This window comes from Cyanobium sp. NS01 (assembly GCF_014280235.1).
Taxonomy (GTDB): Bacteria; Cyanobacteriota; Cyanobacteriia; order PCC-6307; family Cyanobiaceae; genus NIES-981.
This window is the reverse complement of record NZ_CP047940.1, coordinates 332,716-386,073: the sequence shown is the minus strand read 5'-3', so window position 1 is coordinate 386,073 and position 53,358 is coordinate 332,716. Positions and strand designations below refer to the sequence as shown.

The 53,358-nt window shown below is 69.2% G+C and carries 61 protein-coding genes and 1 tRNA gene (2 of these 62 cut by a window edge); 33 read left to right on the top strand and 29 right to left on the bottom strand.

Going from position 1 to position 53,358, the window contains the following annotated elements:
• Positions 1-110, bottom strand: the beginning of a protein-coding gene (gene psbD / locus CyaNS01_RS01950; RefSeq protein WP_186698428.1) for a photosystem II D2 protein (photosystem q(a) protein). Its footprint begins 946 nt before the window's first position; the window shows 110 of its 1,056 coding nt (coding positions 1-110); it begins with the start codon at positions 108-110; its stop codon lies off the left edge, out of view.
• A 173-nt stretch (positions 111-283) separates the two neighbouring features.
• Between psbD and CyaNS01_RS01945 the strand changes: the two genes are divergently transcribed.
• The 4 genes from CyaNS01_RS01945 (at position 284) to CyaNS01_RS01930 (ending at position 2,551) form a co-directional block, all read left to right on the top strand.
• Positions 284-547, top strand: a complete 264-nt coding sequence (locus CyaNS01_RS01945; protein ID WP_186698426.1) for a hypothetical protein — start codon at positions 284-286, stop codon at positions 545-547.
• Between the two features lie 38 nt (positions 548-585).
• Positions 586-1,296: an ABC transporter ATP-binding protein gene (locus tag CyaNS01_RS01940; protein WP_186698424.1), complete on the top strand. Its 711-nt coding sequence runs from the start codon at positions 586-588 to the stop codon at positions 1,294-1,296.
• Between the two features lie 44 nt (positions 1,297-1,340).
• Positions 1,341-1,412 (top strand) — tRNA-Asn (locus tag CyaNS01_RS01935).
• A gap of 371 nt (positions 1,413-1,783) precedes the next feature.
• Positions 1,784-2,551: a response regulator transcription factor gene (locus CyaNS01_RS01930; RefSeq protein WP_186698423.1), complete on the top strand. Its 768-nt coding sequence runs from the start codon at positions 1,784-1,786 to the stop codon at positions 2,549-2,551.
• 12 nt (positions 2,552-2,563) lie between these two features.
• On the opposite strand, the gene CyaNS01_RS01925 is transcribed toward CyaNS01_RS01930, so the two are convergent.
• Genes CyaNS01_RS01925 through CyaNS01_RS01915 form a run of 3 tightly spaced genes read right to left on the bottom strand, consistent with a single transcriptional unit; the run spans position 2,564 to position 6,677 of the window.
• The gene (locus CyaNS01_RS01925; protein WP_186698421.1) at positions 2,564-3,538 is read right to left on the bottom strand and encodes a DNA polymerase III subunit delta'; all 975 of its coding nucleotides are present in this window, start codon (positions 3,536-3,538) and stop codon (positions 2,564-2,566) included.
• Positions 3,535-4,182, bottom strand: a complete 648-nt coding sequence (gene tmk / locus CyaNS01_RS01920; protein ID WP_186698419.1) for a dTMP kinase — start codon at positions 4,180-4,182, stop codon at positions 3,535-3,537. The genes CyaNS01_RS01925 and tmk overlap by 4 nt, the downstream gene beginning before the upstream one ends.
• Positions 4,179-6,677 carry a heavy metal translocating P-type ATPase gene (locus CyaNS01_RS01915; protein ID WP_370561632.1) on the bottom strand — a complete coding sequence of 833 codons (2,499 nt, stop codon included), beginning with the start codon at positions 6,675-6,677 and terminating at the stop codon, positions 4,179-4,181. The genes tmk and CyaNS01_RS01915 overlap by 4 nt, the downstream gene beginning before the upstream one ends.
• Before the next feature lie 93 nt (positions 6,678-6,770).
• Here CyaNS01_RS01915 and CyaNS01_RS01910 point away from each other — a divergent pair, with 93 nt between their 5' ends.
• Complete coding sequence (locus CyaNS01_RS01910; RefSeq protein ID WP_186698417.1) at positions 6,771-7,292, top strand: photosystem I assembly protein Ycf3; 522 nt, start codon at positions 6,771-6,773, stop codon at positions 7,290-7,292.
• Positions 7,293-7,320: 28 nt separating this feature from the next.
• Here CyaNS01_RS01910 and radA read toward each other — a convergent pair whose 3' ends face one another.
• Positions 7,321-8,742 carry a DNA repair protein RadA gene (gene radA / locus CyaNS01_RS01905; protein ID WP_186698415.1) on the bottom strand — a complete coding sequence of 474 codons (1,422 nt, stop codon included), beginning with the start codon at positions 8,740-8,742 and terminating at the stop codon, positions 7,321-7,323.
• Positions 8,743-8,845: 103 nt separating this feature from the next.
• On the opposite strand from radA, the gene rpaB reads away from it, so the two are divergent.
• From rpaB to CyaNS01_RS01880, 5 genes are all read left to right on the top strand, one after another.
• Positions 8,846-9,604: a response regulator transcription factor RpaB gene (rpaB, locus tag CyaNS01_RS01900; protein WP_186698413.1), complete on the top strand. Its 759-nt coding sequence runs from the start codon at positions 8,846-8,848 to the stop codon at positions 9,602-9,604.
• On the top strand, positions 9,585-10,895 hold the full coding sequence (plsX, locus tag CyaNS01_RS01895; protein ID WP_186698411.1) for a phosphate acyltransferase PlsX: 1,311 nt from the start codon (positions 9,585-9,587) through the stop codon (positions 10,893-10,895). Before rpaB ends, plsX begins: the two co-directional genes overlap by 20 nt.
• A gap of 84 nt (positions 10,896-10,979) precedes the next feature.
• Positions 10,980-11,990 carry a beta-ketoacyl-ACP synthase III gene (locus tag CyaNS01_RS01890; protein WP_186700079.1) on the top strand — a complete coding sequence of 337 codons (1,011 nt, stop codon included), beginning with the start codon at positions 10,980-10,982 and terminating at the stop codon, positions 11,988-11,990.
• A 54-nt stretch (positions 11,991-12,044) separates the two neighbouring features.
• Complete coding sequence (gene fabD / locus CyaNS01_RS01885; protein WP_186698409.1) at positions 12,045-12,935, top strand: ACP S-malonyltransferase; 891 nt, start codon at positions 12,045-12,047, stop codon at positions 12,933-12,935.
• A gap of 53 nt (positions 12,936-12,988) precedes the next feature.
• On the top strand, positions 12,989-13,708 hold the full coding sequence (locus CyaNS01_RS01880; RefSeq protein WP_186700077.1) for a 1-acyl-sn-glycerol-3-phosphate acyltransferase: 720 nt from the start codon (positions 12,989-12,991) through the stop codon (positions 13,706-13,708).
• Here the strand turns inward: CyaNS01_RS01880 and CyaNS01_RS01875 are convergent.
• Genes CyaNS01_RS01875 through CyaNS01_RS01865 form a run of 3 tightly spaced genes read right to left on the bottom strand, consistent with a single transcriptional unit; the run spans position 13,665 to position 15,135 of the window.
• Complete coding sequence (locus CyaNS01_RS01875; RefSeq protein ID WP_186698408.1) at positions 13,665-14,273, bottom strand: YdcF family protein; 609 nt, start codon at positions 14,271-14,273, stop codon at positions 13,665-13,667. The genes CyaNS01_RS01880 and CyaNS01_RS01875 overlap by 44 nt on opposite strands.
• Complete coding sequence (tsaB, locus tag CyaNS01_RS01870; RefSeq protein WP_186698406.1) at positions 14,273-14,887, bottom strand: tRNA (adenosine(37)-N6)-threonylcarbamoyltransferase complex dimerization subunit type 1 TsaB; 615 nt, start codon at positions 14,885-14,887, stop codon at positions 14,273-14,275. Before tsaB ends, CyaNS01_RS01875 begins: the two co-directional genes overlap by 1 nt.
• Entirely contained in the window at positions 14,884-15,135 is a 252-nt protein-coding gene (locus CyaNS01_RS01865; RefSeq protein ID WP_186698404.1) for a Ycf34 family protein, read from the bottom strand. The genes tsaB and CyaNS01_RS01865 overlap by 4 nt, the downstream gene beginning before the upstream one ends.
• A 28-nt stretch (positions 15,136-15,163) precedes the next feature.
• Here CyaNS01_RS01865 and CyaNS01_RS01860 point away from each other — a divergent pair, with 28 nt between their 5' ends.
• The 3 genes from CyaNS01_RS01860 (at position 15,164) to CyaNS01_RS01850 (ending at position 17,901) form a co-directional block, all read left to right on the top strand.
• Complete coding sequence (locus CyaNS01_RS01860) at positions 15,164-16,396, top strand: CCA tRNA nucleotidyltransferase (protein WP_225875749.1); 1,233 nt, start codon at positions 15,164-15,166, stop codon at positions 16,394-16,396.
• Positions 16,397-16,468: 72 nt separating this feature from the next.
• Positions 16,469-16,894 carry an RNA-binding protein gene (locus CyaNS01_RS01855; protein WP_186698400.1) on the top strand — a complete coding sequence of 142 codons (426 nt, stop codon included), beginning with the start codon at positions 16,469-16,471 and terminating at the stop codon, positions 16,892-16,894.
• A 47-nt stretch (positions 16,895-16,941) separates the two neighbouring features.
• Positions 16,942-17,901: an alpha/beta fold hydrolase gene (locus CyaNS01_RS01850; protein ID WP_186698399.1), complete on the top strand. Its 960-nt coding sequence runs from the start codon at positions 16,942-16,944 to the stop codon at positions 17,899-17,901.
• Here CyaNS01_RS01850 and CyaNS01_RS01845 read toward each other — a convergent pair.
• Both CyaNS01_RS01845 and pds read right to left on the bottom strand, forming a co-directional pair.
• Positions 17,898-18,845 carry a phytoene synthase gene (locus CyaNS01_RS01845; RefSeq protein ID WP_186698397.1) on the bottom strand — a complete coding sequence of 316 codons (948 nt, stop codon included), beginning with the start codon at positions 18,843-18,845 and terminating at the stop codon, positions 17,898-17,900. The two genes, CyaNS01_RS01850 and CyaNS01_RS01845, sit on opposite strands and share 4 nt — an antisense overlap.
• A 229-nt stretch (positions 18,846-19,074) precedes the next feature.
• Positions 19,075-20,496 (bottom strand): 15-cis-phytoene desaturase, encoded by a 1,422-nt coding sequence (gene pds / locus CyaNS01_RS01840; RefSeq protein WP_186698396.1) that lies wholly within the window; start codon positions 20,494-20,496, stop codon positions 19,075-19,077.
• Positions 20,497-20,620: 124 nt separating this feature from the next.
• On the opposite strand from pds, the gene CyaNS01_RS01835 reads away from it, so the two are divergent.
• Together CyaNS01_RS01835 and CyaNS01_RS01830 are read left to right on the top strand one after the other, a co-directional pair.
• Positions 20,621-20,983, top strand: coding sequence for an NAD(P)H-quinone oxidoreductase subunit M (locus tag CyaNS01_RS01835; RefSeq protein WP_186698394.1), 363 nt, complete (start codon positions 20,621-20,623; stop codon positions 20,981-20,983).
• A complete protein-coding gene (locus CyaNS01_RS01830) occupies positions 20,980-21,729 on the top strand; it encodes a DUF3172 domain-containing protein (RefSeq protein WP_370561628.1) in 750 nt (249 codons plus the stop codon). The genes CyaNS01_RS01835 and CyaNS01_RS01830 overlap by 4 nt, the downstream gene beginning before the upstream one ends.
• Before the next feature lie 13 nt (positions 21,730-21,742).
• Here the strand turns inward: CyaNS01_RS01830 and CyaNS01_RS01825 are convergent, their stop codons facing one another.
• Complete coding sequence (locus CyaNS01_RS01825; RefSeq protein WP_186698392.1) at positions 21,743-22,732, bottom strand: LysR family transcriptional regulator; 990 nt, start codon at positions 22,730-22,732, stop codon at positions 21,743-21,745.
• A 126-nt stretch (positions 22,733-22,858) separates the two neighbouring features.
• On the opposite strand from CyaNS01_RS01825, the gene CyaNS01_RS01820 reads away from it, so the two are divergent.
• From CyaNS01_RS01820 to CyaNS01_RS01795, 6 genes are all read left to right on the top strand, one after another.
• Positions 22,859-23,560 (top strand): NnrU family protein, encoded by a 702-nt coding sequence (locus CyaNS01_RS01820; protein ID WP_186700073.1) that lies wholly within the window; start codon positions 22,859-22,861, stop codon positions 23,558-23,560.
• Positions 23,561-23,651: 91 nt separating this feature from the next.
• Positions 23,652-25,661 carry an NAD(P)H-quinone oxidoreductase subunit 5 gene (locus tag CyaNS01_RS01815; protein ID WP_186698391.1) on the top strand — a complete coding sequence of 670 codons (2,010 nt, stop codon included), beginning with the start codon at positions 23,652-23,654 and terminating at the stop codon, positions 25,659-25,661.
• Positions 25,662-25,785: 124 nt separating this feature from the next.
• Positions 25,786-27,378 carry an NAD(P)H-quinone oxidoreductase subunit 4 gene (locus tag CyaNS01_RS01810; RefSeq protein ID WP_186698389.1) on the top strand — a complete coding sequence of 531 codons (1,593 nt, stop codon included), beginning with the start codon at positions 25,786-25,788 and terminating at the stop codon, positions 27,376-27,378.
• A gap of 59 nt (positions 27,379-27,437) precedes the next feature.
• Positions 27,438-27,848, top strand: coding sequence for a LapA family protein (locus tag CyaNS01_RS01805; RefSeq protein WP_186698387.1), 411 nt, complete (start codon positions 27,438-27,440; stop codon positions 27,846-27,848).
• An 83-nt stretch (positions 27,849-27,931) separates the two neighbouring features.
• Positions 27,932-28,837 carry a segregation/condensation protein A gene (locus CyaNS01_RS01800; protein WP_186698385.1) on the top strand — a complete coding sequence of 302 codons (906 nt, stop codon included), beginning with the start codon at positions 27,932-27,934 and terminating at the stop codon, positions 28,835-28,837.
• A gap of 46 nt (positions 28,838-28,883) precedes the next feature.
• Positions 28,884-30,089, top strand: coding sequence for an NDP-sugar synthase (locus CyaNS01_RS01795; RefSeq protein WP_186700071.1), 1,206 nt, complete (start codon positions 28,884-28,886; stop codon positions 30,087-30,089).
• Here CyaNS01_RS01795 and CyaNS01_RS01790 read toward each other — a convergent pair.
• A complete protein-coding gene (locus CyaNS01_RS01790) occupies positions 30,086-31,066 on the bottom strand; it encodes a methylenetetrahydrofolate reductase (protein ID WP_225875748.1) in 981 nt (326 codons plus the stop codon). The genes CyaNS01_RS01795 and CyaNS01_RS01790 overlap by 4 nt on opposite strands.
• A gap of 78 nt (positions 31,067-31,144) precedes the next feature.
• On the opposite strand from CyaNS01_RS01790, the gene CyaNS01_RS01785 reads away from it, so the two are divergent.
• Positions 31,145-31,426 carry a response regulator transcription factor gene (locus tag CyaNS01_RS01785; protein ID WP_186698381.1) on the top strand — a complete coding sequence of 94 codons (282 nt, stop codon included), beginning with the start codon at positions 31,145-31,147 and terminating at the stop codon, positions 31,424-31,426.
• Between the two features lie 59 nt (positions 31,427-31,485).
• On the opposite strand, the gene CyaNS01_RS01780 is transcribed toward CyaNS01_RS01785, so the two are convergent.
• The 10 genes from CyaNS01_RS01780 to CyaNS01_RS01735 form a co-directional block, all read right to left on the bottom strand.
• On the bottom strand, positions 31,486-31,665 hold the full coding sequence (locus tag CyaNS01_RS01780) for a hypothetical protein (RefSeq protein ID WP_186698379.1): 180 nt from the start codon (positions 31,663-31,665) through the stop codon (positions 31,486-31,488).
• A 10-nt stretch (positions 31,666-31,675) separates the two neighbouring features.
• Positions 31,676-32,293 (bottom strand): CYTH domain-containing protein, encoded by a 618-nt coding sequence (locus CyaNS01_RS01775; protein WP_186698377.1) that lies wholly within the window; start codon positions 32,291-32,293, stop codon positions 31,676-31,678.
• A gap of 8 nt (positions 32,294-32,301) precedes the next feature.
• Positions 32,302-33,255, bottom strand: coding sequence for an NAD(+) kinase (locus CyaNS01_RS01770; protein ID WP_186698375.1), 954 nt, complete (start codon positions 33,253-33,255; stop codon positions 32,302-32,304).
• A 16-nt stretch (positions 33,256-33,271) separates the two neighbouring features.
• Complete coding sequence (gene nuoK, locus CyaNS01_RS01765) at positions 33,272-33,601, bottom strand: NADH-quinone oxidoreductase subunit NuoK (RefSeq protein WP_186698373.1); 330 nt, start codon at positions 33,599-33,601, stop codon at positions 33,272-33,274.
• 41 nt (positions 33,602-33,642) lie between these two features.
• On the bottom strand, positions 33,643-34,245 hold the full coding sequence (locus CyaNS01_RS01760; RefSeq protein WP_186698371.1) for an NADH-quinone oxidoreductase subunit J: 603 nt from the start codon (positions 34,243-34,245) through the stop codon (positions 33,643-33,645).
• Complete coding sequence (ndhI, locus tag CyaNS01_RS01755; RefSeq protein ID WP_186700069.1) at positions 34,245-34,874, bottom strand: NAD(P)H-quinone oxidoreductase subunit I; 630 nt, start codon at positions 34,872-34,874, stop codon at positions 34,245-34,247. Before ndhI ends, CyaNS01_RS01760 begins: the two co-directional genes overlap by 1 nt.
• Positions 34,875-34,954: 80 nt before the next feature.
• Positions 34,955-36,139, bottom strand: a complete 1,185-nt coding sequence (gene nuoH, locus CyaNS01_RS01750; RefSeq protein ID WP_225875747.1) for an NADH-quinone oxidoreductase subunit NuoH — start codon at positions 36,137-36,139, stop codon at positions 34,955-34,957.
• Positions 36,140-36,163: 24 nt separating this feature from the next.
• Positions 36,164-37,348, bottom strand: coding sequence for a citrate synthase (locus CyaNS01_RS01745; RefSeq protein WP_186698369.1), 1,185 nt, complete (start codon positions 37,346-37,348; stop codon positions 36,164-36,166).
• Between the two features lie 24 nt (positions 37,349-37,372).
• A complete protein-coding gene (gene sixA, locus CyaNS01_RS01740) occupies positions 37,373-37,894 on the bottom strand; it encodes a phosphohistidine phosphatase SixA (protein WP_225875746.1) in 522 nt (173 codons plus the stop codon).
• A complete protein-coding gene (locus CyaNS01_RS01735; protein ID WP_225875745.1) occupies positions 37,887-39,659 on the bottom strand; it encodes a DUF3352 domain-containing protein in 1,773 nt (590 codons plus the stop codon). Before CyaNS01_RS01735 ends, sixA begins: the two co-directional genes overlap by 8 nt.
• Between CyaNS01_RS01735 and CyaNS01_RS01730 the strand changes: the two genes are divergently transcribed.
• The 3 genes from CyaNS01_RS01730 (at position 39,658) to CyaNS01_RS14420 (ending at position 42,235) form a co-directional block, all read left to right on the top strand.
• Positions 39,658-39,996, top strand: coding sequence for a rhodanese-like domain-containing protein (locus tag CyaNS01_RS01730; RefSeq protein ID WP_225875744.1), 339 nt, complete (start codon positions 39,658-39,660; stop codon positions 39,994-39,996). The genes CyaNS01_RS01735 and CyaNS01_RS01730 overlap by 2 nt on opposite strands.
• A 109-nt stretch (positions 39,997-40,105) precedes the next feature.
• Positions 40,106-41,095 carry a heat-inducible transcriptional repressor HrcA gene (locus CyaNS01_RS01725; protein ID WP_186698361.1) on the top strand — a complete coding sequence of 330 codons (990 nt, stop codon included), beginning with the start codon at positions 40,106-40,108 and terminating at the stop codon, positions 41,093-41,095.
• Positions 41,096-41,257: 162 nt separating this feature from the next.
• Positions 41,258-42,235 carry a 20S proteasome subunit A/B gene (locus tag CyaNS01_RS14420; protein WP_225875743.1) on the top strand — a complete coding sequence of 326 codons (978 nt, stop codon included), beginning with the start codon at positions 41,258-41,260 and terminating at the stop codon, positions 42,233-42,235.
• Between the two features lie 33 nt (positions 42,236-42,268).
• Here the strand turns inward: CyaNS01_RS14420 and trpB are convergent, their stop codons facing one another.
• Positions 42,269-43,522 (bottom strand): tryptophan synthase subunit beta, encoded by a 1,254-nt coding sequence (gene trpB / locus CyaNS01_RS01715; RefSeq protein WP_186698360.1) that lies wholly within the window; start codon positions 43,520-43,522, stop codon positions 42,269-42,271.
• Positions 43,523-43,650: 128 nt separating this feature from the next.
• On the opposite strand from trpB, the gene CyaNS01_RS01710 reads away from it, so the two are divergent.
• A complete protein-coding gene (locus CyaNS01_RS01710; protein ID WP_186698358.1) occupies positions 43,651-43,980 on the top strand; it encodes a translation initiation factor in 330 nt (109 codons plus the stop codon).
• 27 nt (positions 43,981-44,007) lie between these two features.
• Here the strand turns inward: CyaNS01_RS01710 and CyaNS01_RS01705 are convergent, their stop codons facing one another.
• Positions 44,008-44,838: a DUF3598 family protein gene (locus CyaNS01_RS01705; RefSeq protein ID WP_186698356.1), complete on the bottom strand. Its 831-nt coding sequence runs from the start codon at positions 44,836-44,838 to the stop codon at positions 44,008-44,010.
• A 76-nt stretch (positions 44,839-44,914) separates the two neighbouring features.
• Between CyaNS01_RS01705 and CyaNS01_RS01700 the strand changes: the two genes are divergently transcribed.
• Positions 44,915-45,829 carry an ion channel gene (locus CyaNS01_RS01700; protein ID WP_186698354.1) on the top strand — a complete coding sequence of 305 codons (915 nt, stop codon included), beginning with the start codon at positions 44,915-44,917 and terminating at the stop codon, positions 45,827-45,829.
• 6 nt (positions 45,830-45,835) lie between these two features.
• Here CyaNS01_RS01700 and CyaNS01_RS01695 read toward each other — a convergent pair whose 3' ends face one another.
• The gene (locus CyaNS01_RS01695) at positions 45,836-46,330 is read right to left on the bottom strand and encodes a DM13 domain-containing protein (RefSeq protein ID WP_186698352.1); all 495 of its coding nucleotides are present in this window, start codon (positions 46,328-46,330) and stop codon (positions 45,836-45,838) included.
• Between the two features lie 95 nt (positions 46,331-46,425).
• Between CyaNS01_RS01695 and CyaNS01_RS01690 the strand changes: the two genes are divergently transcribed.
• The 5 genes from CyaNS01_RS01690 (at position 46,426) to CyaNS01_RS01670 (ending at position 51,423) form a co-directional block, all read left to right on the top strand.
• The gene (locus tag CyaNS01_RS01690; protein ID WP_186698350.1) at positions 46,426-47,028 is read left to right on the top strand and encodes an isoprenylcysteine carboxylmethyltransferase family protein; all 603 of its coding nucleotides are present in this window, start codon (positions 46,426-46,428) and stop codon (positions 47,026-47,028) included.
• A gap of 190 nt (positions 47,029-47,218) precedes the next feature.
• Positions 47,219-48,355 carry a DUF1611 domain-containing protein gene (locus tag CyaNS01_RS01685; protein WP_186698347.1) on the top strand — a complete coding sequence of 379 codons (1,137 nt, stop codon included), beginning with the start codon at positions 47,219-47,221 and terminating at the stop codon, positions 48,353-48,355.
• On the top strand, positions 48,352-49,479 hold the full coding sequence (locus tag CyaNS01_RS01680) for an alanine/ornithine racemase family PLP-dependent enzyme (protein ID WP_186698345.1): 1,128 nt from the start codon (positions 48,352-48,354) through the stop codon (positions 49,477-49,479). Before CyaNS01_RS01685 ends, CyaNS01_RS01680 begins: the two co-directional genes overlap by 4 nt.
• A 265-nt stretch (positions 49,480-49,744) precedes the next feature.
• A complete protein-coding gene (locus tag CyaNS01_RS01675) occupies positions 49,745-50,440 on the top strand; it encodes a DUF429 domain-containing protein (RefSeq protein WP_186698343.1) in 696 nt (231 codons plus the stop codon).
• An 8-nt stretch (positions 50,441-50,448) separates the two neighbouring features.
• Positions 50,449-51,423 carry an NAD(P)-dependent alcohol dehydrogenase gene (locus tag CyaNS01_RS01670; RefSeq protein WP_186698341.1) on the top strand — a complete coding sequence of 325 codons (975 nt, stop codon included), beginning with the start codon at positions 50,449-50,451 and terminating at the stop codon, positions 51,421-51,423.
• A gap of 17 nt (positions 51,424-51,440) precedes the next feature.
• On the opposite strand, the gene CyaNS01_RS01665 is transcribed toward CyaNS01_RS01670, so the two are convergent.
• The 3 genes from CyaNS01_RS01665 to CyaNS01_RS01655 are packed head-to-tail and all read right to left on the bottom strand — an operon-like array spanning position 51,441 to position 52,282.
• Entirely contained in the window at positions 51,441-51,812 is a 372-nt protein-coding gene (locus tag CyaNS01_RS01665) for a VOC family protein (RefSeq protein WP_186698339.1), read from the bottom strand.
• A gap of 29 nt (positions 51,813-51,841) precedes the next feature.
• Entirely contained in the window at positions 51,842-52,003 is a 162-nt protein-coding gene (locus CyaNS01_RS01660) for a hypothetical protein (protein WP_186698337.1), read from the bottom strand.
• A 30-nt stretch (positions 52,004-52,033) separates the two neighbouring features.
• A complete protein-coding gene (locus tag CyaNS01_RS01655) occupies positions 52,034-52,282 on the bottom strand; it encodes a hypothetical protein (RefSeq protein ID WP_225875742.1) in 249 nt (82 codons plus the stop codon).
• A 123-nt stretch (positions 52,283-52,405) separates the two neighbouring features.
• On the opposite strand from CyaNS01_RS01655, the gene cysC reads away from it, so the two are divergent.
• On the top strand, positions 52,406-53,065 hold the full coding sequence (gene cysC / locus CyaNS01_RS01650; protein WP_186698335.1) for an adenylyl-sulfate kinase: 660 nt from the start codon (positions 52,406-52,408) through the stop codon (positions 53,063-53,065).
• 20 nt (positions 53,066-53,085) lie between these two features.
• Here cysC and CyaNS01_RS01645 read toward each other — a convergent pair whose 3' ends face one another.
• Positions 53,086-53,358: the end of an AI-2E family transporter gene (locus tag CyaNS01_RS01645; protein ID WP_186698334.1), read on the bottom strand. The gene runs 807 nt beyond the window's last position; the window shows 273 of its 1,080 coding nt (coding positions 808-1,080); its start codon lies beyond the right edge, outside the window; its stop codon occupies positions 53,086-53,088.

The following is a 53,358-nucleotide window of genomic DNA, read 5'->3' as shown; positions in this document are numbered from 1 at the left end:
AACAGGAGCAGACCAGACCACCCAACAAAGACAAAGCGGTCGCGCTTGAGCCAGTCATCGAGGACGTCGAACCATCCCCGCTGCGGCAAGCGTCCTGCAGCGATCGTCATGAGAAGCGTGCTTCATGAAGCGTTACAACAGAATCCTAAGGGGCGGAGACCCGAACTGCGCCTCACGGGGGCAGGTTTTGGGTACAACCACCTAGCCCCCTTCCCTCAGGTGCTCCACTCGGCCGCGCCTCCCGCCGCCACAGGCCAGAGTGGTCGACAGTGCCCCATCAGCCATGTACGTCGTCGAGCTCTCCATCAAGCTCAGCCCCATGCCCGTTGCGGTGCAGCGCAAGGACCTCGCCGATGCCCAGAGCCTCTACGACACGGTGCGCCAGAGCCTTGAAGGCCATGGACCCAGGATTCTGGAGCTCACCTGCGAGAAGGAACCTGACAAGAAGGTGAGCCTGCTGACCAGCGAGGTGGTGGCGGTTCAGGTCTATGAGAAGTCGGCCAGCGCCAGCAGCGGCAAGCGTCCGGGCTTCAGCTTCGAGGGCTGAACAGAGCGCCATGCTCGCTTGCCTGCCCCAGGGCTGCCATGTCTGAAGCCCTGCTTTCAGCCCAGGCGCCGCCGCTCACGGTGGAGCGCCTCAGCTTTTCCTGGCCCAATGGCCAGGCCGCGCTGCGGCACTGCGCCCTGCAGATTCCCCGGCCCGGCCTGTGGATGCTGGTGGGCAGCAACGGCAGTGGCAAGAGCACCCTGCTGCGGCTGATCGCCGGCCTGCTCGAACCCCGTTCCGGGGCCATCACCAGCCTGGCGCGTCCAGCCCTGGTGTTCCAGAACCCCGATCACCAGTTGCTGCTGCCGAGCTGTGGCAGTGAGCTGCTGCTGTCGATCGATCCTGGGCTGCAGCGCTCCGAGCGGGAGGCCAGGCTCCAGCAGGTGCTTGGGGCCGTGGGGCTGCCAGGCCTGGCGGCGCGGCCGATTCACACCCTCAGTGGCGGCCAGAAGCAGCGCCTGGCGATCGCGGCGGCCCTGGCCAGCGGCGCCAACCTGCTGCTGCTCGATGAGCCCACCGCCCTGCTCGATCCCGACAGCCAGCAGGAGGTGCTGGGGCTGATCCGCCGACTCACAGAGGACGCCCGGCGCGGCCTGACGGCCCTGTGGATCACCCATCGGCTTGAGGAACTGCGCTACTGCGACGGCGCCGCCTTGATGGAGGGCGGCCACGCAGGCCCCTGGCAGCCAGGCAACGAGCTGGCGCAGCGGCTGGGCAGCCCCTTGCAGGGCGGTAAGCCCGAGGGGTAAGGTCTCTGGGCCGGTGACGCCGGCCGAACCCTGGTGGTTCGCCTTCCTCGGTAGCTCAGTGGTAGAGCGGTCGGCTGTTAACCGATTGGTCGCAGGTTCGAATCCCGCCCGGGGAGCTTGACTCAGCCAACTGGGGTGGCCGCTCGCCCACGCCTGAACGACTCGCCTGTTGTCGAGCCGTGAGCCTCTGTGGAGACCACCGTTTCGCCCTGCATGCCAGACAACTGCCGGGGTTACAACGAAGATTTCCTAAGAAATCCTGAAGAAAGCGATCCTGACTGGGCCCAATCGTGGCCCAGAACCCAGGCCTGCACTGGAAACGACCCAGATAGCCCCGGCGTGAAGGGTGGGGCCGCCAGCGGCTGATCGCCCCATCCACGAATCCAGCGAGGACAATGAAGCCGCCGCCGACCTGTTCTGAGCCGCCAGGCCCAGGCCCAAAGGCGATCACAGCTCCCGTTGTTCCCTGCTTCGCCTTTCATCAGCCATGAAGCCCTGCATCCTGCTGATCGAGGACGACGGCGACATGCGCGACCTGGTAGCCGGACACCTTGAGCACGGCGGCTTCGATGTGCAGAAGGCTGAAGACGGCATCAAGGGCCAGGCCCTGGCGCTGCAGTACGCCCCGGATCTGGTGCTGCTCGACCTGATGCTGCCCAAGGTGGATGGCCTCACCCTGTGCCAGCGGCTGCGCCGCGACGAGCGCACGGCCCGTATCCCGATCCTGATGCTCACCGCCCTGGCGGACACCAAGGACAAGGTAAGCGGCTTCAACTCCGGCGCCGACGACTACCTCACCAAGCCCTTCGATCTCGAGGAGCTCACCGTGCGGGTGAAGGCGCTGCTGCGCCGCAGCGAGAACGCGCCCCTCTCCACCAAGCACAACGAGATCCTCAGCTACGGCCCCATCACCCTGGTGCCGGAGCGGTTCGAGGCCATCTGGTTTGACCAGGCCGTGCGCCTGACCCATCTGGAGTTCGAGCTGCTGCACTGCCTGCTGCAGCGGCACGGCCAGACGGTGTCGCCCTCCCTGATTCTCAAGGAGGCGTGGGGCTATGAGCCCGACGACGACATCGAGACCATCCGTGTGCACGTGCGCCACCTGCGCACCAAGCTGGAACCCGACCCCCGCAAGCCGCGCTTCATCAAGACGGTGTACGGGGCCGGCTACTGCCTGGAGCTGCCCAACGACGACCAGCTGGCCCAGCTCACGCCCTTGGTGGAGCAGTCGCGGGCGGCCGTCCAGGCCAGCTAGGCCCCCAGGCCCTCATCCAGCGTCCGCCAGCTCGAGCAGGGCCACTTCCCAGGCCAGGCGGGGCTGCACATGGCCCACCAGCTGCCGTCTCAGCTGTTCCAGGCGCTGCACAGGCCAGGACTGATGCCGCTGGCGCCACAACAGCAGCTGCCACCACTGCAGCAGCCAGAGTTGCTGGTCAGTGTCGAGGGCCTCGCTCAGATCCCTGGCCAGCCCCAGGGCTTCGAGCGGATCGGCGCGGTGGGGCAGCGCCGCCAGGCGTTCCGTCAGCCCCGGCGGCAGGGCCTGCCACTGCAGCCGGTGGGCCAGCAGGGCCCCCGGCGATCCGGCCGCCAGCTCCAGCAGTTCCGCCGAGTCGGGTCTTGGGGGCTCGGGTTCAGCCGCCAGCACCCTGGCCAGGCCCGCTGCATCCAGGCGAGCGAAGCGGATCTGCTGGCAGCGCGAGCGGATCGTGCTGAGCAGCTGCTCCGGCGCGGCACTGAGCAGCACCAGGCGGCCCCGGCCTGGTTCCTCCAGGGTCTTGAGCAGGGCATTGGCCGCGGCCTCGGCCATCGCCTCGGCACAGCTGAGCACCACCATGCAGCCCGGGGCCTCCACGGGAGAGCGGGCCAGGAAGCGGGAGAGGTCCCTGATCTGCTCCAGGCGCAGCTGGGGCGGCTGGCGGCGGCTGACGCCCCGCTCCAGGGCCTGGGACGCCGGCACCAGCTGGCCCTTGTCGAGGTAAGTGGGCTCCACCCAGAGCAGGTCGGGATGATTGCCGGCCTCCAGGCGGCGGCGCACGCCGGCGGCCCCTTCGGGCCCGGCGATCATGCCCTCCAGAAAGCGCCGCGCCACCAGGCCCCTGCCCACCCCTTCGGGCCCACTGAACAGGTAGGCCGGCGCCAGATGGCCACGGCCCAGGGCGGCCTCCAGCAGGGCCACCGCCCGCTCCTGGCCCTGCACATCGGCGAACAGGCTGGTCTTGGTGGTGGCGGTCGAGTGGTTCATGGCGGGGTGGCCAGCTCCCGCAGGGCCTGGCAGCAGGCCTCTGTGACCAGCTGGGGCGGGGCCGCGGCATCGATGCGCCGCCAGCCCGGCTGACGCGCCTGCTCGGCAAAGCCCCGGGCCACCCGCTCCAGGAACAGGGGACCCTCCGCCTCGATCCGATCGGCAGGCCGTGGCCCCCGGCGCCGCAGCGACTCCGCCAGGGGCAGATCGAGCCAGAGGGTGAGATCGGGCCGCAGGCCGCCGGTGGCCACCCGCTCCAGCGCCGTGATCAGGGCCAGGTCCAGGCCGCGGCCATGGCCCTGGTAGGCGGCCGTGGAGGCGCTGAAACGATCGCTGAGCACCCAGTCGCCAGCGGCCAGGGCCGGTCTGATCGTCTGCTCCACGTGCTGGGCCCGATCGGCCGCGTAGAGCAGCAGCTCCGCCGTGCTCACCGGAGAAGCCTCACCGGGGGGATGCAGCAGCAGCTGGCGCAGGGCCTGACCCAGGGGCGTGCCGCCCGGTTCGCGGGTGACCTGCAGGCTGCGGCCCTCGGGCAGACAACCGCGCCCCTCCCCCTCCAGCCAGCCCGCCAGGGCCTGCAGCTGGGTGCTCTTGCCGCAGCCATCGATGCCCTCCAGCACCACGAAGCGGCCTGGGCCGCTCATGGGGTCGATGGGGCCGGACGCTCCAGCTGCGGCCCCGGTACGGCCACGGCCTCAGGGCCAGCAGCCTCAGGGCCAACGGCCTCGGAGGGGAGGCCTGGGGGAGCACAGGCCTGCAGTCGGAGGGCATTCAGCACCACCGTGATCGAGCTCAGGGCCATCAGCAGGGCCGCCAGGGGAGGGTTCAGCAGCAGCCCCCGGCTCGGCAACAGCACACCGGCGGCGATCGGCAGCACAATCAAGTTGTAGCCAAAGGCCCAGCAGAGGTTCTGGCGCACCTTGGCCATGGTGCGTTCGGCCAGCTCCAGGGCCTGCGGTATGCCATCGAGCCGCTCCCCCAGCAGCACCAGGGCCGCCGTGTCCTGAGCCACGCTGGTGCCTGTGCCCACGGCCACCCCCAGGTCGGCGGCCGCCAGGGCCGGGGCGTCATTGATGCCGTCCCCCACCATCGCCACCGGGCCGCCGCTGGCCTGCAGGGCCTCGATGGCGGCCAGTTTCTGTTCAGGGGTCTGCTGCCAGGCCAGCTCCTGAGGGGCCAGGCCGAGGCTGGCGCCCAGGCGTCGCACCGGTTCGGCCCGATCCCCGCTCAACAGGCCCAGGCGCAGGCCTCGCTGCCGCAGGGCCGCCAGCACCGAGGCGGCCTCCGGCCTGCAGGGGTCCTCAACCGCGATCAATCCCAGCAGGCTCTGACCACTGGCCAGGGCCAGCACGCTGGCCCCCTGCCGCTCTAGCTGGTCGCGGCGCTGGCTGGCCTCGGCAAGGCTGGGCTGGCTGGCTCCTGGCAGCACCCAGTCAAGCCGCCCGAGCCGGAAGCGCACGCCTGCGATCACCCCCTCCACGCCGGAGCCGGCACAGGTGGCTGCGCTCTGCAGCGGAAGCAGGGGCAACTGGCGCCTCTCGGCCTGCTGCAGCAGCGCAAAGGCGAGGGGGTGACGGGTGCTGGCCTCGAGGCTGGCCGCCCACTGCAGCAGCTGGTCTGCGGCGGCCAGCGGCGTATCGGACCCGGCCTGGAGCCCGGGCGCGGGGAGCTCCGGAGCCAGCGCCAGCACAGCACTCACCAGGGGGCGACCGCGGGTGAGGGTGCCGGTCTTGTCGAAGAGAATCGTGCGCAGCCGCGAGGCGGTTTCGATCGCATCGCCACCGCGGAAGAGCAGGCCCCGCCGGGCAGCCACCCCCGTGCCCACGGCGATGGCCGTGGGGGTGGCCAGGCCCAGAGCGCAGGGACAAGCCACCACCAGCACGGCGATGGCGAGCTCCAGGGCCAGCGAAAAGGGTGTGCTGGCCCCCGCGCCCAGCAGGCCGTGGGGACCGTGGACAGCGTGGATGGCGCCCTGCGCGCCGGCGGGCTGCAGCACCTGGGGCCAGAGCTCGGTGCCCCACTGCCACCAGAACAGGAACGTGGCCAGGGCCAGGGCCAGCACCACCAGGGTGAAGCGGCCCGCCACCCGATCGGCCAGCGCCTGGATCGGAGCCTTGCGGGCCATCGCCCGCTCCACCAGCTGAACGATCCGGGCCACGGCGCTCTCGGATCCCGGGCGGCGCACCTCCAGCAGCAGTGGCCCCTGCAGGTTCAGGCAGCCAGCCCCCAGCTCGGCCCCTGGCTGCACCATCTGGGGGAGGGGCTCGCCCGTGAGCCCGGACACATCCAGGGACGACTCGCCCTCGAGCACCGTGGCATCGACGGGCAGTCGATCCCCCGGCAGCAGGCGGATGCGGTCGCCGGGGCGCAGGCCCCCGACACGGACCTGTCGCGCCGGACCGTCATCGATCACCAGCAGGGCCGTATCGGGCTGAAGCGCCGCCAGTTGCTGGAGGGCCTCACCGGTGCGGTAGCGGGCCCGCTCCTCCAGAAAGCGGCCGAGCAGCACAAAGCCCAGCAGCATCACAGGCTCGTTGAAGAAGCAGGGCAGGCCAGTGGACGGCCAGAGCAGGCCCACCAGGCTGGCCAGGTAGGCACTGATCACGCCGAGGCCCACGAGGGTGTCCATCGAGGGCAGCCCGGCCAGGGCGGAGCGGGATCCGGCGATGAGGATGCCGCGGCCTGGTCCGGCCAGAGCCAGGCTGGCCACCACGGCATGGGGCCAATAGGAGCCGGGCTGGGGAGCCAGATGGCCGAGTGCTGACAGCAGCAGCAGCCCCAGGGCCGCCAGCAGCTGCCGCCAGCGGCTCCACCAGCCCTGCTGCTGCCTGCGGCCGGCCAGCGAGAGGTCCTGGCCAGAACCCTCCCGGAGCCGGGCCTCGAAACCCAGGGCCGCCAGGGCCTCCTGCAGCCCGGACACGCTGGCCTGGGGGCCTCGGGCGCTGGCCGGGCTGGGCTCGAGATCCACCCAGGCGGTGCGGGTGAGCAGGCTGACGCTGGCGTGACGCACCTCGGGCTGGGCCAGCAGACGCCGTTCCACCGCCCGCACGCAGCCGCCGCACTTCATGCCTTCGATCTCCAGCAAGAGGGGCTCGGGCGACAGTGGAGGCAGGGGCGCAGCCAGACCCGGTGCAGACAACTGGGATCAGGCTAGGCCGCACGATCGGGCCTGGCCGATCCGCCGCCGCCAGATCGGCCAGGATGGAGCCACTCGAAGCTCGCTGACCCGCCGGTGCCCCGCTCCCAACGCAACGACAACTTCATCGACAAGAGCTTCACGGTGATGGCCGACCTGATCCTCAAGGTGCTGCCCACGAACCGCCGCGCCAAGGAGGCCTTCGCGTACTACCGCGACGGCATGAGCGCCCAGGCCGATGGGGAGTACGCCGAGGCCCTCGAGAACTACGAGGAGGCCCTCATCCTGGAGGACGACCCCAACGACAAGGCCTTCATCCTCTACAACATGGCCCTCGTGTTCGCCTCCAACGGTGAGCACCAGAAGGCGCTCGACTTCTATGGCCAGGCGCTGGACCTCAACAGCAAGATGCCCCAGGTGCTCAACAACATGGCGGTGATCCACCACCACCTGGGCTCGATCGCCGAGGAGAAGGGCGATGCGGATGAGTCAGACCGCTGCTACGACCTGGCCGCCGAGTGCTGGGCCAAGGCGATCCGCATGGCCCCCAACAACTACATCGAGGCTCAGAACTGGTTGAAAACCAGCGGCCGCGGCAGCGTGGACGTCTACTTCTGAGGTACACCGCGAGGGCCTGCCCCTGCTTTCAACCGGGCTCGTCCTCCTCCAGGCTGACCCCCAGGGCCGCCACCAGAGCCTCCGCCACGGTGCCCGCCTCCAGCACCTGCAGCCCCGCCACCCGGGCCGATCCGGCCAGGCCGCTGGCCCGGGGCACCACGGCCCGGGCAAACCCCAGCCGCTCCGCCTCCTGCAACCGCAGCTCCAGCTGGCCCACGGTCCGCAGCTGCCCCCCCAGCCCCAGCTCGCCCACCAGCACCGTGCCCGGCGGCAGCACCAGATCGCGGTAGCTGGCCACCACCGCCGCCGCCACGCCCAGATCCGCGGCGGGCTCCTCCACCTCCAGCCCTCCGGCCACGGCCAGGTAGCAGTCGAAGCGCGACAGCGGCAGGCCCAGATGCTTCTCCAGCACGGCCAGGATCTGGTGCAGGCGGTTCACGGCGATGCCCGTGGCGCTGCGGCGGGGGCTGGCGTAGCTGGTGCCGCTCACCAGCGCCTGCAGCTCCACCAGCAGGGGCCTGGTGCCCTCACAGGCCACGATCGTGGCGCTGCCGCTGCTGGGCTCCGCCCCCCCCAGGAACAGCTCACTGGGATTGCTCACCTCCGCCAGCCCCTGATCGCGCATCTCGAACACGCCGAGCTCGTGGGTGGCCCCGAAGCGGTTCTTCACGGCCCGCAGCAGCCGATGGCTGGCGAAGCGGTCGCCCTCGAAGGTGAGCACCGCATCCACCAGGTGCTCGAGCACCTTGGGGCCGGCCAGCATGCCCTCCTTGGTCACGTGGCCCACCAGCAGCACGGCCGTGTCCTGGCGCTTGGCGATGCGGGCCAGGGCAGCGGCGCACTCGCGCACCTGGGCCACCGAACCCGGAGCACTGGCGAGCTGGGCGTCGTGCAGGGCCTGGATGCTGTCGATGATCGCCACGGCAGGACGCAGGGCCTCCAGCTCCTGCAGCACCAGTTCGAGATCGGTCTCGGCGAGCAGCTGCACATCGGCCTCAGCGGCCTGCGCTGGCACCGCCAGGCGGCGCCAGCGCAGCTTCACCTGCTGGGCCGACTCCTCGGCGCTCACGTAGAGCACTGAGGCCTGCTCGGCCATCGCGCGGGCGCTCTGCAGCAGCAGCGTGCTCTTGCCGATGCCGGGATCCCCGCCCAGCAGCACCAGGGAGCCCGGCACCAGGCCGCCGCCCAGCACCCGGTCCAGCTCGCCATAGCCGCTGGCCAGCCGCTGCAGCGGCTGATCGCCGGCGGCCTGGATCGACTGGGACCGCCGCGGGCGTACCGCGGAGGCGGCCCCGGGGACAGCGGGGGTGGCCCTCAGGCGACGGTTGTCGCTGGAGCCGGCCTGCTCCACCAGGGTGTTCCAGCTGCCACAGGCGTTGCAGCGCCCGAAGAACTGGCGCGACTGGGCCCCACAGCTGCTGCAGACGTAGATGGAGAGGGGCTTGGCCAAGGGCTGGCGGGCGGGGACTATGAAGAAAGGTGGCTTTGCATGAAATAAGAGCCCCTCTGGCCTTTTCAGTAGGGCGATCTGATGTACAGGCCGAACGGAGGAGATGACGGCGTCACCCACCAGTCCAGTTCGAGAGAAAGAGACGATCCTGGTCGTCGATGACGAGGCCAGTATCCGCCGGATCCTTGAGACCCGGCTGTCGATGATCGGCTACGAGGTGGTGACCGCCGCCGACGGGCTGGAGGCCCTTGAGCGCTTCCGGGAGCAGCCCCCCGACCTGGTGGTGCTCGACGTGATGATGCCTCGGCTGGATGGCTACGGGGTGTGCCAGGAGCTGCGCAAGGAATCCGACGTGCCGATCGTGATGCTCACCGCCCTCGGCGACGTGGCCGACCGGATCACAGGCCTGGAACTGGGCGCCGACGACTACGTGGTGAAGCCCTTCAGCCCCAAGGAGCTGGAGGCCCGCATCCGCTGCGTGCTGCGCCGGGTGGAGAAGGAACAGGTGGCCGGCATCCCCAACTCGGGGGTGATCGGCGTGGGCGACCTGCGCATCGACACCAACAAGCGCCAGGTGTACCGCGGCGATGAACGGATCCGCCTCACCGGCATGGAGTTCAGCCTGCTGGAACTGCTGGTGAGCCGCAGCGGCGAGCCCTTCAGCCGCGGCGAGATTCTCAAGGAGGTATGGGGTTACACCCCTGAGCGTCACGTGGACACCAGGGTAGTGGATGTCCACATCTCCCGGCTGCGCTCCAAACTGGAGGATGATCCGGCCAACCCCGAGCTGATCCTCACGGCGCGGGGCACCGGCTACCTGTTCCAACGCATCGTCGATCCCGTTGCCTCCGAAGGAGCCTGAAAAGCGCACCAAACAGCGGCGGGCGATCCGCCGCCTGGTGATCTGGTATCGCCGCAATGCCGCTGTGACCTCCCTGGTCGGCACCGCCAGCACCGCCGCCAGCACGGCGGTGTCCGGGGCGGGCAGCGTGGCCGGCGTGGCCAGCAGTGCCGCCAACACCGTGCTGCAACCGCTGGTGGTGGACCCGCTGCGGCGCCTGCAACGGGGTCTGGGCGGGCCCGATGAGGACGTGCCCATCAACGACGCCGACCGGCTCTGGGTGGCCGTGGACGGCATGGGCGGCGACCACGCCCCGGGGCCGATCCTGGAGGGCTGCCTGCAGGCCGTGGAGCGCCTGCCGCTGCGCGTTCGCTTCGTGGCCGAAACCACCCTGCTGCACGCGGCTGCAGCCGAGCTCGGACTGCACGACCGCCTCCAGGAGGCCATCAGCGCCGGGCTGATCGAGCTGGTGCCCAGTGGCCCTTCGGTGGGCATGCACGAGGAGGCCACCGTGGTGCGCCGCAAGCGCGATGCCAGCATCAACATGGCCATGGACCTGGTGAAGCAGGGCCAGGCCACAGCGGTGTACTCGGCCGGCAACTCGGGCGCCGTGATGGCCGCCGCGATCTTTCGGCTGGGCCGGCTCAAGGGCATCGACAGGCCCGCCATCGGTGCCCTGTTCCCCACCAAGGACCCCGAGCAGCAGGTGCTTGTGCTGGATGTGGGCGCCAACATGGACTGCAAACCCGAGTGGCTGCTGCAGTTCGCCCTGCTCGGCAACATCTACAGCCGGGACGTGCTGCAGGTGGCCCATCCGCGCATCGGCCTGGTGAACATCGGCGAGGAGTCGTGCAAGGGCAATGAGCTCTGTCTGCGCAGCCACGGGCTGCTGAGTTCCGAACCCCGCTTCCGCTTTGCCGGCAACTGCGAAGGCCGCGACATTCTCTCCGGCGCCTTCGATGTGGTGGTGTGCGATGGCTTCACCGGCAACGTGCTGCTCAAGTTTCTGGAGAGCGTCGGCAGCGTGCTGCTGGACGTGATCAAGGTGGAGCTGCCCCGAGGGCGCCGCGGCAAGGTGGGCTCGGCCTTCCTGATCAACAACCTGCGCCGCATCAAGAAGCGCCTCGACCACGCCGAACACGGCGGCGCTCTGCTGCTCGGCGTGGACGGCGTGTGCGTGATCGGCCATGGCAGCAGCAAGGCCCTCTCGGTGCTGAGTGCCCTGCGGCTGGCCCACTCGGCCGCCAACCACGGCGTGATGGAGAATCTGCACGCCCTCAGCCAGGAAAGCGGCGCTGTGGCCTGTGGTTGACTGAGCCCACTTGTGGGTCGCCCGCCCTTGGCTCTCGGCGTTTCGCTCTCCCAGGCAGAAACCCAGGGCAGGGCCGCCACCGGCATGGCCCTGGTGGGCTGCGGCAGTGGGGTTCCCAGTGCCAGCGTCAGCAACGAGGATCTGAGCCGGCGCGTCGACACCAGCGATGGTTGGATCCGCTCCCGCACCGGCATCGGAGCCCGCCGGGTGGCGGGACCAGGCGAGCCGCTCACAGCCCTGGCGACCCAGGCCGCCGCGGCCGCCCTGGCCCATGCCGGCTGGCGGGCTGAGGATCTCGATCTGATCCTGCTGGCCACCTCCAGCCCCGACGACCTGTTCGGCACGGCCCCTCTGGTGCAGGGGCAACTGGGCGCGGTGAACGCGGTGGCTTTCGATCTGACGGCGGCCTGCAGCGGCTTTCTGTTCGCCCTGATCACCGCGGGGCAGTACATCGCCGCCGGGTCCGTGCGCCGGGCCCTGGTGATCGGCGCCGACCAGCTGAGTCGCTGGGTGGACTGGGACGATCGGGGCACCTGCGTGCTGTTCGGCGACGGCGCCGGCGCCGTGGCTGTGGAAGCCTGTGCGCCTGAAGCCACGGGTCTGCTGGGCTTCCGGATGCGCTCCGACGGCTCCCGCAACGCCTGCCTCACCCTGGCCCAGACCGACGAGCAACAGCCCCTGCTGGACGGGCTCACCAGCCAGCGGGGTGGGTTCGCCGCCATCCGGATGAACGGCCAGGAGGTCTACAAGTTCGCCGTGCGGGAAGTGCCCGCGATCCTCGCCGAGCTGCTGGAGAGCACGGGTACGGCGCCGGCCGAGCTGGACTGGCTGCTGCTGCACCAGGCCAACCAGCGCATCCTCGATGCCGTGGCGGAGCGCTTCGCCGTGCCGCGGGAGCGGGTGCTGAGCAATCTCGCCGCCTATGGCAACACCTCGGCCGCCACCATCCCGCTGATGCTGGATGAAGCGGTGCGCGATGGCCGGGTGCAACCGGGCCAGCTGCTGGGCAGCAGTGGCTTCGGAGCGGGCCTGAGCTGGGGAGCCGCCCTGCTGCGCTGGTCTGGTCCCCGGGCCGCCACCAGCCCGGAGGCCTGAGGCTGTGGGTGGGGTCTGGCCGTAGCCTCTGGCGTTGTGATCAGGGGCAGCGGGATGGGAATTGCCTGGGTGTTTCCCGGCCAGGGTTCGCAGAAGCTGGGCATGGCCGCAGGCCTGCTGGAGCTGCCCGGGGCGCGGCAGCGTTTCGACCAGGCCTCGGCGCTGCTCGGCCGCGACCTGCTGGCCATCTGCGCCGGTGAGGCCGAGGGCGAGCTCTGCGACCTCAACGACACGCGCAACACCCAGCCGGCCCTGTTCGTTGTGGAGAGCCTGCTGGTGGATGGCCTGCGGGCCCAGGGCCGGCAGGCCGATCTGGTGGCAGGGCACAGCCTCGGTGAGCTGGTGGCGCTCTACGCCGCCGGGGTGTTCGACGTGACCACCGGCCTGGAGCTGATGCGCAGCCGCAGCAGCCTGATGGCCGCAGGCGGCGGTGGGGCCATGACGGCGGTGATGGGATTCGAGCGCGCGCTGCTGGAGGAGCTGGTGGCCGCCAACCCGGAGGTGGTGATCGCCAACGACAACAGCAGCGCCCAGGTGGTGCTCTCGGGAACGCCCGAGGCCGTGGCGCAGGTGAGCGAGGCGCTGCACTGCCGGCGCGCCGTGCCCCTGGCGGTGAGCGGAGCCTTCCACTCACCGTTCATGGCGGAGGCCGCCGAGGCCTTTGCCCGCCAGCTCGAGAACGTGCCCTTCGCCGATGCCAGCGTGCCCGTGCTCAGCAACACGGACCCCACCCCTGAAACCCGCGCTGAAGCGCTCAAAGCCAGGCTGGGGCAGCAGATGACCACGGGCGTGCGCTGGCGCGAGACCATGGCCCAGTGTGAGGCGGCCGGCATCACCACGGCCGTGGAGATCGGCCCAGGGGCGGTGCTCAGTGGCCTGCTGAAGCGCAGCTGCCCCGGCATCAGCACCGCCCAGATCGCCGGCACTGCCGACCTGGGTCTGTGAGCCGCTCCGGACTGCGCCCGGGCAGCCGGTCGGTCAACGCCGTGAAGCGGGTGCTGCGACGCCGCAAGCGCAGCGAACCACCGGCCCTGATCCGCACCCCCAGACCCAGCCTGGTGTATCGGCTGATCAGCTATCTGCTGGTGTTTCCGATCTACCGCCTGCTGTTCCGGGGGCGCACCGCGGGCAACGGCCATGTGCCCAACGAGGGGGCTCTGGTGGTGGTGGCCAACCACGGCTCCCACCTCGATCCGCCCCTGCTGGGCCATGCCCTGGGCCGGCCCGTGGCCTTCATGGCCAAGGCCGAGCTGTTCCAGGTGCCACTGCTGGGGGCGATCATCCGGGCCTGCGGGGCCTATCCCGTGGCCCGGGGCGCCAGCGACCGCGAGGCGATCCGCACCGCCACCGACCGCCTAGAGGAGGGCTGGGCCACCGGCGTGTTTCTCGATGGCACCCGCCAGAGCGACGGCCGGGTCAACACCCCCCTGGCGGGGGCTGCCCTGCTGGCCGCCCGCAGCGGCGCAGCCCTGCTGCCGGTGGCGATCCTCAACAGCCACCGGGCCCTGGGCCCTGGCGGCTCCGGCATCCGGCTGGTGCCGATCCACATCCGCATCGGCACGCCGATTCCCCCGCCCGGCTCCCGCCGTCGGCCCGATCTGGACGCCGCCACCCGCGCCTGCCAGGAGCAGATCAATGCCCTGCTCGACCAGGGGCTGATCGGCCGGAACCGCCTCAGCGGAGCTCCAGACTCAGCCGCTCTGCCGCCCAGCTCCTGAGATCGCGGCCGCTGATCACCCACAGCGCCGCCCGCAGGCCATCACCCCAGATCTTCTGGCGGCTCTCGGGGCTGCAGAGGTCGGCGCAGTCCACCGGTTCAGGCGTGAGGTGGATGCCCCTGCTGCCGGCCACGATGCGGCCCACGAGCAGAGCGCGATCCATGTGGTCCTGGCTGGTCACCAGCAGGGCATGGCGGATGCGGGCCCGGCGCAGGTCGTCCACCAGGGAGGTGAAGTTGGTGAGGGTGTCGTTGGCGCGGTAGTCGAGCTTCACCTGGCCGGGCTGCAGACCCTGCCGCTCCTCGAAGAGCCACTGAGCGAATTCGGGATTGCTGCCGCCGCTCACCACCACGGGAAGCCCCTGCTCGGCAGCGATCTCGGCCGCATGGCGCTCCCGCTCCACATCACCGCCGAGCACCAGGATCATCTGGGCCGGTGGCGGCGTCGGCCACCACCAGCCCCGGGAGAGCATCGCCAGCGCGGCTGCCAGGGCCAGCAGCAGCCAGCGCTTGCCGCCACGGCGACGGCGCCGGGGCCGCTGCTGCCGGCGGGAGGCAGGGGCCATCAGAGCGGCACCGGAGCGGTGGGGTAGAGCGGCAGCACCGGCTGCCAGGGCGCCGGCACAGCAGCGGCGTGGGCCTCGGCGCTCAGCTCAAGCAGCTGCACCACGTCGCGCTCCACATCCACCTCCGCCGCCAACACCGGCAGATCGGGCTCCGCAGCGCGCAGGGCCTCGCTGTCCTCATAGAGCCGGGGCTGACGCCGTTGCGCCATGCCCCCCAGGGCTTCGGGGCAGGGACCATAGACACCGGCCACGACGCCCCGGCGCGGCAACGCCTGGCTCAGCCAGGTGGGCCCGGCCAGGTGCAGGCGCCGGGCCACCAACAGAAAGCTGCCCACGCCATCGAGGGGAATCTCCAGCTGCTGGGCGAGGGTGCGGGCCAGCACCACCGTGAGCCGGGTGCCGGTGAAGCCGCCCGGCCCCGTGGCCACGGCCAGCCGCGCCAGGGCTGGCCAGGACTGGGCAGGCAGCAGCGACTCGACGCTCTCGAGCAGGGCGCCGGAGAGATCCCGGCCCAGGGGGAACTGCCGCACCTGGTCAGGGATGTCGTCCTCAAGGCTGCGGAGGCCGACGCCAAGCACCGGGCTGGAGCTGTGCAGGGCCAGGAGCCAGCTCATCGGGGGCAGGCCTCCCCGGGGCGCAGGCGCTGCCAGCGGCCGGGATCGGCCGCGAAGGAGTCGCAGGCCCGCACGTCCCACTCCACGCCCACACCCCCGGCCGCCAGGTCGAGCACCTGCACGTGGATGCGGGGCTGGGAGGGGCGGAAGTCGGGCTCGGCGCTGAGGTGGAGCACACCGTGCTGCCGCTCCACCGCGTGGTAGGCCTGACAGCGGTCGACCCAGCGGCAGTTCACGCAGATGCACATCCCGGCCAGGTCGCGCCAGGCGCCCATTGTGGCGGGCAATCTGCCGGCTGACGAGCGGGCGGTGCGGCTGTGGGAGCGGCTGGCGCCCCAGCACTGGCCCGTGCCCCCGGACCACTTCCCCGCGGGCTGCGCCCTGGTGGGGGGAGCCGTGCGCGATGCCCTGCTGGGCCGCCTGGCGCCCTGCCCCGACCTTGACCTGGTGGTGCCGGGCGCAGCGATCAGCCTGGGGCGGCAGCTGGCCCGCCGCTGCGGCGGCACCTGTGTGGTGCTGGACTCCGAGCGCGACATCGCCCGGCTGGTGCTGCGGGGCTGGACCCTCGACCTGGCCCGGCAGGAGGGCAACAGCCTCGAGCAGGACCTCCGCCGCCGCGACTACACCGCCAACGCGATCGCCCTGCCCCTGGCCCCCGGCAGCCCCCTGCTGGATCCCACCGGCGGCCTCGGCGACCTCAGAGCCGCTCGCCTGGCCGCCGTGAGCGAGGCCAACCTGCTGGCCGATCCGCTGCGGCTGCTGCGCGGTCTGCGCCTGGAGGTGGAGCTGGAACTCGTGCTGGAGGCGCGCAGCCGCAACTGGATCCGGCGCCACGGGGCAAGGCTCGCCGAGGTGGCCGGCGAGCGGGTGCTCACCGAACTGGAGAAACTGGCCACGGCCCCCGGCGGCGAGCGGGGCCTGGCCGGATGTGCCGGGCTGAGTCTGCTGGCCCCCTGGGGGGCCGATGCCACGGCTGAGCCCGTGCTGCTGAGCCTCAGCCTTGAGCAGGCCGAGGCCTGCGGGCTCGGCAGCGCGGCTGCCTGGGCCCTGCCGCTGGCCCGGCTGGCGGCGCTGCTGCCGCCTGAGGCCCTGGGCCAGCTCCGGGCCAGCCGTCAGCTGCAGCAGCGCAGCGGACGGCTGCGCCGGTGGTGGCGGCGGCTGACACAGGCCGCGGCGGGAGCCGCGCTCACGGAGGCCGAGCAACTTCAGCTGCACCTGGACCTGGAGGCAGACCTGCCGGCCCTGTTGCTCTTCCTGCCGGCGCCCCAGGCGAAGCAGCAGATGGAGCGCTGGCATCTGGCGGAAGACCCTCTCTTCCACCCCAGCTCTCCTCTCAACGGCGTGCAGCTGCAGCAGGCCCTCGGGCTGGCGCCGGGGCCCGAACTGGGAGTGCTGATGAGGCATCTCACCCAGGAGCGGGCCTTCGGCCGGATCCCGCCGCAGGATCCGGCGGCCAGCAGGGCGGCTCTGATCGCCGCCAGGGCCTGGCTCGACCGGCGGCATGGTTAACTTCCAGATGTCATAGGCGTGTGTCCGAGGTTTTCCTCGCCTGCGAAACGTTTTCCTATCCCATCCCCTGCCATGAGCATTCGTCTCTACGTCGGCAACCTGCCGCAAGCTTTTGATGCCAAGGAGCTCGAGGCTCTGTTTACGGCCATCGGGGAAGGGGTGCGCTTCAAGGCCGTCAATGATCGCGACACGGGCGCCTGCCGCGGTTTCGGCTTCGCCAACGTGGACGACCAGAAGCTGGCCGACGCCGTGATCGAGCAGCTCAACGGTAAGGACTTCGGTGGCAACACCCTGCGCATCGAGGTCTCCGAGCGCCGAGACGCCCGTGCCACCGCCACCGCCGACCGCCGTGGTGGCACCGGCAGCGCCCCCCAGCGCAAGGCCGTGAACAAGGTGGTCCACGCCGACCAGGTGGACAGCGAGGCCCCCGACCCCCGCTGGGCCGGCGAGCTGGCCAAGCTCAAGCAGCTGCTCGACAACCAGAAGGCCGCGGTCTGAACGCGGCTGGAGGCGGCCGGCAGCCATCCGTTCCCCGCCCCAGCCCGATGGTCACCTCTCCCTACCCCCCGGCCTGGCTGGCGGCCATGACCTGGCGGGGCTGGCGGGTGGCCTATCTGAGCGCGCCGGCCCTGAGCAGCACGCCGGCGGCGCCGGTGCTGCTGATCCATGGCTTCGGGGCCTGTAAGGAGCACTGGCGTCACAGCGTGGAGGCCCTGCGGCAACAACGGCCTGTGTATGCCCTTGACCTGATCGGTTTCGGGGCCAGCGACAAGCCCCGCTCCCGCCTGGGCGACGAACCCGAGCTGCCGGGCTCCCTGCGCTACGGCATGGAGCTCTGGGCCGATCAGGTGGTGGCGTTCATCGCCTCCCAGCAGTTGGACACGGTGCAGCTGGTGGGAAACTCCATCGGCGGCGTCGTCGCCCTGGCCGCCGCTGCCAAGCTGGAGCGCAGTGGCCGGCCCGCCCTGGGCGTGGTTCTGGTGGATTGCGCCCAGCGCGCCCTCGATGACAAGCGCCTGGTGGACCAGCCCGCAGGGCTGCGCCGCCTGCGCCCGGCCCTGAAAAGCGTGGTGCGCCAACGCTGGCTGACCCAGTTGCTGTTCCGCTCCTTCGCCCGGCCGGAGGCGATCCGCCGGGTGCTGCTCCAGGCCTATCCCAGCGGCCGCAACGTGGATGAGCAGCTGGTGGCGTTGCTTCTCACCCCGGCCCAGCAGCCCGGCGCCAGCGAGGCCTTCCGCGGCTTCGTGAATCTCTTCGACGACTGCCTGGCCCCGGACCTGCTGGACCAGCTGGCCACGCCCGTGACCCTGATCTGCGGTCAGGCAGATCCCTGGGAGCCAGTGGCCGAAGCCCGCCGCTGGCAGCGCTTCGCCTGTGTGCGGCAGCTGCATGAACTGCCGGGGCTGGGCCATTGCCCCCACGATGAGGCCCCGGAGCAGGTGAACCCGTTGCTGCTGGAGGCCCTAGCCGAAGCGGACCAGGGACTGAGCGCCCCGGCTGGTTAGCGCACCTGGGCCACAACGAAGGACAGCGGCAGGTCGAGCAGCTTGCCGGTGCGGGGCACATAGGCCCGCTTGTTGAACACGTCGTAGTTCTGCTGCTCGATCACATCGAGAATGCCGCGGTAGAGCCGCAGCGAGGCCCACACCGGCCAGCGGGCATCGGGAGCCAGCCAGCGCACGCCGGCCTCCGAGCGGGCAAACCACTGACGGGCCCGGGTCACCTGGAAGCGCATCAAGGCCCGCCAGTTGTCGTTGAGCACCCCCGCCAGAAGCTGCTCCTCGCCGTAGCCAAACCGCGCCAGCTCATCCTGGGGCAGGTAGATCCGCCCGCGGCTGCGGTCTTCGCCCACGTCGCGCAGGATGTTGGTGAGCTGGTTGGCGATGCCCAGGGCCACGGCCGCATCCGAGGTGTCTGGGGCAGCACTCCAGGGGGCCGACGTGTAGGCGGCGTCGCGGCCCATCACCTCCTGGGTCATCAGGCCCACCGTGCCCGCCACCCGATAGCAGTAGAGCTCCAGCTCGGCAAAGCTGGTGTAGCGCTGCCGGCTCAGGTCCATGCGCTGGCCCTCGATCATGTCCAGGTAGGCCTGCAGCGGCTGGGGATAGCGCTCAAGGGTGTCCTGCATGGCCAGATCCAGGCCGTCGTGGACCACCCCGTTGAACAGCTCCCTGGTGCGCAGCTCCCAGGCATCGAGACGCTCAGCCAGCTCCTGTTCGGAGCGCGCCTGGGCCTCGGCGCTGTCCATCAGCTCGTCGGTGCGGCGGCACCACACGTAGATCGCCCAGATCGCCCGGCGCTTGGCCGGAGGCATCAGCAGGGTGCCCAGATAAAAGGTCTTGGCCCACTCGGCCGTCTCCTGCCGGCAGTGTTCGTAGGCCTGAGCAAGGCTGGGGAGCACCACAGGTCGGCTGGGACGCTGGCCATGGTGGCAGAGCTGGGCGGTCATCCCCGCACCAGCCGCTGTGGACGGCAATCGAGCGTCATGGACGAGGAGGACAGGGCGGGACCCTCGGCTGCGGCGTGGCGGGGGGACAGGGCCTGGGGGGAAGCGGTGGTGATGGCAGAGCGGCCGGGGAGCAGGGGGCGGACCCGGGGTGGCACCGGGGCAGGGCCTGGAGCGGAGCTCCGCACCAGAATCGTCAGGGCACCATCCTGACCCACGCTCCGCCGCCCGTTCAGGCTGCCGGGCTGAGCTGGCGCCCGGCAGGGGAGGACTGGAGCCCTTCAGCGGCAGCCGCCACCGCCTGGGCACACTGCTTGCCACTGAGCACCGCCCCCTCCATGGAGGCCAGATAGCGCTGCATGGTGTAGTCGCCAGCCAGAAAGAAGTTGGCGATCGGCGAGGCCTGATCCGGGCGCAGTTTCTGGCAACCGGGCACCGTCTTGTAGACGGACAACGGCGTTTTGACCACGATCGACTTGCGCAGCTGGGCCTGGTTCTCACCGGTGAAGTGCATCGGGAACAGTCGCTTGAGCTCCTCCATGGTGGCCGCCACGATCTCCTCATCCGGCCGGCCGATCCAGTCCTTGGCGGGGGCGAACACCAGCTCCAGCATCGAGCGGTTCGGATCTTCGTATTCGCGGCAGGTGTTGCTCATGTCGGCGTAGACACTGAGCAGGGGGCTGCGGCTGAACAGCAGGTGATCGATCGTGGTGAGCTTGCGGTCGAACCAGAGGTGGATGTTGATCACCGGCACTCCCTTGAGGCCATCGAGTTTCTGGAAGTACGGCATGGCCTTCCAGGGCTCCGGCAGCAGCAGCTTGAAGGGATCCACCGGCAGGGCACTCACGTAGGCATCGGCCTCGAGGGTGTAGGCCTGCTTGCCCTTGATCCCGGCGATGCGAAACCCCTGAACGGTGCCGTCCGGGTTCAGGGCGATCTCCCTCAGGGGCGCGTCGAGATGCACCTCGCCGCCGCGGGCGGTGACGTAGTCAACGATCGGCTGACACAGGCGCTGCGGTGGGTTGCCGTCGAGGAAGGCCATCTTGGAGCCATCGCCCTCCTGCAGGAAGCGATTCAGGGCGGTGAGCACCACGGTGCTGGAGATCTCATCGGGATCGATGAAGTTCAGCGCCTTGGCCATGGCGATGAACACCTCATCATTCACCCGCTCTGGAATGTTGTGGATCTGCAGCCACTCAGTCCAGGAATACTTATCACACTCTTCCACATAACCTTGCCCCCGCAGCATGGCCGGCACCAGGCCCAGCCCGAAGGAAATCTTCTCCGGCCAGGTGAGCATGTCGTTGTTGCCCAGAATCGCGGCCACACCGTTGAAGGGTGCTGGGATCTCCGGAAAATCAAACCGGCTGTAGGTGCCTGGCGTTTCCTTCTGATTGAAGATCATCGAGTGGCTCTTCCACTGCAGCCGATCTTCAATGTCCAGCTCCTTGAAGAGCTGGCGCATGTTGCGGTAAGCCCCGAAAAAGATGTGCAGCCCGGTCTCGTACCAGTCGCCGTCCTCGTCCTGCCAGGCGGCCACCTTGCCCCCGAGCACGTCGCGCGCCTCCACCACCAACGGAGTGTGGCCGGCATCGCAGAGGTACTTGGCCGTGGCAAGACCCGCCAGTCCGGCACCGGCGATCGCGACCCGCATAGCCCAGGGAACAAAGAAGGTCAACCATAAAGGTGGCTGCCTGAGCAGCGCGGCGCCGGGGCCACGGCTGGCCGCGCCCAGGTGTTCCTAAAGTCGAAGCGTTGGCTGCGCCCCACATCACCCCATGGCTGATTCCAGTTCCGCAGCCACGCTGCTGAAATCCACCACCCGCCACGTGCGCCTGTTCACGGCCCGGCTTGAGGGACAGGACCTGGTGCCCGACCCCAGCCAGCTCACCCTGGACGTGGATCCCGACAACGAATTCGTGTGGGAGCCGGCGGTGCTGGAGAAGGTGCAGCAGCACTTTCGCGAGCTGGTGGCGGCCCATGCCGGCGCCGAGCTGAGCGAATACAACCTGCGCCACATCGGCTCCGAGCTGGAGGGCCAGATCCGTCAGCTGCTCCAGGCCGGCGAGCTGCGCTACAACCCCGACTGCCGCGTTCTCAACTACTCCATGGGCCTGCCCCGCACGCCTGATTCCCCGTGACTCGCGCCCCCCGCCGCTACGACGACGAGCGCCCCGGCGCCTACCGCCGGGCCGATACGCGACCGACGCGACCGGGAGATCGCTTCGACGACCGTGCCGGCCCTGATCGGTTTCGCCGCGACCGTGCCGGGCGCGATTCCGGCCGCTACGAGAGCGATCGCTACGAGGCGGAGCTGAACCGCAGGCGCGGCGGCGGTGGCGGCGGCGGCGGACCCGGTGGTGGCGGGCCAGGAGGCAGTGGCTCGGGGGGCGGCGTGCCGATTCAGCTGAACGTGGCCTCCGTGGCCGTTCTGGCCGGTGTGCTGGTGGTGGGCATTGGCATCGGTACGGGCATCTCCAGCACCACCCAGGGCAACCAGGGCAACATCGCCAGCTCCCAGCAGCTCGACATGGCCGTGCCCGATCCGGAGTTCTGCCGGCAGTGGGGAGCCAGTGCCTTCGTGATGGACATCGAGCTGTACACCACGATGAACCCCAGCACCAGCTTCGTCACCCAGCCCGCGCTCAGGCCCGGCTGTGTGATCCGGCGGGAGAACTGGAGCGTGCTGGAGCGGGAGGGCGCCGTGACCGCCGAGCAGATGCGCCAGTGCAAGCAGCGCATGAACACCTTTGCCTATGTCGGCTCGGTGAAGGACCAGCCGATCGTGCGCTGCGTCTACCAGACCGACATCAGCGAGAACAAGTTCCTCACCAAGGGCGTGGCCGACGACACGGTGGGCATCACCCCTGAGGCCGACCAGTTCTGAGCCTGAGCCGCCGCTAGGTGGCGGCCGCCGTGGGGCTGGCCTCAGGGGCAGGCTGCTGCAGCGGACGGCGCAGGGGGCTGTCGGGGCTGGCGAAGGCGGGCAGCACCTCCTGCCGGAAGGCCTCCGAGGCCCTCGAGCAGTAGCGGGCCGGGTGGCTGATCAGTTTGAGCTGGCGACGCACCGACAGGTCGGCCACCTGCACCCGATGCAGGGTGGAGGCTGAGAGCTCCCTCTCGATCGACACCACCGGCAGAAAAGCCGCCCCCAGGCCCGACTGCACGGCGTTCTTGATCGCCTCGAAGGAGTTCAGTTCCATCTCGATCTTGAGGCGGCTCAGATCGAGGCCGGAGCGGGCCAGCAGCTGGTCCACCATCTTGCGGGTGGTGGACTGGGCATCGAGACAGACAAAACCCAGCCGGTAGAGGTCTTCCTTGGTGAGTTCCTGGAGGCGGGCGAGGGGATGCTTGGTGGGGAGCACCAGGGCCAGTTCATCACTGGCGTAGGGCACCACCTGCAACAGCTCGTTGAGTTCGGGGGGCAGCTCGCCGCCGATGATGGCGAGATCCAGCTGGCCGTTGGCCACGCTCCAGCCGGTGCGTCGGGTGCTGTGCACCTGAAGCTGCACGGCCACATCGGGGTATTTCAGCCGGAACAGCCCGATCATGCGCGGCATCAGATAGGTGCCGGTGGTCTGGCTGGCACCCACCAGCAGGGAGCCCCCCTTGAGGTTGTGGAGGTCCTCAAGGGCGCGGCAGGCCTCCTGGCACTGGCTCAGGATCCGATCGCAGTAACTGAGCAGCAGATGCCCCGCCTCGGTGAGCTGGGCCTTGCGGCCGCCACGGTCGAACAGGGACACGCTGAGCTGCTTCTCCAGGTTCTGGATCTGGAGACTCACGGCGGGCTGGGTCACATAGAGGCTGTCGGCAGCCTTCTTGAAGCTGCCCTCACTGGCGATCGCCCGCAGGATCCGGAGCTGGTCAAGGGTGAAAGGCAGATCAGCCATAGGGCCCGCCGGCCAGCACCAGGGTGCAAGCCGCGACTCTAGGGGGCCTGCAGGACGCCAGAATCGCCAGCTTCACAACTTCCTCGGCCCGTGCCCTCCAGCTCCCTTCACCACACCAGCTGGGTGATGCTGGCCCTGCTGCTGGCCTTCGCCGTGCTGCACAGCGGCGGCGCCTCCCTGCGCCAGTGGGGCGTGGCCCGCATCGGTGAGCGGGCCTGGCGCCTGATCTTCGCCGCCCTCAGCATTCCTGCCGCGGTGGTGGTGGTGGGCTACTTCCTGGCCCACCGCTACGACGGCGTGCGGCTCTGGGACCTGCAGGCCCAGCCCTGGATCGTGCCCGTGGTGTGGGTGGGAACGGCCATCAGCTTCCTGTTTCTCTATCCCGCCACCTACAACCTGCTGGAGATCCCGGCGCTGCTGAAGCCCCAGGTGCGGCTGTACGCCACCGGGATCATCCGCGTCAGCCGCCATCCCCAGGCCGTGGGCCAGGTGCTCTGGTGTGCCACCCACCTGCTCTGGATCGGCACGAGCTTCACCCTGGTGACCTGCGCCGGCCTGATCGCCCACCACCTGTTCGCGGTGTGGAACGGCGACCGCCGCCTCCACAACCGCTTCGGCCCCGCCTTTGAGGAGCTGCGCGCCAGCACATCGATCCTGCCCTTCCGCGCCGTGCTCGACGGCCGCCAGCGCCTGGTGGCGTCGGAGTTTCTGCGCCCGGCCCAGCTGGGCATCGTGATCGCGGTGGGTCTGTTCTGGTGGTCGCACCGCTTCATCGGGGTGGGGGCCACGGCCTTTTCCCGCACCGCCCTGGGGCACTGGCTGGCCTGAGGCCAAACCACCAGGCTGTGCTGGCAATCCCCCATCGGCAGCGGCGCTCCAGGGCGCACTGCCTACACTCGGCCCAGCCCGTGCCCGCCGGATGCCTTCAACCGCTGAACTCGCCTGGTTGATCCCGGTGTTGCCCCTGGCAGGAGCCTGCCTGGTGGGCCTGGGTCTGATCAGTTTCAACCGCACCGTGAACCGGCTGCGCAAACCCGCCGCCCTGCTGCTGATCAGCTGCGTGGGCGCCGCCGCCGTGCTCAGCTTCGCCGTGCTGGCGGAGCAGCTCTCAGGGGCGGGCCCCACGGAGATCCTGTTCAACTGGGCCAGCGCCGGCAGCTTCAACCTGCAGATGGGCTTCCGCGTCGATCCCCTCGGCGCCGTGATGCTGGCCCTGGTCACCACCATTGCCCTATTGGTGATGGTGTATTCCGATGGCTACATGGCCCACGACAAGGGCTATGTGCGCTTCTTCACCTATCTGGCCCTGTTCAGCAGCTCGATGCTGGGGCTGGTGATCAGCCCCAACCTGCTCGAGATCTACGTGTTCTGGGAGCTGGTGGGCATGTGCTCCTACCTGCTGGTGGGCTTCTGGTACGACCGCGACGGAGCCGCCAACGCCGCCCAGAAGGCCTTCGTGGTGAACCGGGTGGGCGACTTCGGCCTGCTGCTGGGGATCCTGGGGCTGTTCTGGGCCACGGGCAGTTTCGGTTTCGAGGAGATCGGCACTCGCCTCAGTGAGGCCGTGGGAGCGGGCACCATCAGCACCGGCGTGGCCGTGATCCTGTGCCTGCTGGTGTTCATGGGGCCGATGGCCAAGTCGGCCCAGTTCCCCCTGCACGTGTGGCTCCCCGATGCGATGGAGGGCCCCACGCCGATCTCAGCCCTGATCCATGCCGCCACCATGGTGGCGGCTGGGGTGTTCCTGGTGGCCCGGCTCCAGCCGCTCTACGACGCCTTCCCGCTGGTGAACCTGGTGATCGCCGTGGTGGGCACCATCACCCTGTTTCTGGGGGCCTCCATCGCCCTCACCCAGATGGATCTCAAGAAGGGGCTGGCCTACAGCACCGTGAGCCAGCTCGGCTACATGATGCTGGCGATGGGCTGCGGCGCCCCCGTGGCTGGCATGTTCCACCTGGTGACCCACGCCTTCTTCAAGGCGATGCTGTTCCTCGGCTCCGGCTCGGTGATCCATGCCATGGAGGAGGTGGTGGGCCATGAGCCCGTGCTCGCCCAGGACATGCGCCTGATGGGAGGGCTGCGCAGGTTCATGCCCGTGACCAGCACCACCTTTCTGATCGGCTGCGTGGCGATCAGCGGCATTCCTCCCCTGGCCGGCTTCTGGAGCAAGGACGAGATCCTGGGCCAGGCCTTCAACAGCTTCCCGCTGCTCTGGGCCATGGGCTTCATCACCGCCGGGATGACCGCCTTCTACATGTTCCGGCTCTACTTCCTCACCTTCGAGGGCAGCTTCCGCGGCAACGACGCCGCTCTGCAGACCCAGCTGTTGACCGCCGCCGGTGGGGGCTCCAATGAGGGCGACGAGCACGGCCACGCCCACGCCGAGCATCCGCACGAATCCGGTTGGCAGATGGCCCTGCCCCTGGCCGTGCTGGCGGTGCCTTCGGTGCTGATCGGCCTGCTGGGCACCCCCTGGAACAGCCGCTTTGCGGCCCTGCTGGAGCCGGAGGAGGCCGCCGAGATGGCGGCGCAGTTCAGCTGGGGCGAGTTTCTGCCTCTGGCGGGAGCGTCGGTGGCGATCTCCAGCGCCGGCATCGGCCTGGCGGTGGTCGCCTATGCCCTGCACAAGATCGACCTGGGCCAGGCCGTGGCCGGCCGCTTCCCGGCCGTGAACGCCTTCCTGGCCAACAAGTGGTATCTCGATGCCATCAACGAGAAGCTGTTCGTGAAGGGCAGCCGCAAGCTGGCCCGCTCGGTGCTGGAGGTGGACTCGAAGGTGGTGGACGGGGTGGTGAACCTCACCGGCCTGGTCACCCTGGGCAGCGGCGAGGGGCTGAAGTACTTCGAGACCGGCCGGGCCCAGTTCTATGCCCTGATCGTGTTCGGGGGCGTGGTGGGCCTCGTGGTGCTGTTCGGCTCGCTCGGCTGAGCCGATGGCCTGCCGGCCTTGCGTCTGATCCCGTCAGCCCTACGGACTGTGTGCCTCCCCCCACCGTAGGAGTGTTCACCTAGCGGGCATTTCTACACTCCGCCCAACGGAACCCTTGCCTTCAGTGCCTTTCCCCTGGCTCAGCGCCGCGATCCTGTTCCCGATCGGTGCGGCCCTGCTGATTCCCTTCGTGCCCGACAAGGGCGATGGCAAGCAGGTGCGCTGGTACGCCCTCGGCATCGCCCTCACCACCTTCCTGATCACGGTGGCCGGCTACCTCAACGGCTACGACCCCTCCGTGGAGGGTCTGCAGCTGGTGCAGCGGGTGGAGTGGCTGCCGGATCTGGGGCTGGCCTGGTCGGTGGGTGCCGACGGCCTCTCGATGCCGCTGATCCTGCTCACCAGCTTCATCACCGCCCTGGCCGCCCTGGCCGCCTGGCCGGTGACGTTCAAGCCGAAGCTCTTCTACTTCCTGCTGCTGGCCATGGACGGCGGCCAGATCGCGGTGTTTGCCGTGCAGGACATGCTGCTGTTCTTCCTGGCCTGGGAGCTGGAGCTGCTGCCGGTGTACCTGCTGCTGGCCATCTGGGGCGGCAAGAAGCGCCAGTACGCCGCCACCAAGTTCATCCTCTACACCGCCGGCAGCTCCCTGTTCATCCTGATCGTGGGCCTGGCGATGGCCTTCTACGGCGGTGACGTGAGCTTCGAGTACACGGCCCTGATGGCCAAGGAGTTCGGCAGCAAATTCCAGGTGCTCTGCTACGCGGGCCTGCTGATCGCCTTCGGCGTGAAGCTGCCGATCGTGCCCCTGCACACCTGGTTGCCGGATGCCCACGGCGAGGCCACGGCGCCGGTGCACATGCTGCTGGCCGGCATCCTGCTGAAGATGGGCGGCTATGCGCTGCTGCGCTTCAACGTGCAGCTGCTGCCCGAGGGCCATGCCCAGTTCGCCCCCCTGCTGGTGGTGCTGGGGGTGGTGAACATCATCTACGCCGCCCTCACCTCCTTCGCCCAGAGGAACCTCAAGCGCAAGATCGCCTACAGCTCGATCAGCCACATGGGCTTCGTGCTGATCGGCATCGGCAGCTTCAGCGACCTGGGCACCAGCGGCGCCATGCTGCAGATGATCAGCCATGGCCTGATCGGCGCCAGTCTCTTCTTTCTGGTGGGTGCCACCTACGACCGCACCCACACCCTGCAGCTCGATGAGATGGGCGGCGTGGGCCAGAAGATGCGCAAGATGTTCGCCCTCTGGACAGTGTGCAGCCTCGCCTCCCTGGCCCTGCCGGGCATGAGTGGTTTCGTGTCCGAGCTGATGGTGTTCGTGGGCTTCGTCACCAGCGAGGCCTACACCCTCAGCTTCCGGGTGGTGATCGCCGCCCTGGCGGCCGTGGGCGTCATTCTCACCCCCATCTACCTGCTGTCGATGCTGCGCGAGATCTTCTTCGGCAAGGAGAACGCCGAACTGGCCTCCCACACCAACCTGGTGGATGCCGAGCCCCGCGAGATCTATGTGATCAGCTGCCTGCTGGTGCCCATCATCGGCATCGGTCTCTATCCGCGGATCATGACGGACAGCTACCGCGCCTCGATCGAGGCCCTGGTGCTGCGGGAAAACGACGCCATGGCCAGGGTGATCGCCCCGCCCGCCAGCCGCCTGATCCGTCAGCAGCTGCTGCAGGCCCCTCCCCTGCCCCTGCCGGCAGCCCCGGCCTGAGCCGTGACGGCGATCGGAATTGTGCGTAAGCTGCCGCCCACGCCCTGGGGTGGAGCGACATGAAACAGCTGAACTTCCTGCTGATCTTCAGCTTCGGCCTGGCCACGGTGATGTTCACCCTGGAGAACACGGCCGCCACCACCGTGCACTTCCTGCCGGGTCTCAACGCCACCATGCCGCTGGCCGCCCTGCTGCTGGTGGTGGGCGGCATCGGCGCCACGGCGGCCTGGGTGTTCGCGGTGTGGACCGGGGTGGTGCGCAAGGTGGAAGCCCTGCAGACCCAGGGCGAGTACGAGGCCCAGCAGGTGCGCATCCAGGAGCTTGAGAACGACCTGCAGCGCTACCGCGCCACCGTGGATGCCCAGTTGGCCCTGCTGCCCGCCGCCGGCGAGAGTTCCGCCCCTGGGCCCTCCCACGCCACTGAGGCCCCTGAGGCCATGGGCGCCGAAGACTCCAGCCTGGCCTCCTGATCAGGAGAGCTACCAACGGGGTGGTTGAGCATGGCCAACGCCGGTAGCGTGCCGACACAGACCTTTGGACCACCGGGACGGGATTGGCAGACGGCGGCGCCAGACTGGCCATCCGGCTCTTGCAGGATGCGGCCGTCCAGGGGGATCTCGATCCCTGGGACGTGGATGTGATTGCCGTGATCGACGGCTTTCTGGATCAGCTGCGCCAGCGCATCACCGTGCCCCGGCTGGTTTCAGCGGCTGGGGCCAGCCGGGGAGGCAGCTATGAGCACGACCTGGCGGAGGCCAGCGAGGCCTTCCTGGCCGCCTCGGTGCTGGTGAGCCTCAAAGCCGAGCTGCTCGAGGCCAGCACCCTGCCCCTGGAGGAACCGCTGGATGACGATTTCGACGCCGCCTTCGACGCCGAGGGGGCCGACTGGGGAGGTGATCCTGCCCTGCAACTGCCGCGACGGCCGGAGCGCCACCTCTGGCGTCGCCCAGTGGCGCCGCCACCCCTGCAGCGCCCGGTGACGCTGGGCGAGTTGATCCGCCAGCTGGAGGAGATCGCTGAGCGGCTGGAGCAGGAGCCAGCGGGCCCCAGCCGTCAGCGTCACCGCCCCCACCGCTACAGCGATCGGGCGGCGATCGCCCAGGTGACGAACCTGGCCCACCGGGAGAAGCTGCCGGAGACCACCGCCGCCCTCAGCCAGTTCATGCTGAGCTGGGACCCAGCCCACGACTGGGTCGACTTCGAGGAGCTCGTCGGCGCCTGGGCCGAAGCCCCCCAGCCGGCCGGGACGGACGATGACCTGGACCGGGATCGGGTGGGGGTGTTCTGGGCCCTGCTCTTCCTCTGCCACCAGGGCAAGGTGGACCTGGAGCAGCCCGGCGGCCTGGGCGCCTGCCTGAGCCTGCGGCGCTGCGCGGCGGAGGCCCTGGGCGGCAGCGTGGCCCAGCTCTCAGCCGCAGGACCGCCCCCCCCGGCAGGGGTGGAGCAGCTGGTGGCCTGATCCTGCGCGTAAGGTGGGGCCCCCCGACCTCAGTGAGTACGCCCAGATGAAGGCGATGATTCTGGCGGCTGGCAAAGGAACAAGGGTGCGGCCGATCACGCACACCATTCCCAAGCCGATGATCCCCATCCTGCAGAAGCCCGTGATGGAGTTTCTGCTCGAGCTGCTGCGGCAGCACGGCTTCACCGAAGTGATGGTGAATGTGTCACACCTGGCAGAAGAGATCGAGAATTACTTCCGCGACGGCCAGCGCTTCGGGGTGGAGATCGCCTACAGCTTTGAAGGCCGCATCGAAGACGGTGAACTGATCGGCGATGCCCTGGGCTCCGCTGGAGGCCTCAAGAAGATCCAGAACTTTCAGACCTTCTTCGACGACACCTTCGTGGTGCTGTGCGGCGATGCGCTGATCGATCTCGACCTCACCGAAGCCGTGCGCCTGCATCGTGAGAAGGGCGCGATGGCGAGCCTGGTCACCAAGCGGGTGCCGAACGATCAGGTGAGCAGCTATGGCGTGGTGGTGACCGATGACGGCGGCAGGGTGCTCTCTTTCCAGGAGAAGCCTGCGTTGGCGGAGGCCGCCAGCAACATGATCAACACCGGCATCTACATCTTCGAGCCGGAAGTGCTCGATTTCGTGCCCAGCAACCAACCCTTCGACATCGGCTCGGATCTGTTCCCGAAGCTGGTGGCTGCTGGAGCGCCCTTCTACGCCCTGCCGATGGAATTCGAGTGGGTGGACATCGGCAAAGTGCCCGACTACTGGCAGGCCATCCGCAGCGTGCTCCAGGGCAAGGTGCGGCAGGTGCAGATTCCCGGCAAAGAAGTGCGGCCTGGGGTGTACACCGGCCTGAATGTGGCCGCCAACTGGGATCGGATCAGGGTGGAGGGGCCGATCTACGTGGGCGGCATGACCCGCATCGAAGACGGTGCCACGATCATCGGGCCGGCCATGATCGGCCCCAGCTGTCAGATCTGCGAAGGCGCCGTGATCGACAACTCGATCATCTTCGACTACTCCCGCATCGGTCCCGGCGTACGCCTGGTCGAGAAGCTCGTGTTCGGTCGCTACTGCGTGGACCGCAACGGCGATCACTTCGACCTCCAGGAGGCCGCCCTCGACTGGCTGATCACCGATGCCCGCCGCCAGGACGTGCTGTCGCCGAGTCCGCAGCAGAAGGCCCTGGCGGAACTGCTGGGCAACGATCTCACCCTCAACCAGGACCTGGTTCAGCCACAGCGGGGCCCTGGCTAGGACGACACCTCCCTGCCCAGGGCCACAGCGGCAGGGGCAGGGGCAGGCGGAGCCGCCGAAAGGCCGTGGTCGCCGTGCTCAAGCCCTGCAGCCGGCTGCAGCGGAGCCAACCCGGCCTGGGCGAGGATTCTGGGGATGAGCGCTTCGGCCTTGATCGCCATCACGTGAACCCCCTGGGCGATCTCCAGATAGCTGGCCACCTGTTCCGCAGCGATGGCCACCCCTTCCGCCGCAGGATCGGTCGCGGCGGCCAGACGATCGATCAGGCGCTGGGGAATGTTCGCTCCGGGTACCACCCGGTTGATGAACAGCGCGTTCTTCGCCGACTTGAGCAGAAACACACCGGCCAGCACCGGCAGCCCCAGGGGGGCGGCGATCTCGTCGACGAAGCGGCGCAGGGCGGTGGCATCCGTCACCATCTGGGTCTGCACAAAGCGGGCCCCGGCACGCTGCTTGCGGCGCATGCGGCTCTGAAGGCCGCTCCAGCTGGGGCTCTGGGGGTCGGCGGCCGCTCCGGCGAAGAACGCGGTGCCGCCATCCGGCAGCAGGCCACTCACCGGGTCCTGAGCGCTATTCAGCTGGGCCACCAGCTGCAGCAGCCGCACCGATTCGAGCTCATTCACGGGCCGGGCGCCGGGCTGATCCCCAGCCCTCACCGGATCCCCCGTGAGGCAGAGCAGATTGCGCAGGCCGAGGGCGTGGGCCCCCAGCAGATCGGCCTGAAGGGCAATGCGGTTGCGATCACGGCAGGCCATCTGCAGCACGGGCTCCAGACCGATGTCCAGCAGCAGACGGCAGAGGGCCAGGCTGCTCATCCGCATCACTGCCCTGCTGCCGTCGGTCACGTTGATGGCGTGCACCCAGTGGCGCAGGGCTGCGGCAGCGGCCAGGGTGCGGCTGGGGTCTGCGCCCCGCGGCGGAGTGACCTCAGCCGTGATCGCCGGTTGCCCGCTGGCCAGGGCCTGTTGGAGCAGCAAGCCAAGCTTCCCATCGCAGGCCCCATCATGCGGCAGGGGCCTGCCTAGAGTGAAGAAGTGCCTATGGGCCTGGCGGAGATGGGCAGAGAGCTCCAGCAGCATCAGCCCCAGGAGCGCAACCTCTCCGAGCGGGAACTGGAAATCATCTCCCTGGTGGCGGAAGGGCTCACCAATCAGGAGATCGCGGGCCTGCTCACGATCAGCAAGCGCACCGTGGACAACCACGTGAGCAACATCTTCACCAAGACCGGCGCCAAGAACCGCGTGGCCCTGCTGAACTGGGCGATGGATCGGGGCAAGATCTGCCGTGATGGCTTCAACTGCTGCTCACTGGAGCATCAGCCTGACGAAGAAAGCTGAGCAGGTCTCGGCATGAGCGGGCAGTCCGCACCCCGCACAGGGTTTCGGGAGCCCCAGCCTCAGACCCCCGCCAAGGCAGCCCGGGGGGCGCTGGCAAGGGAGCCGCCCACCAGCACCGCCACGCTCTCGAGGCTGTAGCTGTCCTCAGGCAGTGCGAAGAGCTCGGCGTAGGCGAGACAGTCGTCCCGGTCCCGGCCAGCAAAGCGCAACACACCCTGGCTGTCGTAGAGACCGAGCACGCCCAGCTCCTTAAGAAAGTCTGTTGATTGTATCCGATGCCACCGCCCCCCTGTGCAACCAGTGCGGCAGGCTCCGGCGCCGTTCAGGGCTCCAAGCCTGCAGGGGCTCGCGGGCCAGGGCGGCATTGCTGAGCTCGTGGCGCCCGGTCACCTCCTGGGCGCACCAGGGCGGCAGGGGGGGCAACTGGTCAGCCGACGCCAGCTCCACCTCCGCCAGCACCAGGGGGGCATTGGCCGCTTCGAACACATCCACCACCCAGTCACCACCGGGAAGGGCGAGGTGGTAGCGCCACTTGCTGATCTGGAAGGGGGCCAGGGCCAGCAGGGCCTGGGCATCGGCGAGAGGGATGGCGTACTCGAACTCCTGCCGCACCAGGCCATCGGGCTGCCCCGGGGCCTCCCCAGGCAGACCAGAAGCCCCGCCGGCCGCCAGCGGAGCCTTGAGGGTGAGCCAGGCCTCGGCAGGCTCTCCCCCCAGCGCATCCTCCGCCCTGCTGGAGCGCACCCGCAGGGTGAGTCCACCGGGGCCGCTCACCAGGTAGCCCTGCAACAGATGGGCTCGCCCAGTGATGTGCTGGCGCCACTCGTCACCGTGCACCAGGAACCGACGCTCGATCTCCAGGGCCATGGCTGGGGTCAGTTGTGGGAGGGTTCGCCGGCAATCAGGCTGCCAGCCCAGTGCAGCTTGTGGGTGAGGGTGCGGTAATAGGACGGGCTGCGCTCCAGCACGAGCATCAGCGCCGGATGGCCCGAGCGCTGCACCAGGGCCCGGTCACCCGGCTCCAGGGTGGTGGCCTGGGCTCCGTCCTGCCAGAGGTTGACCCGGCGACTCGACTCCCCCAGGGGCCACACCGACAGCTGGGCCCGGGGGGGCACCACGAGGGCGCGGCTGGAGAGGCTGATCGGGCAGATCGGCGTGACCACGATCGCCTCGATGCCGGGATGCAGGATCGGCCCACCGGCCGCCATGGCGTAACCGGTGGATCCGGTGGGGGTGGCGATGATCAGCCCATCACCGCGGAACTGGTCCACCACCTCTCCATCGATCTCAAGCTCCAGCACGCAGGTGGGCGAGCGTTCATCAAGGCCTGGACGGAAATAGACGTCGTTGAGGGCGAGATGGGTCAGCTCCGCGGCCGCCTCAACACCATCACCGCGATCGATGTGGGCCTCCAGCATCATGCGCTGCTCCACCGCGAAGGCGTCCTCGCGCAGGATGCTCCAGAGGCTGCGCGGGTCATCGGAGGGGGTGCCGCGGCGTGGGGCCTCGCCATCGAGACGCAGCAGGTTGCGGTTGTGGGTGAGAAAGCCCAGGTGACCGCCCACGTTGAAGCAGAGGATTGGAATGGCCAGAGGAGCCAGGTGTCGGGCGGCTCCCAGCACCGTGCCATCGCCGCCCAGCACGATGGCCAGATCCGGCAGTTCAGGCTCGGTGGCCAGCAGTCCCGGGAAGGGGTTGTTGACGGGGCCACTGGTGGCCATGGTCACGGTGGCTCCCTGGCCGCGCAGGTCCTGGGCACAGCGCTGGGCCTGGCGCTGGGCAGCCTGGCTGCCGGCCCTGGCGATCAGCCAGATGCGATCGAGCCGCATGGGGAGAGTTCAGGGATCACCAGCGCAGCAGGTTGAAACGCTCCATGTCCACGGTTTCGCGGTTGCGGTAGAGCGAGAGCAGGATCGCCAGACCCACCGCAGCCTCTGCAGCCGCCACGGTGATCACGAAGATCGCGAACACCTGGCCGCGGATCAGCTCACCATCGAGATAGCTGGAGAAGGCCATCAGGTTGATGTTCACCGCATTCAGCATCAGCTCGATGCTCATCAGCACCCGCACCGCGTTGCGGCTGTTGATCAGCCCCCACACGCCGGCGCAGAACAGCAGAGCCGCGAGCACCAGGTAGGCCTGAAGAGGAATCGTGGCGGAAAGACTGGGCTCCATGGTGGGGTGATGGTGACGGAGGGTGGACCGGTCGGGCCAGCTCAGGACGACGACTTGTCGAGCAAAAGGGGATAACGGGACTGCTCGATCAGCTCCTGATCAGCGGCCTCACCTGTGGCGATATCGGAGCTGAACACATCGCGCCTGGCCAGGACGATGGCACCGATCATGGCCATCAGCAACAGCACGGAGGCGAGCTCAAACGGCAGCAGATAGTCGGAGAAGAGGTGCTCACCGATGCGGATGGTGGCCTCCTCACCGATCGGCGTGGGACCAGGCAGGTTCCAGGGCGTGGTGACGGCCACCCGGAAGAGCAAGGCAAACAGCCCGCCGCAGACCAGCCCCGACAGCCCCCGGCGCAGGGCCAGACCCTTGATCACGGAGAGATCCTCCCGCTTGTTCACCAGCATGATCGCGAACAGGATCAACACGTTCACGGCGCCCACATACACGAGCACCTGGGCCGCGGCCACGAAGCTGGCATTGAGCATCAGGTAGAGCCCGGCCACCGAAAGGAAGACGCCAGCGAGCAGGAAAGCGGAATAGACGATGTTGGGCAGCAGCACAACGCCCAGGGTTCCGGCCACCAGGGTGGTGGCGAGGATGGCGAAGCAGATGAACTGGGTGCTGGAGGCAATGGTCATCAGCTGTCACTCTCCGAAGCGGGCTTGTCCTTGGGGGCCGGGGCTGAGGCGGGCATCGCAGCGAGCACCTGCTCAGGCAGCTGCCCCGCTCGAGGCGTGGTGTCGGGCACGCCGTGGGGATCCATCTCTCCCTTGGGCAGGTAGGCGAGCTCCCGCAGGGCCACCACGGCGGGGTCGCTGGTGACGCTGGTGGGCAGGCGGCCGAGCGCCACGTTGTCGTAGTTGAGGCTGTGGCGGTCAAAGGCGGAGAGCTCGTACTCCTCCGTCATCGAGAGGCAGTTGGTGGGGCAGTATTCCACACAGTTGCCACAGAAGATGCAAACTCCGAAATCAATCGAATAATTACTGAGCTCTTTTTTCTTGGTGGCTTTGTTCATCGTCCAATCCACCACAGGCAGATTGATTGGGCACACCCTCACGCACACTTCGCAGGCAATGCACTTGTCGAACTCGAAATGAATGCGGCCGCGATAGCGCTCCGAGGGGATCAGCTTTTCGTAGGGATACTGCACCGTGACCGGCCTGCGGCGCAGGTGATCAAAGGTGACCGCCAGCCCCTGGGTCATGTATTGGGCGGCACCCACCGCATCGCGGCTGTAGTCGCCGACTTTTTTGAGAAACCCGAACATGCGCTTGAAGGCGGTTGGACGACGGGGCTGGTCTGGTCGAAGCACGACCATGATGACTCAGGAGAGCCGAAGCTGAAGGTTCAGCCGCCGAAGACGGCGGGGAAAGCCAGCTTGAGACCAGCGGTGACGAGCAGGTTGACCAGGGCGATCGGCAGCAGGAACTTCCAGCCCAGGTCAAGGAGTTGGTCGATGCGCACCCGGGGGGTGGTCCAGCGCAGCAGGATCGCCAGGAACACCAGCAGGTAGGCCTTCAATACGGTCATCACGATCCCCACAGACCCCGTGATCACCTGCACCAGTGGCGCATCGATCGGCTGACCCAGCCAGCCCGCCAGCCATTCCACCGGCAGCGGGAAGCCCCAGCCCCCCAGGTAGAGCACCGACACCAGCAGGGCCGAGAGCACCAGGTTGATGTAGCTGCCGAGATAGAAGAGGGCGAACTTCATGCCGGCGTACTCGGTCTGATAGCCAGCCACCAGTTCCTCCTCCGCCTCCGGGAGATCGAAGGGAAGGCGCTCGCATTCGGCCAGCACACAGATCCAGAAGATCACGAAGCCCACGGGCTGGCGCCAGATGTTCCAGCTGAGGATGCCCGCCCCGTTCTGCTGGGCCACGATGTCCACGGTGCTGAGCGAGTTGCTCATCATCACCACGGCCAGCACGGCCAGGGCCAGCGGAATTTCATAGCTGATCGACTGGGCCGCCGCCCGCAGGCCACCCAGCAGCGAGTACTTGTTGTTGGAGGCGTAGCCGCTCATCAGCAGGCCGATCGGCTGGATGGAACTCAGGGCAATCCAGAGGAAGATGCCGATGCCCACATTGCTGATCACCAGGTGCTCGCCGAAGGGCACCACCAGCCAGCTGAGGATCACCGGGATCAGCACCAGCACCGGGCCGAGGGTGAACAGCAGGCCGTCGGCCCGGGCGGGAATGATGTCTTCCTTGAACAGCAGCTTGAGGCCATCGGCCATGGGCTGCAGCATCCCCAGGGCTCCGGCATATTCGGGGCCGATCCGCTGCTGCACGGCGGCGGAGATCTTGCGCTCCAGCCACACGTTCACCAGCACCCCCACCACGGCGGCGACCAGCACCAGCAGCATGGGCAGGGGCAGCCAGAGCAGGCGCGCGGCCCCTGGGCTGAGGCCCAGACCCTGGAGCAGAGCAACGAAACTGGCCTCGAGATCAAGGCCAGGACCAGGTGGGAGGGCGGTGGCCGGGACGAGCCCCAGCACCGAGGCCAGACCTGGCCCTGAGGGGCTCAGCATGACGGCGTCTCAGATCGCAGCAACTTAGCGGGCTTCCAGGGGGATCCACTCACGTGGTGCAGACCCGGTGTAAATCTGCGACGGTCGGAAGATGCGGTTTGCACCAAGCTGCTCCTTCCAGTGGGCCAGCCAACCGGCCGTGCGGGCGATGGCGAAGACGGGGGTGAACAGATCGCGGGGGATGCCGAGCTTGCGATACACGAGGCCGGAATAGAAGTCCACGTTGGGGTAGATGCCCTTCGGGCCCAGCCGGGAGCTGGCCTCCTCCTCCACCTTGCGGGCCAGGTCGTAGAGGGGATCGTGGCCGAAGCGGTCGAACAGCTGCTCGGCCAGCCCCTGCAGGATCACGGCGCGGGGGTCCTTCACCTTGTATTCACGGTGACCGAAGCCCATGATCTTCTGCTTCTCGGCGATGGCCCGGTCGAGCCAGGGCCCCACCCGGTCCTCGCTGCCGATCGCTTCCAGCATGGCCAGCACGTCCTCGTTGGCACCGCCGTGCAGGGGACCGGCCAGCGTGCCCACCGCCGAGGCCACCACGGCGTAGGGATCGGTGAGGGTGCTGGCCGTCACCCGGGCGCTGAAGGTGCTGGCGTTGAGGCTGTGCTCGGCGTGCAGGATCAGGCAGGCATCAAAGATGCGGGCCGCCAGCGGGTCGGGCTCCCGCTCCATGAGCATGTAGAGGATGTTGGAGGCAAAGGCGAGGTCATCGCGGGGCTGGATCGGGTCCTGGCCTTTGCGGATCAGCTGGAACGCCGCCACCATGGTGGGGATCTTGGCGATCAGCCGCACCACCGCCTCGGCGATGTACTCGGGGTTGTCGAGGGCGCGCCGCGAATAGAAGAGGCCCAGGGAGGCCGCGCTGCTCTGCAACGCATCCATCGGGTGGCCGGTGGCCGGGAAGCACTTCATCATGTCGCGGATGCGGAAGCTCACCCGGCGGTGCATCTGCACCTCCTGCTCGAAATGGCGCAGGCCTTCGGCGGTGGGCAACTCGCCCCAGATCAGCAGGTAGGTGGTTTCCAGAAAGGAGCTGTTGGCCACCAGGGTCTCGGCGTTGAAGCCCCGGTAGGTGAGCCGCCCGCGCTGACCGTCGATATCGCAGATGGCCGACTGGGTGGCGGGCACCCCCTCAAGACCCGGACGGAAGGGCGGCGCGGCGGACTGCTCCCTGACGCCAGCGGGACGGTTGGTGGTGACGCGCTCAGCCATGCCTCGAGGTCCAATGGCCAGAACTTACGGCTGGAGGCCGACCTCGCGCCGTGCCCGCTCGCACAGGAGCTGCCTCGGAGCCATCAGCAGCCGCAGTTGCCAACAGCCGGGCGCCACGGCATCGGAGCAGCGCAGCAGGGCCACACCGGCCTTCTTGAGGGCGATGCTGCCGCAGGCTGCACCGATCAGCCGGGCCGCCAGGCCGCCGAGATCGGGCTCATGGCCCACCAGCAGCAGCCGCTGCTCTGCTTCCTGAGCCTCCAGCCGAGCCAGCAGCAGTGCCAGGGCCTCCCCGCCCGGAGCCAGGGCCTCGCTTGCCTCGAGGCTGGCTGCCAGCCCAGCCGCAAAGGCGATGTCGGCCGTCTGGCGGGCCCGGGCCAAGGGGCTGGTGATGAGCCGATCGCCCCCCAGGCCGAGGCGGCTGAGCTGGTCCACCACCTGCCGGGTGCGCCGCCACCCCTCGGGGGTGAGCTGGCGCAGGCCATCGTCCCGACCGGGGCAACGCTCCTCGGCGATGCCGTGGCGCAGCAGCAAGAGCTCAGCCAAAACCCAGGTCCAGCCTGAGGTGCAGGCCATCACCAGACTCCGGCTCCAGCCCCAGCGCCAAGCCGTCCACGCCGCCATCGAGGGGTTGCCCCGCGAGGCTGGTGAGCAGCCGCCAGACCGGCCAGCGGCGCAGCCGGGCCCTGGCGGATTCAGGGCCGCTGGCCCACTGCAGGGGCGCTTCGGGCAGCTCCAGGGCGGCCAGGGCCCGCAAGCGATCCCGGGGAACGGCGCCTCCCTGGCGCCGCTGCTCCAGCGCGGCCAGGGTCTGCCCCCACCAAGCCTGGTCGGCCTCCAGCTCCCTCGCTCCCGCCAGGCTGACGCTGAGCTGGGGGCCGCTGCGACGCTGGCGTCCAGCCGCCTCGTGGGCGTCGAGCCGGGTCCATACCTGCTGGCTGGCTCCATCCGCACGCTGCAGCGTGGCGGTGACCAACCCCAGCTCGTCGAGGCCAGGCTGCAGCGCCGCCGGTTCAGGCTGATCGGCCGGCGTGGCCAGCAGCCAGCCCTGGGGTCCCTGGCTCCAGAGCAGCGGGCCAGCATCGGCCGCCATCACCACGCCGGGCAGGGGGCCTGCATCGGGTTGCTGCAGCAACCTGGCCAAGAGCGAGGCCCAGGATTCTGGCCAGTGGGCCGAGTCCTGGAGCAGCGCCAGGCTGTCGCTGGAGCCCCGCAGCCCCGCCGTGAGCGCAGCAGCCAGGGCGGGATCGAGGCGGGAGCTCCAGGCCGCCTGAGTTGGAGGCGCTGGGAGCGCAGGCTCGGCGGAGGCGGATGGATCTTCGGGCTCAGGGGGTTCTGACCGCTGCTGGAACTGGGTCTGGTCCTGCGATTCCGGCGTCAGCGCCAGCAGCGCCTCCAGCGCCAGCCGGCGCCCGCTTGGGCGCAAGGCCACGGTGCCCGACTGCAGCGGCAGGGTGGAGCGCCTGGCAGCTCCCCCGGCGGCCGGCAGGCCCAACCAGGATTCCAGGCCCGCCGGCCGGAGCTGCAGGAGCAGGGTCCCCTGCCCCAGGCGCTGCACGGCCTGACGGAAGGAGGGGTCGGCCGCCAGGTTGAGTTCGCCGATCTGCGACACGTCGAGGGCCTGCTCCAGCACGCCTCGCCCGGAGGCCAGCAGCACGAGGTCGTCGTCGATCAGGGCCGTGGCGATCGGCACGGGCTGGCTGCCCAGCAGGGCCCCCCGGCCACTGATCACACCCATGCCGCGGTAGCTCGACACCTGCAGATCCGTGCCGGCGAGGCTGCGGGTCTGCCAGAAGCGCTGCAGAAAGCGGCGGGCACCGTCGCCATCGCGGCTGTGCAGGGCCAGCAGCCAGCCATCGGGGGGCTGGCCGGGTTGGCTCGCCACCAGGGCCAGACCGGTTTCGGCGCCGAGCCAGCTGGCCAGCTCCCCCGGGTAGTCGAGGCCGGCAGCCGCGAAGGCCCCGTCGCGCAGCCGGGCCACCGCCTCAGCGGCCTGGCGGCGCTGGCGGATCGGTGCCTGGGCGCGGGCGTAGTCGACGGGCTGCTGGGGATCGCTCAGCAGGAACAGCCCCAGGGCGGCCGTGCGCGGCACGAAGCGGGCCGAGCTGGGCACCACCAGGGCGCGCCGCTGGAGCTGCAGGGGGGAGCGCTGCCACAGCAGCCAGCCCGCACCAGCGGCCAGGCCCAGCAACAGCAGGGTGACCGCCAGCACCACCGCCAGGAAGGGACGGGCTTTCATGCGTCCAGGCAGGCCGTCATGCAGACGCAGCAGGATGCGCCCATCCTGCACCGAACACCAGCCCGTGGACATGCCGATCAGCATCAAGGCCCGCGACCTGCAGCAGCGTCTGGCCGCCGGGGAGGCCATCCAGCTGGTGGACGTGCGCGAATCCGAGGAGCTGGAGCTGGCCCGTCTGCCCCTGCCGGTGATCCATCTGCCCCTCAGCCGCTCCCAGGAGTGGCTGGGTGATCTGCCCGCCCGGCTGCAGCGCGACGTTCCGGTGGCCGTGCTCTGCCACGCGGGGGTGCGCAGCTGGCAGTTCGGCTGCTGGCTGATCCAGGAACACGGCTACGACGCCGTCTGGAACCTGGTGGGCGGCATCGATGCCTGGAGCACCCAGGTGGACCCCGCCGTACCGCGCTACTGAGCACCGCGCTACTGGCGCTGCCGAGGCCTGCGTTACCGAGCGTCCACGCTGACGGCGTAACGCCCTCAGCCCTCTCTACCATCCAGCCACTCCGGATCGGGGGCTCGTCTTGGCGCAGAACCTCTCTCCCCGTCAGCAGGAGGTGCTGCGCCTGGCCGTGCGCCACTACGTGGACACCGTGGAGCCCGTGGGCAGCCAGACCCTGGTGCGCCGCTTCGCTCTGCCGGCCAGCTCCGCCACGGTGCGCTCGGCCATGGGGGTGCTGGAGCAGCGGGGGCTGCTGACCCAGCCCCATACCTCGGCCGGCCGCATCCCCAGCCAGCTGGGCTACCGGGAATACGTGAACCGGCTGCTGCCAGCGCCGGGGGCCGCGGCCCAGCAGCTGGACCGGGAGCTCGCCGGCCTCAGTTTGCACTGGACGGCCCTCGACGATCTGCTGGTGCACCTCGGGCGGCGCCTGGCGGACCTCACCGGCCTGCTCAGCCTGATCACCCGCCCGATCAAGACGCAGCAGCACCTGCAGGAACTGAGGCTGGTGGCCAGCGGCGACCGGCTGATCGTGTTTCTGGTGAGCGGCTCAGTGGCCGGCGGCAGCCTCAACCTGCGGCTGCCGCCCAGGGCCACGCCCGAGCTGGCCCGGCTGGAGGACTGGATCAACCGGCAGTTGCGGGCCCACCCCGAGCAGCCGATTGCCTGGCAGCAGTTACCGCAGGAGCTGCGCAGCAGCGGCCACCTGCTCCGCCAGGCCCTCGACCAGCAGCAGCCGCTCGCAGCGCCGGGCGCCAGTGCCGTGGCCAGTGGCATGGGTGGGCTGCTGGCCCAGCCGGAGTTCAGCCAGACCGCCACGCTGCTGCCCCTGGTGCAACTGGTGGAGGCCACCCCCTACGAGCTGCTGGGTCCCCCGAACGACGCCATCTGGATCGGCCAGGAACATCCCCATGGCGCGCTGAAGGCCTGCGCCGTGGTGCAGGCCGGCTACAGCAGCCTGGACGGGGCCCGCGGCCATGTGGCCCTGGTGGGGCCGATGCGCATGGCCTATGCCACCGCCCGGGCCGCCGTGCAGTCGGTGGCTGCCACGCTGACGCGGCTGCTGAGCTGATCAGCTAGCGGGCTGCCAAGCTGCAGAGAAGCAGCAGCTGAGCCCCTCATCCCCAGCGCCCGATTCCATGGACCCCGTTCCTGCCGCAGGCCAGACCGCACACCGGCAGACCCCACACCGGCAGAGCGTTGAGACTTCCGCCCAGCCGTCCGGGGTGCAGGCATGACCTATTGCGTCGCCTTTCTGCTGGATTCGGGGCTGGTGTTCGCCTCGGACTGCCGCACCAATGCCGGGGTCGATTACATCTCGACCTACAGCAAGATGCACGTGTTCCAGCCGTCGCCGGACCGGCTGTTCGTGCTGCTGGCCGCCGGCAACCTGGCCACCACCCAGGCGGTGCTGAACCAGATTCAGAGGGAGCTGAGGGAACAGGGGGTGGGACCGATCGGCGCCACCCAGACGGGGAAGCCGGTGGGCAGTGGGCCTGGGCTCAGCGGCGAAGCGGGCGATCCGCCCCTGCAGACCAGGGTGTTCGCCGGACTGGATGCCGCCGGCCAGGCGCGACCCACGGCGAAGGTGCAAGAGGCCGGCCAGCCCCCTGACGCCACGGTGCCGCGTTGCGAGGCCCCCAGCCAGGAGGCTCAGGACAGCCCTCCCGAGCCCGACGCTGCGGGCCCGAATCTGCTGACGGCCCGCTATCTCTTTGAGGCAGCCGACTACGTGGGGCGCACCAGCGTGGCGGTGCAGGACCGCCACAAGGCATCGCTGCACCAGTCGGGCGCCAGCGCCGAGGCCACCTTCATCCTGGGCGGCCAGATCGAGGGGGACCGCCACGGCCTCTATCTGATCTACCCCCAGGGCAATGCGGTGATGGCCACACGGGAAACGCCGTTCCTGCAGATCGGCGAGAGCAAATACGGCAAGCCGCCCCTCGACTTCGTGGGCCACTGCGGCCTCTCGCTCGAGGACGCCGCCCGGCTCTGCCTGATCTCCCAGGTGATCACGCGCCGCTCGAACCTCTCGGTGGGCCCGCCCTTCGAGCTGGCGCTGATGCCCGCCAATGAGCTGCGCATCTCGCGGCGCATCAAGCTCAAGAAGGGAGCCCCCGAGATCAGCCGCTCCATGGAGGTGTGGGCCGGCTGCATGCAGGAGGGCCTGCAGCGGCTACCGCGCTTCGCCTGGGAAGAACATCCGCTGTAGCCGGCCTCCCGACCCGGCAGCCGGCCACCGGTCTCAGCCCCGCAGCTGATCCCCCAGCCGGTCGGCCACGGTGTTCACATCCTTATCGCCGCGGCCGGAGAGATTGAGCACCACTTCGGTGCCGGGCGCCAGGGTGGGGCAGAGGGCGTCGAGGGCCGCGAAGGCATGGGCGGTTTCCAGGGCCGGAATGATCCCCTCCAGCTCGCTCACCAGCCGCAGGGCCGAGAGGGCATCGTCGTCGGTGACGGCCAGGTAGTCGGCCCGGCCGATCTCGCGCAGGTAGCTGTGCTCGGGGCCGACGCCGGGGTAGTCGAGGCCGGCACTGATCGAATGGGCCTCCTGCACCTGGCCCTCGGCGTCCTGGAGCAGCAGGCTCATGGCGCCGTGCAGCACGCCGATGCGGCCCTCGGTGATGGTGGCGGCATGGCGGCCGCTGGCCACCCCCTCGCCGGCGGCCTCCACGCCGATCAGGCGCACGGCGGTGTCCTGCACGAAGGGATGGAACAGGCCCATGGCATTGGAGCCGCCGCCCACACAGGCCACCAGCACATCCGGCAACCGCCCGAAAGCCTCCTGGCACTGGGCCTTGGCCTCCTTGCCGATGCAGGCGTGGAAGTCGCGCACCAGCATCGGATAGGGATGGGGGCCCGCCACCGAGCCGAGGATGTAGTGGGTGCTCTCCACGTTGGTCACCCAGTCACGGATGGCCTCGCTGGTGGCGTCCTTGAGGGTGGCGCTGCCGGCGGTCACCGGCTGCACCGTGGCGCCCAGCAGGCGCATGCGGAACACGTTGAGGGCCTGGCGGCGCATGTCCTCGGCGCCCATGTACACGACGCACTCGAGGCCGAAGCGGGCGCACACGGTGGCGGTGGCCACGCCGTGCTGACCGGCGCCGGTCTCGGCGATCACCCGCTGCTTGCCCATGCGCAGGGCCAGCAGGGCCTGGCCGAGGGCGTTGTTGATCTTGTGGGCGCCGGTGTGGTTGAGGTCCTCGCGCTTCAGCCACAGGCGCGGACCGCCCTCGGGGCGGGCGTAATGGGCCGTGAGCCGCTCGGCCTCATACAGCGGGGTCGGCCGGCCCACGTAGGTGCGCAGCAGGTGGTTGAGACGGCCGGTGAAGGCGGGATCGGCCCAGGCCTCGGCGGCGGCAGCCTCCAGCTCCGCCAGGGCCGGCATCAGGGTTTCCGGCACGTACTGGCCGCCGAAGCGGCCGAAGCGGCCCGCCGGGTCAGGGCGCACGGCAGGCACCAGGGAGGGCGCCGGGGCTGGGGGGACGGTGCTGGTCACGCTGGGGCCACCGGAACGGATCGGTGGCCCCAGCGTAGGCAGGAAGGCAGACCGAACCAGCGCCGGCTGCGGGAGGATGGCATCATCGGCCCCAGTGCCGCACTGCAGCGATCCAGCCGGAGGAGGCGATGGGCAGCAAAGGCAGCTGGCAGGAGTTTGAGAGCCTCGAGCGGCCGGCCAGCCAGGAGCGCCCGACCGCAGCCCCCACCCCCAGGGCTCAGCAGCGGGTGCGGGTGCAGCGCACCAAGGCCGGCAAGGGCGGCAAGCTGGTGACCGCCATCAGCGGGCTGGAGGCACCGGAGGCCGAACTCAAGGCCCTGCTGAAGCAGCTCAAGGCCGCCGCGGGCACCGGCGGCAGCGCCAAAGGCGGCGTGATCGAATTGCAGGGCGACCAGGTGGCCACGGCCCTGGCGGCCCTGGCGGCGGCCGGCTACCGGCCCAAGCAGGCTGGGGGCTAGCTCCGGGAGCTCCGGGGGGCGGCGGCGCTAGGCCAGCTTGGTTTCGACCAGGTGGGTGGAGGACAGCCAGGCCCCGCGGGCGTCGTAGCGGCGGATCAGGCGCTGACGCTGCGTGGGAGAGGACAGCCAGCCCGCCTCGACCTCAAAAGCCTGACGATGGCTCACCTGCAGCGGCACCCGACTGCAGCCGCCATCGGGCAGGAGATGGAGGCGCTGGGGCAGCGGCGCCTCGATGGCCACCACGCTGCCCTGAAGGGTGCCATCGAGGCTGCTCAACTCGCCGCCGAGATCCGTGCTGAAGCGCAGGCCATCCCCAGGCAGGCGCTCAATGCGGCTGGTGCAGGGCACCGTGCTGGGCACCGGCCAGTCGGCCTCCACCGTGGCGGCCTGGCCCTGCCAGGTGCCGATCAGATGCTCCGGGCTGAGCGGTGGGAGCTCGCCGGCGTTGCTGCCGGCCCGGGTCTCGCGGATCAGCACCAGCGACTCGAAGACCCCTGTCTCGCCATGCAGCTGCACCAGCCGCCAGCGGCGATCCGGGCCCACGAAGCCGAACTCGGCGCCGGAGCGGGTCGCAGGAGCGATCTGGAGTGAGCCCTTGGAAAAGCTGCCGTTGTCGAAGAAGGTCACCTGCTTGCCCAGGGAGCGGTACTCCTGCTGGTGGTCGGAGCTGGGAGGCCCGCTGGTGTCGCCGCCTGCGAAGCGGCGCAGGCGGAACTGCACGCAGGTCCCGCCTTCATGGCTCTCGAGGCTCAGGATCGAGGCGGTGGAGCGCAGCAACGCCCCGTGGGCGTCGAGGTCGGCGAAGCTGCCGTGCCACTCGCCAAGGTTCTGGAGAAAGTTCTGCCACTGGGTGCCCATGGCTGCGGCCACTGGCGGCCCAAAGGGCGGGATGCTAACGATGTGGTCCATTCGAAGTCCTGGAGCGGCGCCACCGATGGCCAGGGTCCAGCACCTGCGGCGGAAGCACGGCCTGCTCACAGCCCAGGAGAGCCAGCGCTGGTGGCGCCACTGGCGCGAGCCCTATCTGCTGGCGCTCTCGCTCTCCTGGCCCCTGTTTCTGGGCCTGCTGGCCCTGGTGTACCTGGCGATCAACCTGCTGTTCGCCAGCCTCTACCTCGCCGACCCGGCTGGCCTGGCCGGGACGGCCGCAGGCCGCGCCAGCTTTGCGGAGGCCTTCTTCTTCAGTGTGCAGACCCTGGGCTCGATCGGCTACGGCGCCCTCCATCCCGTGAGCCTTTACGTGAACCTGCTGGTGGTGGCGGAATCCTTCAGCGGCCTGCTGTTCATCGCCCTCAGCACCGGCCTGGTGTTTGCCCGCTTCTCGCGCAGCAGCGCCCGCATCCGCTTTTCGAAGCTGGCCGTGGTGCACCGCTACAACGGCCTCCCCACCCTCAGCTTTCGGCTGGCCAACGAGCGTGGCAACAACATTCTCGAGGCGCGGGTGCGGGCCTACCTGTCGCTGGATGAGATCAGCCATGAAGGTCATCACATGCGGCGATTGCTGCCGCTGCCGCTGGAGCGCGACCAGGGCATCGCCTTCCTGCTGGTGTGGACAGCGCAGCACCGCATCGATGCCAGCAGTCCCCTGCACGGGCTGAGTGTGGAGGCACTGGAACGGCTCAATGCCGAACTGGTGGTGTCCTTCAGCGGTGTCGATGAAACCATCGAAAGGCCGATTCACAGCCGCTGCAGCTGGCCGATGAGCCGGATCGGCTTCGGCCTCTGCTTCCTGGACATGGTGGAGGTGGAGCAGGTGAAGGATGGGGACGACCGACACCGCATCGACTGGTCGGCCTTTGATCGCACCCGGAAATGCCCCCTGAAGCCAGCGGCGAGCCTCAGGTCCTGAAGGGCCTCACTGGGCCAGCGGCGACCAGGCCATGGTGGCGTTGAACTGTTCGCACCAGATGATCAGAGAGCCGTAATCGGCCAGATCAAAGCCAGCAGGCAGTTCATAGGTCTGGGCTCCGGAGGCGGCGCGCAGTGGGGCGATCACCGTGTAGGTGCCCTCCTGGAGCGGGTAGGCCGGCGGCTTGCTGTCCGCCAGCGGATCGGCGTCACGGCCGAAGGTGACCTTGAGGTCGGGCGCCGTGCGGCTGGTGCTGAAGTCCTCGCTGAGCATCAACAGGGTGCGCTCGCCCTCCCGGCGGATGGTGAAACCGCCCTCCACTGGCTTTTCCGCCTCGCGGAACGATCCGCTGTGGAGCTGCTTGGCGGGCTTGTCGGCCATGGCCACCACGGGGGCAGCCTCGGGAGCGGCGGCCTCCTTCTGGGAGGCGGTGGCGCAGCCGGTTCCAGCCAGAGCCAGGGCGAGGGTGAGCAACAGGGCGGGGCGGGGGGAGAGAGACACAGGGAGATCGGTAGACAGTCAGAACAACTACCGCCCAGCCTCACGACTGGATGGGCCAGACTTACGGTTTAGGGCTTTGTTGCTCCCGGCTGCTGATGGCGAACCAGGCCTTTTCCACCGTCCATCGCATGGTCTGGAGCAGGGTGGTGGCTGCCCTGGTGGTGCTGTATCTGCTGGTGGCGTCCCCCCCGCCGCTGCTGCCCGGCTGGGCGCTCGAACTGGGGGAGGCGGTGGGCTTGATTCTGTTGGCCACGGCCGCCTTCGGCAGGCTCTGGTGTCTGCTGTTCGTGGCCGGCCGCAAGAATGAACAGGTGGTGCGGGAAGGTCCCTACTCCGTCGTCCGCAACCCGCTCTACGTGTTCAGCCTGCTGGGGGCCGTGGGCTTCGGACTGGCCGTGGAAAACCCTCTGTTGGCGGCTGTGCTGGGGCTTGGCTTCATCGCCTACTACCACTTCGTGATCCGCAGTGAAGAGCGCTTTCTGCTCTCGGCGTTCGGCAAGAACTACAGCGCCTACCTGAATCAGGTGCCCCGCTGGATTCCCAGCTTCAAGCTCTATCACTCCCCCAGGACCATTGAGGTGGATACCACCAAGGTGCTGCGCGGCATCGGCGATGCCATGTGGTTTGTGTGGGCCTTTGTGCTCTGGGAACTGATGGAGGTGATGCGCGCCTTCGTTCTGCCGATGCTGCGCGCCTGACCGGCAGGCAGGGGCCAGGCCACCGCGGTCGCCCGGAACAGTTAGTATCAAGAGATACATTCCCGCTTGGCGGGGCCACTGGTATCCCTGCCCGGTTCTGGCCATCGGCAGACCATTCGGTCGTCTCCCCTGAGTCTTCAGAACCGAATCAACTCCCGTGGTTTCCCCTTTCAGGGCCCTGCGTGGACCGATGGTGCAGGACGCCCCATCGGCCCCCAGGGTCTTCGCTTCAGCCTCCCCTGCCGCCGCCATCCCTGCGGTGATCTACTGCGAGGGGCAGTTCGGCGTGGCCGATGGCAAGACGGCCCACGGCCTGATGCGGCACAGCGAGCGCTACCGGATCGTGGCGGTGATCGACAGCCTGCTCGCGGGCCGCGATGCCGGCGAGCAGCTCGATGGGGTGGCCAATGGCGTGCCCGTGGTGGCAGACCTGGCGGCTGCCTTTGCCCTGGGCGGGGCAGCCCCGCAGAGCCTCATCTACGGCATGGCCCCCGCCAATGGCCTGTTCAGCCCGACCGACCGGGTTGTGCTGCTGGACGCCATGCGCGCCGGCCTCAGCCTGGTGAGTGGCATGCGCGAGTTCCTGGGCGATGACGCCGAGTTCGCGGCCACCGCCGCCCGCCACCAGGTGAGCATCGAGGACGTGCGGCGCCCGCCGGCCCTCAAGGATCTGCGCCTGTTCAGCGGCACCATCGCCAGGGCCCACTGCCGGCGTATCGCCGTGCTCGGCACCGACGGCGCCATCGGCAAGCGCACCACCGCCACCGTGCTGGTGCAGGCCCTCAACGACCACGGCATCCACGCCGTGCTGGTGTCCACGGGCCAGACCGGCATGATCCAGGGCGGACGCTACGGGCTGCCGCTCGATGCCATTCCCTCCCAGTTCTGCTCCGGCGAGGTGGAGGCCGCGGTGGTGCAGGCGTTTGATACCGAACGCCCCCAGGTGATCGTGATCGAGGGCCAGGGCGCCCTCAGCCATCCCGCCTACCTCTCCTCCACGTTCATCCTGCGGGGCAGCCAGCCCCAGGCCGTGATCCTGCAGCACGCGCCGATGCGGCGTCAGCGCTGTGATTTTCCGCAGGAGGCCATGCCCACGCCTCAGAGCGAGATCGCCCTGATCGAGGCCTTCGCCCCCACCCGCGTGATCGGCATGACCCTCAACCATGAGGGCATGGACGTGGCCGAACTCCCGGCTGCCATCGCCCTGTATGAGGCCGAGCTGCACATTCCCGTCAGCGATGCCCTGGCCTGCCCGCCCGAGCGGCTGGTGCAGATGGTGATGCGAGCCTTCCCGGAACTGGGAGCACCGCCGGCGGCGCTGGCGTGAGCGCCCCGCGGCTCGAGATCGATCTCGGCCAGCTCCACCACAACGCCACCAGCCTGGTGAGCCGCCTGGCCCGCCGCGGGATCGCGATCACGGCCGTGGGCAAGGCCGTGCTCGGCCTGCCGGAGATCGTGGCCACCTGGCTGGCGGCGGGGGTGGGCTCGATCGGCGATGCGCGCCTGGACACCATTGAGAGCCTGGTGAGCGGCGGCGTAAAGGCCCCGATGCTGCTGGTGCGCACACCGATGCTCAGCCAGGTGGAGCGGGTGGTGGCCGGCGTCAGCGTGAGCTGCAACAGCGAAGCGGTGGTGCTGGAGGCCCTGGCGGCGGCGGCCGAGCGCCAGGGGCGACGCCACGGCGTGCTGCTGATGGTGGAGCTGGGCGATCTGCGCGAGGGGATCCTGCCCCAGGACCTGGCGGGGATCGCGGCGCTCACCCTGGGGCTGCCCTGGCTGAGACTGGTGGGGATCGGCGCCAACCTGGGCTGCCAGCACGGGGTGGCTGCCGATGCCACCAACATGGCCGAGCTCTCGGCCCTGGCCGAGGCCCTGGAGGCCCGCTTCCACATCCATCTGGAGCTGATCTCGGGGGGCAACTCCGCCAACCTTGCCTGGCTGGCCGGGGGCGGTGATCCCGGCCGGATCAACCATCTGCGTCTGGGGGAGGCCCTGCTGCTGGGCCGCGAACCCCTGGGGCGGCGCCCCATCTGCGGCCTCCACACCGACGCCTTCCGCCTGGTGGGCGAGCTGATCGAAGTGAAGACCAAGCCCAGCCGGGCCTGGGGCCGCCGCGGCCTCACCAGCTTCAGCCCCGAGGGCTGTGCCCAGCCCGCTCCCCTTCCCCCGGACCGTGGCCCGCAGCAGCGCGCCCTCGTGGCCCTCGGCCACCAGGATGCCGATCCGGCCGGGCTGGAGCCTCCCGCCGGCATGGCGATCCTGGGGGCCAGCAGCGACCACCTCGTGCTGGAGGCCGATCGCCCCTTGAGCGTGGGGGAGGAGATCGGCTTTCGCCCCAGCTACAGCGCCCTGTTGCGCGCCATGACCAGCCCGTTCGTGGCCCGCCAGTGCCGGGGCCTCAGCGCTGGCCCAGCAACTCCAGCCAGCTGGGAGACGGCTCGCCGGCAGTGATGGGGATCGTGAACGACTCGAGCGCAAAGCCCCTGGCGTCCAGGCTGCAGAAGGGCCCACTGGCAGGCCAGGGGGGAAGGTTGATCGGCGGGGTGAGCACCACGGGACGTGGCGTGGAAACCAGGTTGAACATGGGCAGGCCTCATGCCCACTCAGGCTGGTCGGGGCCCTCCGCCCTGGCTGCTGCCTGGATGGCGACTCCACGGTGTCGCCGCACACACGGGCCTGCAGCAGCGACCCCCCCTGGCGCTGGCAGTCTTGGGCCATGGCGGCCCCTGTTCCACAGCAGACCTCAGCAGAAGCCCGCAGCCTCTGCGTGGTGGGTGTCGACGTGGGCGGCGAGCGCAAGGGCTTCCACGCCGTGGCCCTGCGGGGCGGTGGCCTGCAAGGCCGCCACACCACCTCCGACGCCGCCGAGCTGGCCCAGTGGTGCCGCAGCCTCGGCGCCAGGCTGATCGGCGTGGATGCTCCCTGCCGTTGGAGCACCGATGGCCGCGCCCGTCCCGCTGAGCGGGAGCTGATGGCCGAGGGGATCCAGTGCTTCGCCAGCCCCAGCCGCGAACGGGCCCTGGAGCACCCCAGCAACTACTACGGCTGGATGCTGAGGGGCGAGGCCCTCTACCGGGCCCTGGAGCCCAGCCATCCCCTGGCCAGCGGCCTGCCCAGCCCAGGCCAGCGCTGCTGCTTCGAAACCTTTCCCCATGCGATCACCTGCGAGCTGCACCGGTCCCTCGGCCTGGAGCGGGCGGCAGCGTCGCGAAAGCGCTTGCAGCGGCGGGCCCTTCTGGAGTTGTGCGGATTGGATTGCGATCAGCTCTCCAGCATCGACTGGATCGATGCCGCCCTCTGCGCCCTCGCCGCCGATCAGGCCGCCAGGGGTGGGCCCTGCCGCGTCTATGGCGAGGCGAGCAGCGGCGTGCTGATCGTGCCGAGCCAGATGCCCAGCCGCCCCAACCCTTGAGCCAAGCCATGAAAGCCTTCCTCTATCACCACTACGGCTCTGCCGATGTCCTCCGCTTGGAGGAGATCGATCAGCCCGTTCCCCAGGCCAACGAGGTGCTGATCAAGAGCCATGCCACCACGGTCAGCTCCGGGGACTGGCGCCTGCGCAGCCTGGAGGTGCCGGCCGGTTTCGGCTTGATCATCCGCCTGGTGGCAGGGCTGAGGCGGCCCCGGCAACCGATCCTGGGATCGGAGCTGGCGGGGGTGGTGGAGGCGATCGGTGAGGACGTGACGCGCTTCCAGGTGGGTGATGCGGTGTTCGCCTTCAGTGATCTCGCCCTCGGATGCCACGCGGCCTACCGCTGCCTGCCGGAGGACGGCGGCGTGGCGCGCAAGCCCAGCGGTCTGAGCTTTGAGGAGGCCGCCGCCCTCTCCTTCGGCGGCACGACGGCTCTGGATTTTCTGCGCCGGGCTCGCCTGAAACCCGGCGAGCGGCTGTTGATCCATGGCGCTTCCGGGAGCGTCGGCAGCGCCGCCGTCCAGCTCGCCTGCCACCTGGGGGCCGAGGTCACCGGCGTGTGCAGCAGCGCCAATCTGGAGCTGGTGCGCTCTCTCGGGGCCCACCAGGTGATCGATTACAACTGCGACGACTTCGCCCGCAACGGCCAGACCTATGACGTGATCCTCGATGCCGTGGGCACGGCTTCCTTCTCCCGCTGCCAGGCCTCGCTGCGGCCTGGAGGGCGGCTACTGCTGCTGGTGGCAAGCCTTCCCGCCCTGCTGCTCAGTGGCTGGCAGACCCTCACCACGGACAAGCATGTGATCGCCGGGCCAGCCAGCGTGAAGCCCGGCGACCTGGAGCAGCTGGCGGAGCTGGCCGAGGCAGGGGCGTTTCGGCCCGTGGTCGGCCGCTGCTATCCCTTCGAGCAGCTCCCGGAGGCGCACCGTTATGTGGACAGCGGCCACAAGCGGGGCAATGTGGTGATCAGCCTGGCGACCTGAGCCCCTGCAGCAGACCTTCAGGCCAGGGAATGCAGCCCGATCGGATTGCCTTCGGTGTCGATCACCACCGAGATGAAACCGAACGCTCCGATCGCCATCTTGGGACGCAACACCGTGCCTCCAGCTGGCACAACGCGGCCCTCCTCAACAGCGCAGTCCTGACAGGTGAAGTACACCATGGTGCCGCCCTTGCCGGGCTCGCAACCCTCCATCTGCATCAACGCTCCGCCTGCTCCCACCTGGTCGTCCTGCATCGGGAAGCACCAGTAGGCCATCCCCGGCGTGGAGAAGTCTTCAAAGCCCACCTGGAACACAGCCGTGTAGAAGGCCTTGGCGCGCTCCATGTCGGCAACATTGAGCTCAAACCAGGTGATGGGGTTAGGAGTCATGGCTCACGTGTTTAGTCTTTGATATGAAATTAGGCCTGCCGGAAGCTCGCTTCAAGTCTGCAGAACCAAACGTCATGGCGCGTGCGAGATGCGAGCGCACCCGCAGTGAAGGTTTCAAAGCTGGTGAGCACAAAACCTGCCAGATCCGTTGCTCCACCACTCATCACAACGGCGAGCGGCATGACATCCATGCCAAACCTGATCAGGGAGAAGCCATCGGGTCAGCGCGCGAGCAGCCAGCGCAGGGCAGAGAGCCCGATGATCAGCCCGATGCCGCTGTTCCACAGCAGGCTGCGGTGCCGGCGCAACCGCTCCAGCCAGTGCGGCAGCCGACTGCCGTGCTGCAACAGCAGAACGGTGGCCACCAGCAGCAGGGCGGTGGGCAGCAGCAGTGCCAGCAGCAGGTCTGCGGCCATGGTGGTGGGGGGCGACAGCCTCCCCAGCTTGGCTGCTGGCCTGGATGGCGCCATCGCTTTGCCTCGGACCAGGGCTTCAGGGTCAGTGCCCCAGACCCGAACTCGGCACCTTGCGCCCCAGGGCCGGGCGCAGAGCTGAAACAATGCCCCCCACACCCCCTGCTCCTCCCGTTCCTGATGGCCGCTGCTCCCGCTCCCAACCCCGCCTACGGCGCCCTCACTGACCAGGGCAAGTCGACCAACATCGTGTGGCACCACTCCACGGTGACCAGGGAGTCCAGGGCCCACCAGCGCGGCCACCGCAGTGCCATCCTCTGGTTCACGGGGCTGAGCGGCTCCGGCAAGAGCACCCTCGCCAACGCGGTGAACTCAGCCCTGTTTGAGCAGGGGCTGGCCTGCTACGTGCTCGATGGCGACAACATCCGCCATGGCCTCTGCACCGACCTCGGCTTCTCGGACGCCGATCGGGTGGAGAACATCCGCCGGATCGGCGAGGTGGCCAAGCTCTTCCTCGATGCCGGCGTGGTGGTGCTCACCGCCTTCGTGTCACCGTTCCAGGCCGACCGTGAGCGGGTGCGCGCCCTGGTGCCCGCCGGTGATTTCATCGAAATTCACTGCGCCGCAGACCTCAGCGTCTGCGAGGAGCGCGACACCAAGGGCCTCTACGCCAAGGCCCGCGCCGGGGTGATCAAGGAGTTCACCGGCATCTCCAGCCCCTACGAAGCCCCCGAATCCCCGGAGCTGCGGGTGGACACAGGCCGTGCCGAGCTGGAGGGCTGCGTGGCCCAGGTGCTGAGCTTCCTCGATGCCAACGGCATCATCCCCGCCGCCAGCTGATTCAGAGATCGCCTGGGGCCTCAGGGGCTGAGCGGCTCCGCAGGAATGGTCCGGCGTGACGCGAGGCTCACATCCAGAAACGTCTTCGCGCAACTCGCCACCGGCACGGCCAGGAGCAGACCCAACAGCTCCCCCAGGCCCATCAGGCTGCCCAGCCGGGCCCCTAACGGCAGGCAGATCAGCAACCAGGCGGGCTGCAGCCCCACGATGCTGCCCATCAGACGGGGCTGGATCACCTGATCCACCACCTGGCCCACGGCAATGGTCACCGCCAGCACCTCCAGACCGGTGCG

Bases quoted from the DNA above. Each gene is read 5' to 3' on its own strand.
- CyaNS01_RS01945 (WP_186698426.1), top strand. From the start codon at position 284: ATGTACGTCGTCGAGCTCTCCATCAAGCTCAGCCCCATGCCCGTTGCG.
- CyaNS01_RS01940 (WP_186698424.1), top strand. From the start codon at position 586: ATGTCTGAAGCCCTGCTTTCAGCCCAGGCGCCGCCGCTCACGGTGGAG.
- CyaNS01_RS01930 (WP_186698423.1), top strand. From the start codon at position 1,784: ATGAAGCCCTGCATCCTGCTGATCGAGGACGACGGCGACATGCGCGAC.
- CyaNS01_RS01925 (WP_186698421.1), bottom strand. From the start codon at position 3,538: ATGAACCACTCGACCGCCACCACCAAGACCAGCCTGTTCGCCGATGTG.
- tmk (WP_186698419.1), bottom strand. From the start codon at position 4,182: ATGAGCGGCCCAGGCCGCTTCGTGGTGCTGGAGGGCATCGATGGCTGC.
- rpaB (WP_186698413.1), top strand. From the start codon at position 8,846: ATGACGGCGTCACCCACCAGTCCAGTTCGAGAGAAAGAGACGATCCTG.
- CyaNS01_RS01890 (WP_186700079.1), top strand. From the start codon at position 10,980: ATGGCCCTGGTGGGCTGCGGCAGTGGGGTTCCCAGTGCCAGCGTCAGC.
- fabD (WP_186698409.1), top strand. From the start codon at position 12,045: ATGGGAATTGCCTGGGTGTTTCCCGGCCAGGGTTCGCAGAAGCTGGGC.
- CyaNS01_RS01875 (WP_186698408.1), bottom strand. From the start codon at position 14,273: ATGGCCCCTGCCTCCCGCCGGCAGCAGCGGCCCCGGCGCCGTCGCCGT.
- tsaB (WP_186698406.1), bottom strand. From the start codon at position 14,887: ATGAGCTGGCTCCTGGCCCTGCACAGCTCCAGCCCGGTGCTTGGCGTC.
- CyaNS01_RS01865 (WP_186698404.1), bottom strand. From the start codon at position 15,135: ATGTGCATCTGCGTGAACTGCCGCTGGGTCGACCGCTGTCAGGCCTAC.
- CyaNS01_RS01855 (WP_186698400.1), top strand. From the start codon at position 16,469: ATGAGCATTCGTCTCTACGTCGGCAACCTGCCGCAAGCTTTTGATGCC.
- CyaNS01_RS01850 (WP_186698399.1), top strand. From the start codon at position 16,942: ATGGTCACCTCTCCCTACCCCCCGGCCTGGCTGGCGGCCATGACCTGG.
- CyaNS01_RS01845 (WP_186698397.1), bottom strand. From the start codon at position 18,845: ATGACCGCCCAGCTCTGCCACCATGGCCAGCGTCCCAGCCGACCTGTG.
- pds (WP_186698396.1), bottom strand. From the start codon at position 20,496: ATGCGGGTCGCGATCGCCGGTGCCGGACTGGCGGGTCTTGCCACGGCC.
- CyaNS01_RS01835 (WP_186698394.1), top strand. From the start codon at position 20,621: ATGGCTGATTCCAGTTCCGCAGCCACGCTGCTGAAATCCACCACCCGC.
- CyaNS01_RS01825 (WP_186698392.1), bottom strand. From the start codon at position 22,732: ATGGCTGATCTGCCTTTCACCCTTGACCAGCTCCGGATCCTGCGGGCG.
- CyaNS01_RS01820 (WP_186700073.1), top strand. From the start codon at position 22,859: ATGCTGGCCCTGCTGCTGGCCTTCGCCGTGCTGCACAGCGGCGGCGCC.
- CyaNS01_RS01815 (WP_186698391.1), top strand. From the start codon at position 23,652: ATGCCTTCAACCGCTGAACTCGCCTGGTTGATCCCGGTGTTGCCCCTG.
- CyaNS01_RS01805 (WP_186698387.1), top strand. From the start codon at position 27,438: ATGAAACAGCTGAACTTCCTGCTGATCTTCAGCTTCGGCCTGGCCACG.
- CyaNS01_RS01795 (WP_186700071.1), top strand. From the start codon at position 28,884: ATGAAGGCGATGATTCTGGCGGCTGGCAAAGGAACAAGGGTGCGGCCG.
- CyaNS01_RS01785 (WP_186698381.1), top strand. From the start codon at position 31,145: ATGGGCAGAGAGCTCCAGCAGCATCAGCCCCAGGAGCGCAACCTCTCC.
- CyaNS01_RS01775 (WP_186698377.1), bottom strand. From the start codon at position 32,293: ATGGCCCTGGAGATCGAGCGTCGGTTCCTGGTGCACGGTGACGAGTGG.
- CyaNS01_RS01770 (WP_186698375.1), bottom strand. From the start codon at position 33,255: ATGCGGCTCGATCGCATCTGGCTGATCGCCAGGGCCGGCAGCCAGGCT.
- nuoK (WP_186698373.1), bottom strand. From the start codon at position 33,601: ATGGAGCCCAGTCTTTCCGCCACGATTCCTCTTCAGGCCTACCTGGTG.
- CyaNS01_RS01760 (WP_186698371.1), bottom strand. From the start codon at position 34,245: ATGACCATTGCCTCCAGCACCCAGTTCATCTGCTTCGCCATCCTCGCC.
- ndhI (WP_186700069.1), bottom strand. From the start codon at position 34,874: ATGTTCGGGTTTCTCAAAAAAGTCGGCGACTACAGCCGCGATGCGGTG.
- nuoH (WP_225875747.1), bottom strand. From the start codon at position 36,139: ATGCTGAGCCCCTCAGGGCCAGGTCTGGCCTCGGTGCTGGGGCTCGTC.
- CyaNS01_RS01745 (WP_186698369.1), bottom strand. From the start codon at position 37,348: ATGGCTGAGCGCGTCACCACCAACCGTCCCGCTGGCGTCAGGGAGCAG.
- CyaNS01_RS01730 (WP_225875744.1), top strand. From the start codon at position 39,658: ATGCCGATCAGCATCAAGGCCCGCGACCTGCAGCAGCGTCTGGCCGCC.
- CyaNS01_RS01735 (WP_225875745.1), bottom strand. From the start codon at position 39,659: ATGTCCACGGGCTGGTGTTCGGTGCAGGATGGGCGCATCCTGCTGCGT.
- CyaNS01_RS14420 (WP_225875743.1), top strand. From the start codon at position 41,258: ATGACCTATTGCGTCGCCTTTCTGCTGGATTCGGGGCTGGTGTTCGCC.
- CyaNS01_RS01710 (WP_186698358.1), top strand. From the start codon at position 43,651: ATGGGCAGCAAAGGCAGCTGGCAGGAGTTTGAGAGCCTCGAGCGGCCG.
- CyaNS01_RS01705 (WP_186698356.1), bottom strand. From the start codon at position 44,838: ATGGGCACCCAGTGGCAGAACTTTCTCCAGAACCTTGGCGAGTGGCAC.
- CyaNS01_RS01700 (WP_186698354.1), top strand. From the start codon at position 44,915: ATGGCCAGGGTCCAGCACCTGCGGCGGAAGCACGGCCTGCTCACAGCC.
- CyaNS01_RS01690 (WP_186698350.1), top strand. From the start codon at position 46,426: ATGGCGAACCAGGCCTTTTCCACCGTCCATCGCATGGTCTGGAGCAGG.
- CyaNS01_RS01685 (WP_186698347.1), top strand. From the start codon at position 47,219: ATGGTGCAGGACGCCCCATCGGCCCCCAGGGTCTTCGCTTCAGCCTCC.
- CyaNS01_RS01675 (WP_186698343.1), top strand. From the start codon at position 49,745: ATGGCGGCCCCTGTTCCACAGCAGACCTCAGCAGAAGCCCGCAGCCTC.
- CyaNS01_RS01670 (WP_186698341.1), top strand. From the start codon at position 50,449: ATGAAAGCCTTCCTCTATCACCACTACGGCTCTGCCGATGTCCTCCGC.
- CyaNS01_RS01665 (WP_186698339.1), bottom strand. From the start codon at position 51,812: ATGACTCCTAACCCCATCACCTGGTTTGAGCTCAATGTTGCCGACATG.
- CyaNS01_RS01660 (WP_186698337.1), bottom strand. From the start codon at position 52,003: ATGGATGTCATGCCGCTCGCCGTTGTGATGAGTGGTGGAGCAACGGAT.
- CyaNS01_RS01655 (WP_225875742.1), bottom strand. From the start codon at position 52,282: ATGGCGCCATCCAGGCCAGCAGCCAAGCTGGGGAGGCTGTCGCCCCCC.
- cysC (WP_186698335.1), top strand. From the start codon at position 52,406: ATGGCCGCTGCTCCCGCTCCCAACCCCGCCTACGGCGCCCTCACTGAC.